At 54.8% G+C, this 54,518-nt stretch carries 62 protein-coding genes; 39 read left to right on the top strand and 23 right to left on the bottom strand.

Annotation, left to right across the window (positions count from 1 at the left end; genetic code table 11):
- Positions 1–566 (top strand): fimbrial protein (locus GIV35_RS04340; protein ID WP_236491369.1); only part of this gene is annotated, 566 nt, incomplete at its 5' end.
- Between the two features lie 120 nt (positions 567–686).
- Here GIV35_RS04340 and GIV35_RS04345 read toward each other — a convergent pair.
- Positions 687–890, bottom strand: a complete 204-nt coding sequence (locus GIV35_RS04345; protein ID WP_194289507.1) for a carbon storage regulator — start codon at positions 888–890, stop codon at positions 687–689.
- 288 nt (positions 891–1,178) lie between these two features.
- Here GIV35_RS04345 and GIV35_RS04350 point away from each other — a divergent pair, with 288 nt between their 5' ends.
- From GIV35_RS04350 to GIV35_RS04395, 11 genes are all read left to right on the top strand, one after another.
- Positions 1,179–1,811, top strand: coding sequence for a response regulator transcription factor (locus tag GIV35_RS04350; RefSeq protein ID WP_223023550.1), 633 nt, complete (start codon positions 1,179–1,181; stop codon positions 1,809–1,811).
- A gap of 144 nt (positions 1,812–1,955) precedes the next feature.
- Positions 1,956–2,483, top strand: a complete 528-nt coding sequence (locus tag GIV35_RS27440) for a fimbrial protein (RefSeq protein WP_419789689.1) — start codon at positions 1,956–1,958, stop codon at positions 2,481–2,483.
- Between the two features lie 229 nt (positions 2,484–2,712).
- Positions 2,713–3,273 (top strand): fimbrial protein, encoded by a 561-nt coding sequence (locus GIV35_RS04355; protein WP_236265219.1) that lies wholly within the window; start codon positions 2,713–2,715, stop codon positions 3,271–3,273.
- A gap of 80 nt (positions 3,274–3,353) precedes the next feature.
- Positions 3,354–4,097, top strand: coding sequence for a fimbrial biogenesis chaperone (locus tag GIV35_RS04360; RefSeq protein WP_223023552.1), 744 nt, complete (start codon positions 3,354–3,356; stop codon positions 4,095–4,097).
- Between the two features lie 44 nt (positions 4,098–4,141).
- A complete protein-coding gene (locus tag GIV35_RS04365; protein ID WP_236265218.1) occupies positions 4,142–6,667 on the top strand; it encodes a fimbria/pilus outer membrane usher protein in 2,526 nt (841 codons plus the stop codon).
- A gap of 26 nt (positions 6,668–6,693) precedes the next feature.
- Complete coding sequence (locus GIV35_RS04370; RefSeq protein ID WP_236265217.1) at positions 6,694–7,776, top strand: fimbrial protein; 1,083 nt, start codon at positions 6,694–6,696, stop codon at positions 7,774–7,776.
- Between the two features lie 127 nt (positions 7,777–7,903).
- A complete protein-coding gene (locus tag GIV35_RS04375) occupies positions 7,904–8,770 on the top strand; it encodes a winged helix-turn-helix domain-containing protein (protein ID WP_223023554.1) in 867 nt (288 codons plus the stop codon).
- Positions 8,767–9,240, top strand: a complete 474-nt coding sequence (locus GIV35_RS04380; RefSeq protein ID WP_153474853.1) for a hypothetical protein — start codon at positions 8,767–8,769, stop codon at positions 9,238–9,240. The genes GIV35_RS04375 and GIV35_RS04380 overlap by 4 nt, the downstream gene beginning before the upstream one ends.
- A gap of 367 nt (positions 9,241–9,607) precedes the next feature.
- Positions 9,608–10,804, top strand: a complete 1,197-nt coding sequence (locus tag GIV35_RS27330; protein WP_236265215.1) for an EAL domain-containing protein — start codon at positions 9,608–9,610, stop codon at positions 10,802–10,804.
- Positions 10,805–10,844: 40 nt separating this feature from the next.
- Positions 10,845–11,699, top strand: a complete 855-nt coding sequence (locus tag GIV35_RS04390) for a winged helix-turn-helix domain-containing protein (protein ID WP_236304279.1) — start codon at positions 10,845–10,847, stop codon at positions 11,697–11,699.
- On the top strand, positions 11,696–12,178 hold the full coding sequence (locus GIV35_RS04395) for a hypothetical protein (RefSeq protein ID WP_236265910.1): 483 nt from the start codon (positions 11,696–11,698) through the stop codon (positions 12,176–12,178). The genes GIV35_RS04390 and GIV35_RS04395 overlap by 4 nt, the downstream gene beginning before the upstream one ends.
- An 18-nt stretch (positions 12,179–12,196) precedes the next feature.
- Here GIV35_RS04395 and blaPFM read toward each other — a convergent pair whose 3' ends face one another.
- Positions 12,197–12,958 (bottom strand): PFM family subclass B2 metallo-beta-lactamase, encoded by a 762-nt coding sequence (blaPFM, locus tag GIV35_RS04400; RefSeq protein WP_223023558.1) that lies wholly within the window; start codon positions 12,956–12,958, stop codon positions 12,197–12,199.
- A 352-nt stretch (positions 12,959–13,310) separates the two neighbouring features.
- Here blaPFM and GIV35_RS04405 point away from each other — a divergent pair, with 352 nt between their 5' ends.
- The 20 genes from GIV35_RS04405 (at position 13,311) to GIV35_RS04500 (ending at position 36,677) form a co-directional block, all read left to right on the top strand.
- Positions 13,311–13,940, top strand: a complete 630-nt coding sequence (locus GIV35_RS04405; RefSeq protein ID WP_047710944.1) for a response regulator transcription factor — start codon at positions 13,311–13,313, stop codon at positions 13,938–13,940.
- A gap of 358 nt (positions 13,941–14,298) precedes the next feature.
- Positions 14,299–15,291, top strand: a complete 993-nt coding sequence (locus GIV35_RS04410; RefSeq protein ID WP_236491371.1) for a KamA family radical SAM protein — start codon at positions 14,299–14,301, stop codon at positions 15,289–15,291.
- Between the two features lie 27 nt (positions 15,292–15,318).
- On the top strand, positions 15,319–16,689 hold the full coding sequence (locus tag GIV35_RS04415) for an ATP-grasp domain-containing protein (RefSeq protein ID WP_236265651.1): 1,371 nt from the start codon (positions 15,319–15,321) through the stop codon (positions 16,687–16,689).
- Positions 16,690–16,693: 4 nt separating this feature from the next.
- Entirely contained in the window at positions 16,694–17,410 is a 717-nt protein-coding gene (locus GIV35_RS04420) for a 2OG-Fe dioxygenase family protein (RefSeq protein WP_236265653.1), read from the top strand.
- Positions 17,407–18,612, top strand: coding sequence for an MFS transporter (locus GIV35_RS04425; RefSeq protein ID WP_236265655.1), 1,206 nt, complete (start codon positions 17,407–17,409; stop codon positions 18,610–18,612). The genes GIV35_RS04420 and GIV35_RS04425 overlap by 4 nt, the downstream gene beginning before the upstream one ends.
- A 263-nt stretch (positions 18,613–18,875) precedes the next feature.
- Entirely contained in the window at positions 18,876–19,490 is a 615-nt protein-coding gene (locus tag GIV35_RS04430; RefSeq protein ID WP_236265658.1) for a hypothetical protein, read from the top strand.
- Between the two features lie 97 nt (positions 19,491–19,587).
- Positions 19,588–20,598, top strand: coding sequence for a type VI secretion system protein TssA (tssA, locus tag GIV35_RS04435; protein WP_236265660.1), 1,011 nt, complete (start codon positions 19,588–19,590; stop codon positions 20,596–20,598).
- 25 nt (positions 20,599–20,623) lie between these two features.
- Entirely contained in the window at positions 20,624–21,145 is a 522-nt protein-coding gene (gene tssB / locus GIV35_RS04440) for a type VI secretion system contractile sheath small subunit (RefSeq protein ID WP_202691774.1), read from the top strand.
- Positions 21,146–21,181: 36 nt separating this feature from the next.
- Positions 21,182–22,660, top strand: a complete 1,479-nt coding sequence (tssC, locus tag GIV35_RS04445; protein ID WP_202691773.1) for a type VI secretion system contractile sheath large subunit — start codon at positions 21,182–21,184, stop codon at positions 22,658–22,660.
- 65 nt (positions 22,661–22,725) lie between these two features.
- Positions 22,726–23,199 (top strand): Hcp family type VI secretion system effector, encoded by a 474-nt coding sequence (locus GIV35_RS04450; protein WP_047710936.1) that lies wholly within the window; start codon positions 22,726–22,728, stop codon positions 23,197–23,199.
- A 52-nt stretch (positions 23,200–23,251) separates the two neighbouring features.
- On the top strand, positions 23,252–23,725 hold the full coding sequence (locus GIV35_RS04455) for a GPW/gp25 family protein (protein ID WP_082642599.1): 474 nt from the start codon (positions 23,252–23,254) through the stop codon (positions 23,723–23,725).
- Entirely contained in the window at positions 23,718–25,595 is a 1,878-nt protein-coding gene (gene tssF / locus GIV35_RS04460; RefSeq protein WP_223023565.1) for a type VI secretion system baseplate subunit TssF, read from the top strand. The genes GIV35_RS04455 and tssF overlap by 8 nt, the downstream gene beginning before the upstream one ends.
- Positions 25,559–26,566 carry a type VI secretion system baseplate subunit TssG gene (gene tssG, locus GIV35_RS04465; RefSeq protein ID WP_236485887.1) on the top strand — a complete coding sequence of 336 codons (1,008 nt, stop codon included), beginning with the start codon at positions 25,559–25,561 and terminating at the stop codon, positions 26,564–26,566. Before tssF ends, tssG begins: the two co-directional genes overlap by 37 nt.
- A gap of 21 nt (positions 26,567–26,587) precedes the next feature.
- On the top strand, positions 26,588–26,977 hold the full coding sequence (locus tag GIV35_RS04470) for a DUF4280 domain-containing protein (RefSeq protein ID WP_236264645.1): 390 nt from the start codon (positions 26,588–26,590) through the stop codon (positions 26,975–26,977).
- A gap of 16 nt (positions 26,978–26,993) precedes the next feature.
- Positions 26,994–28,949, top strand: coding sequence for a type VI secretion system Vgr family protein (locus tag GIV35_RS04475; RefSeq protein ID WP_202691770.1), 1,956 nt, complete (start codon positions 26,994–26,996; stop codon positions 28,947–28,949).
- On the top strand, positions 28,936–29,451 hold the full coding sequence (gene tssJ, locus GIV35_RS04480; protein WP_202691769.1) for a type VI secretion system lipoprotein TssJ: 516 nt from the start codon (positions 28,936–28,938) through the stop codon (positions 29,449–29,451). The genes GIV35_RS04475 and tssJ overlap by 14 nt, the downstream gene beginning before the upstream one ends.
- Positions 29,444–30,784 carry a type VI secretion system baseplate subunit TssK gene (tssK, locus tag GIV35_RS04485; RefSeq protein WP_223023567.1) on the top strand — a complete coding sequence of 447 codons (1,341 nt, stop codon included), beginning with the start codon at positions 29,444–29,446 and terminating at the stop codon, positions 30,782–30,784. Before tssJ ends, tssK begins: the two co-directional genes overlap by 8 nt.
- Complete coding sequence (gene icmH / locus GIV35_RS04490) at positions 30,781–32,004, top strand: type IVB secretion system protein IcmH/DotU (protein WP_236264646.1); 1,224 nt, start codon at positions 30,781–30,783, stop codon at positions 32,002–32,004. The genes tssK and icmH overlap by 4 nt, the downstream gene beginning before the upstream one ends.
- A gap of 45 nt (positions 32,005–32,049) precedes the next feature.
- Positions 32,050–35,259, top strand: a complete 3,210-nt coding sequence (gene tssM / locus GIV35_RS04495) for a type VI secretion system membrane subunit TssM (RefSeq protein ID WP_236264647.1) — start codon at positions 32,050–32,052, stop codon at positions 35,257–35,259.
- A gap of 134 nt (positions 35,260–35,393) precedes the next feature.
- Positions 35,394–36,677 (top strand): OmpP1/FadL family transporter, encoded by a 1,284-nt coding sequence (locus tag GIV35_RS04500; protein WP_236264648.1) that lies wholly within the window; start codon positions 35,394–35,396, stop codon positions 36,675–36,677.
- A 235-nt stretch (positions 36,678–36,912) separates the two neighbouring features.
- Here GIV35_RS04500 and GIV35_RS04505 read toward each other — a convergent pair whose 3' ends face one another.
- Positions 36,913–38,220 carry an ATP-grasp domain-containing protein gene (locus GIV35_RS04505; RefSeq protein ID WP_236264649.1) on the bottom strand — a complete coding sequence of 436 codons (1,308 nt, stop codon included), beginning with the start codon at positions 38,218–38,220 and terminating at the stop codon, positions 36,913–36,915.
- A gap of 15 nt (positions 38,221–38,235) precedes the next feature.
- Positions 38,236–39,177, bottom strand: a complete 942-nt coding sequence (locus GIV35_RS04510; RefSeq protein WP_236264650.1) for a radical SAM protein — start codon at positions 39,175–39,177, stop codon at positions 38,236–38,238.
- Positions 39,178–39,624: 447 nt separating this feature from the next.
- On the opposite strand from GIV35_RS04510, the gene GIV35_RS04515 reads away from it, so the two are divergent.
- Both GIV35_RS04515 and GIV35_RS04520 read left to right on the top strand, forming a co-directional pair.
- Positions 39,625–40,005: a DUF4354 family protein gene (locus GIV35_RS04515; RefSeq protein ID WP_202691762.1), complete on the top strand. Its 381-nt coding sequence runs from the start codon at positions 39,625–39,627 to the stop codon at positions 40,003–40,005.
- Positions 40,006–40,137: 132 nt separating this feature from the next.
- On the top strand, positions 40,138–40,473 hold the full coding sequence (locus tag GIV35_RS04520; RefSeq protein WP_080751086.1) for a hypothetical protein: 336 nt from the start codon (positions 40,138–40,140) through the stop codon (positions 40,471–40,473).
- A 396-nt stretch (positions 40,474–40,869) separates the two neighbouring features.
- Here GIV35_RS04520 and GIV35_RS04525 read toward each other — a convergent pair whose 3' ends face one another.
- From GIV35_RS04525 to GIV35_RS04535, 3 genes are read right to left on the bottom strand one after another with little or no spacing between them, the layout of a single operon-like run.
- Positions 40,870–41,904 (bottom strand): tyrosine-type recombinase/integrase, encoded by a 1,035-nt coding sequence (locus tag GIV35_RS04525; protein WP_169918282.1) that lies wholly within the window; start codon positions 41,902–41,904, stop codon positions 40,870–40,872.
- Entirely contained in the window at positions 41,905–42,117 is a 213-nt protein-coding gene (locus GIV35_RS04530) for a DUF4224 domain-containing protein (RefSeq protein WP_054898133.1), read from the bottom strand.
- A gap of 2 nt (positions 42,118–42,119) precedes the next feature.
- Positions 42,120–42,338, bottom strand: a complete 219-nt coding sequence (locus tag GIV35_RS04535; RefSeq protein WP_169918283.1) for a hypothetical protein — start codon at positions 42,336–42,338, stop codon at positions 42,120–42,122.
- Positions 42,339–42,514: 176 nt separating this feature from the next.
- Here GIV35_RS04535 and GIV35_RS04540 point away from each other — a divergent pair, with 176 nt between their 5' ends.
- Positions 42,515–42,706, top strand: coding sequence for a hypothetical protein (locus tag GIV35_RS04540; RefSeq protein ID WP_233093651.1), 192 nt, complete (start codon positions 42,515–42,517; stop codon positions 42,704–42,706).
- A 35-nt stretch (positions 42,707–42,741) separates the two neighbouring features.
- Here the strand turns inward: GIV35_RS04540 and GIV35_RS04545 are convergent, their stop codons facing one another.
- The 5 genes from GIV35_RS04545 to GIV35_RS04565 all read right to left on the bottom strand — a co-directional run bounded on the left by GIV35_RS04545 (position 42,742) and on the right by GIV35_RS04565 (position 47,832).
- On the bottom strand, positions 42,742–43,467 hold the full coding sequence (locus GIV35_RS04545; RefSeq protein WP_169918284.1) for a hypothetical protein: 726 nt from the start codon (positions 43,465–43,467) through the stop codon (positions 42,742–42,744).
- Entirely contained in the window at positions 43,464–43,709 is a 246-nt protein-coding gene (locus GIV35_RS04550; protein ID WP_169918285.1) for a hypothetical protein, read from the bottom strand. The genes GIV35_RS04545 and GIV35_RS04550 overlap by 4 nt, the downstream gene beginning before the upstream one ends.
- A gap of 49 nt (positions 43,710–43,758) precedes the next feature.
- A complete protein-coding gene (locus GIV35_RS04555; protein ID WP_169918286.1) occupies positions 43,759–43,992 on the bottom strand; it encodes a hypothetical protein in 234 nt (77 codons plus the stop codon).
- A gap of 217 nt (positions 43,993–44,209) precedes the next feature.
- Positions 44,210–44,875: a hypothetical protein gene (locus GIV35_RS04560; RefSeq protein WP_236264651.1), complete on the bottom strand. Its 666-nt coding sequence runs from the start codon at positions 44,873–44,875 to the stop codon at positions 44,210–44,212.
- Positions 44,876–45,747: 872 nt separating this feature from the next.
- A complete protein-coding gene (locus GIV35_RS04565) occupies positions 45,748–47,832 on the bottom strand; it encodes a DNA cytosine methyltransferase (RefSeq protein ID WP_236485886.1) in 2,085 nt (694 codons plus the stop codon).
- Between the two features lie 47 nt (positions 47,833–47,879).
- Here GIV35_RS04565 and GIV35_RS04570 point away from each other — a divergent pair, with 47 nt between their 5' ends.
- Positions 47,880–48,437 carry a hypothetical protein gene (locus GIV35_RS04570; protein ID WP_169918289.1) on the top strand — a complete coding sequence of 186 codons (558 nt, stop codon included), beginning with the start codon at positions 47,880–47,882 and terminating at the stop codon, positions 48,435–48,437.
- Positions 48,438–48,540: 103 nt separating this feature from the next.
- On the top strand, positions 48,541–48,771 hold the full coding sequence (locus tag GIV35_RS04575; RefSeq protein WP_169918290.1) for a hypothetical protein: 231 nt from the start codon (positions 48,541–48,543) through the stop codon (positions 48,769–48,771).
- A gap of 10 nt (positions 48,772–48,781) precedes the next feature.
- Here the strand turns inward: GIV35_RS04575 and GIV35_RS04580 are convergent, their stop codons facing one another.
- A complete protein-coding gene (locus GIV35_RS04580) occupies positions 48,782–49,417 on the bottom strand; it encodes a hypothetical protein (protein ID WP_236264653.1) in 636 nt (211 codons plus the stop codon).
- A 101-nt stretch (positions 49,418–49,518) separates the two neighbouring features.
- On the opposite strand from GIV35_RS04580, the gene GIV35_RS04585 reads away from it, so the two are divergent.
- A complete protein-coding gene (locus GIV35_RS04585; protein WP_169918292.1) occupies positions 49,519–50,028 on the top strand; it encodes a hypothetical protein in 510 nt (169 codons plus the stop codon).
- A gap of 124 nt (positions 50,029–50,152) precedes the next feature.
- On the opposite strand, the gene GIV35_RS04590 is transcribed toward GIV35_RS04585, so the two are convergent.
- From GIV35_RS04590 to GIV35_RS04610, 5 genes are all read right to left on the bottom strand, one after another.
- Positions 50,153–50,476: a hypothetical protein gene (locus GIV35_RS04590; protein WP_169918293.1), complete on the bottom strand. Its 324-nt coding sequence runs from the start codon at positions 50,474–50,476 to the stop codon at positions 50,153–50,155.
- Positions 50,477–50,546: 70 nt separating this feature from the next.
- Positions 50,547–51,017 carry a hypothetical protein gene (locus GIV35_RS04595; RefSeq protein ID WP_236264654.1) on the bottom strand — a complete coding sequence of 157 codons (471 nt, stop codon included), beginning with the start codon at positions 51,015–51,017 and terminating at the stop codon, positions 50,547–50,549.
- Positions 51,014–51,256 carry a hypothetical protein gene (locus GIV35_RS04600; protein WP_120249020.1) on the bottom strand — a complete coding sequence of 81 codons (243 nt, stop codon included), beginning with the start codon at positions 51,254–51,256 and terminating at the stop codon, positions 51,014–51,016. The genes GIV35_RS04595 and GIV35_RS04600 overlap by 4 nt, the downstream gene beginning before the upstream one ends.
- 7 nt (positions 51,257–51,263) lie before the next feature.
- Entirely contained in the window at positions 51,264–51,827 is a 564-nt protein-coding gene (locus tag GIV35_RS04605; RefSeq protein ID WP_120249021.1) for a siphovirus Gp157 family protein, read from the bottom strand.
- Positions 51,824–52,549: a hypothetical protein gene (locus GIV35_RS04610; RefSeq protein WP_198730133.1), complete on the bottom strand. Its 726-nt coding sequence runs from the start codon at positions 52,547–52,549 to the stop codon at positions 51,824–51,826. The genes GIV35_RS04605 and GIV35_RS04610 overlap by 4 nt, the downstream gene beginning before the upstream one ends.
- A gap of 123 nt (positions 52,550–52,672) precedes the next feature.
- Here GIV35_RS04610 and ykgO point away from each other — a divergent pair, with 123 nt between their 5' ends.
- Entirely contained in the window at positions 52,673–52,828 is a 156-nt protein-coding gene (gene ykgO / locus GIV35_RS04615; protein WP_019816741.1) for a type B 50S ribosomal protein L36, read from the top strand.
- Here ykgO and GIV35_RS04620 read toward each other — a convergent pair whose 3' ends face one another.
- The 5 genes from GIV35_RS04620 to GIV35_RS04640 form a co-directional block, all read right to left on the bottom strand.
- Positions 52,829–53,032 (bottom strand): hypothetical protein, encoded by a 204-nt coding sequence (locus tag GIV35_RS04620; protein ID WP_197880597.1) that lies wholly within the window; start codon positions 53,030–53,032, stop codon positions 52,829–52,831.
- The gene (locus tag GIV35_RS04625; RefSeq protein WP_236264655.1) at positions 53,029–53,220 is read right to left on the bottom strand and encodes a hypothetical protein; all 192 of its coding nucleotides are present in this window, start codon (positions 53,218–53,220) and stop codon (positions 53,029–53,031) included. Before GIV35_RS04625 ends, GIV35_RS04620 begins: the two co-directional genes overlap by 4 nt.
- Positions 53,217–53,639 (bottom strand): hypothetical protein, encoded by a 423-nt coding sequence (locus GIV35_RS04630; RefSeq protein WP_236264656.1) that lies wholly within the window; start codon positions 53,637–53,639, stop codon positions 53,217–53,219. Before GIV35_RS04630 ends, GIV35_RS04625 begins: the two co-directional genes overlap by 4 nt.
- A gap of 145 nt (positions 53,640–53,784) precedes the next feature.
- Complete coding sequence (locus GIV35_RS04635; RefSeq protein WP_198834556.1) at positions 53,785–54,000, bottom strand: hypothetical protein; 216 nt, start codon at positions 53,998–54,000, stop codon at positions 53,785–53,787.
- 72 nt (positions 54,001–54,072) lie between these two features.
- Complete coding sequence (locus GIV35_RS04640) at positions 54,073–54,312, bottom strand: hypothetical protein (RefSeq protein ID WP_069868619.1); 240 nt, start codon at positions 54,310–54,312, stop codon at positions 54,073–54,075.
- Between the last annotated feature and the right edge of the window lie 206 nt (positions 54,313–54,518).

Raw genomic sequence — 54,518 nt, forward strand, 5'->3', positions numbered from 1 at the left:
CATATAGTCTGGGCGGAAGTGCTGTCGGGTACGGTAGTTTTGGTGTTTTTCTCAGTCCGGCTAGCGATTACGCTAGTGTGGGTTTAAATACGTTCGAACTGACGTATCAACAGAGCGGTTGTACGGCCAGTCTTTCGCCAGCTGTCATTAATATGGGAGTCGTTTCTCCTCTACGGTTCAACGGGTTCGGCACTACAGTTGCTTCAAACACGCCGGTAACCGTCAGCCTTGAATGCACTACTCCTGACATCGGGGTTTTGGTAACCATGACGGACCAAAATAATCCGAGTAACTCTACAGATACACTTCAGTTGACATCCGGAACCACTGCCACTGCCTCCGGAGTAGGCGTTCAGTTTCTCAGGGACGGTGTTGTACCAGTGATTTATGGACCTGCCTCGAGCTTTGTCGAGTTAGGCTCCAACGCCCAATGGCGGGTCAAGGATAAATCCATGCGGAGCAAAACTGCCGCGTTTGTGCTGACACCGCAGTATATTCAGACTGCCAATACCATTACCCCTGGCGAAGCCAATGCAGTAGCCAGCATTACCTTTGCCTATGATTGATTCTAGGTTTGGTCTTGGTACGCTCCAGTCGAACGACAATAGATAGTGACCGGTGCAGCGGATTGCAGATCCTACCCTGGTCGATTAACGACCAGGATAGGGTGCAAGGCTAAGAAACGGCTATTCGGAGGTTACACCCTTTAACTTATCGTTTTGCCGCTGGCGTTTTTCCGGCGCCAGGACCAGCTCTGCGCGATAAATAGGGATATCTCTCGGCGCTTCAAACCCTAATTGGACCTGTTTACCTTGGATCGTCAGTATCCGGATCTTGATGTCACTACCCAGGCAACCGGCGTCACCGACCTTGAGTGTAATAATTTTCACGTGTGATTCCTCCATGACATTTTTCCGTTCGAACATGATCTACCTGGCTATCGTTCAACTTAAGTCAAAAACCGTGAAAAACCTGGCATGCGTTCGGTTGATCATCGCGCACACTGACGTGATTGGATTTGAAGTGAGGCTCAAGGTGAATGAGCCAAAAGAAGCATGTTTCAGGTTAATCGGAGAGTGTGTTGAATTAGGCTGACCGTCTTGTCGAGCGCTTGCCTGGTCACAGGGCAGCCCACTTATAGCGTTCTCGAAAAGTATGGGTTAGAGGCGGAAAGAGTGATGGAAACAATATCAGCCGTTGTGCTGTCGGGCCGTTGGTGTATGGGCGGCGAAATGGCCGATATTTTAGAGGCGGAATCTGTCAACGTATTAATCAACACCGAGTGCGCGGCACAGGTTGTTGAGGCTGCGCGAACACGGCTTGCGAATACTGCAATCCTGGAGCTTGCCACCTTCAATATTGAGGGCCTTGAATTGATCAGACAGCTGCGTGCCGGCAACCGCGAACTGAAAATTATTGTGCTGACACAGCAAGACCCCAAACATTTTTCTGCGCGTTACAGCCGTGCGGGGGCCACAGTGTTGTTACGTGTCTCAAGGGATGTGCGGGGGCTGGCATTTATTCTTCGGGCCATACGCTCGGGCTACGTTTATTTCGACTTTATTAATGCACCCATCAAAACGCGAGAGCGGTCGTTTGCCAATGAAACTGACTTGATTGCTACGTTGACGGATCGCGAGCTAATGGTGTTTCAAGGGTTGGCAAGGGGGTTGAATAATAGGCAAATTGCCGAGCACATGAATGTTGGCAGGCGTCATATCAGTGTGCATAAAACCAATATCTTTGAAAAAATGTTATTGCAGTCGATATCGCAGCTGCAAGCGTTAGCGGCTCGCAATAAACTGGGGTGATCTCGTGTGACTAATCGTGAATCACTCTTCTTCATTGGCGGTGTACTGCCTGAGGGCTAAGGTTGTGTCTAACGGCCTGCTAAACGACGCGTTAAATACAGCCAGGGAGGTAGAGTGATGATATATAAATCCGGTGTAAGGGTTATGGCACTAATAGCGACGTTGATTTCGCTGGCCCAGCCAGTAGTAGCCGCACCGGTTGCGGGTGAAGGTACACTTAACTTTGGCGGTAGGTTGGTGGCGCAAACCTGTACGATCGCTGTCAATAACTCAACATCTGTTGCGCCTTTGGTTCAATTGCCCAGAGTGAGCCGTAAAGGAATGTCGGTGGAGGGGGAAACCAAGGGAGGCACAAGGTTCACGTTTAAGTTCTCGGGGTGCTCGTCCAGTTTGGTGACTAAGGCCCGTGTGTACTTCCAGAGTGGATCGAACGTAAGCGAGAACGGTACGCTGGAAAACAAACTGACTTCCCACGCAGCTACCGGGGTCGCACTCCAGTTATACGACGCGTCGATGAACCCCATCAGGGTAGGAGACCCCTCTCAACTAAATCAGGCCGCCATGCCCTTGGCTGACTTGCTGGAGTATTTCGTTCGGTATATCGCTGATAGTGATGCGATAGGTTCTGGTCCATTTCAAACCAGTGTGACGTATTCAATCAGTTACGAGTAAGTGGGGTGTGATCTGATGAGTGTCGCATGCTGATCAAGGTAGAAATCATGCACCTTTGCGCTGCGGGAGGGGCGAGTCCGAAAGCTTGTGAAAAACATGTTTTATGGCTTTTGAGTTGTTTGATGTTGTTGCATGTGTTTGGCTGATTGTGTTGCGCAATAGGAAGTGCGTATGGCTCGCTTTTGTTGCGCCACACCCGACTTAAAGTTTAACCAGGGAAGTTATTAAAATGAAACGTCAAGTAATCGCTGTCTCGTTATTGATGATCGTCTCGTCTATCCAGGTTGCGAATGCAGCCTCTGACGGCACTATTAATTTTATCGGGGGTATCAGTTCTACCACTTGCACCATCGCAGTGAATGGTGAAACTGCGGGTACAACGACTGTTACATTGCCGACGATAAGTGCGACTGGAATGAATACTGTAGGGGCTACCAGAGGCGCCACGGCACTGAATTTTGCGCTCACGAATTGCTCGTCTGCAGTGGTAACAACAGCAACAGCAGCGAGCGCCGCAATCGCTTTCCAAGGGGGGGCGGGCATCGCGGGCGGTAATGTGCTTAATACACACATACCTGCAGCTACTGCTGCGAGGGGCGTAGTGCTGCAAATTAAAAACTCCAATAACGAGGCAGTGGTTATTGGTAACGCTCCCACGTCCTCTGACTATAGTCCTCTTGTGGGCGGCGGTATGACGAAGTCATATACCGTTCAATATCTAACGACCAGTATACCGGTAGAGGCGGGTAGTTTTGCGGGCGCTGTCACGTACTCTATCAGCTACCTATAAGCTGTAACCGCTCGAACTCCCAGTGCTGCCATTGTGATTTATACAGCACTGGGAACTTGATCAGCCAAGCAAGGGATTCTATGGCTTACCTCATATCGATACGCTTCGCAATGGCCGCGGTGTTGATGTCAATGGTGTGTTCTCAGGTGAGTGCCAGCGTGGTCATTACCGGCACACGCTTGATCTACCCGGCACAAGAAGCAGAAATCACCGTGACCCTGGACAATAACGGAGCGCTCCCGGTACTGGTGCAGACTTGGGTCGACAGCGGAGACCCTAACTCTAGCCCCACCCATTCAACGGCGCCTTTTTTGTTAACCCCCCCCGTCTTTCGCATGGACCCAAACCAAGGCCAAAGTGTACGGTTAATGTTTACCGGTGCCAGCCTGCCCGAAGATAAAGAGTCGGTTTATTATTTCAACCTGCTCGAAGTGCCCACCGCGCCCGCGGCGACTGACAGGCCGGTTAATTTGTTACAGATGGCTTTTCGCTCGCGAATCAAGATTTTCTATCGTCCTGAAACGTTGAGCGGCAACGCATCCGACGCTATTGATCAGGTTCAATGGCGCATCGTCCACCAGGCCGGTGGTCTGGCACTGGAAGGGCATAACCCCACGGCGTTTTATGTAACCGTAGCCAAAGTGGGTGTGGTGGATGGCAAACAGCGGTTTATGGCCGGCAGTGAAATGCTCGCGCCGGGGTCCAGGCACTCCTTTGCTTTGCCCACGCTAAAAAACCTGCCGGGGCCTCAGGCTCAAGTGGAACTCAGCGCTATCAATGACTATGGCGCGGATGTGTTGATCAAGCGGCCGCTAACGCCTTAGTCGCGGTAGTGGCGATCGCTGCGCACAGTGCATACGAGTAATCCATGAACACTTTTTTTGACTCCTGGGCTGAAGTGGCTCGGTACTTCTGTGCCTCGCGTTTATCCAAACCTGTTGTTGGTTGGCTGTTGGCTCTGGGCATGTCGTGTGGGCAAAAGATTTTCGCAGAGGAGGTGCTTTTTAACCGTGCTTTTCTGCCTGAAGGCTCAGAGAGCCTGGACCTGGCGCCTTTTCAGAAGGGTAATGCGGTGTTGCCGGGGCAATACAGGGCGGACGTATTTGTTAATGAGCAGCCCATTGGGCGCAAAAATATCCTTTTCTCCCCATCGGAGGAGGGCGTCCAGCCCTGCTTCACCCCGCAATTGCTGGATGAATTGGGAGTCAGTCCGAAATCCTACCTGACGCCTTTAGGAGACCTGTCCTGTTTGGTGTTACCTGAAACAGTGAGGGGCGCCAGTGCAACGTTCAACCTGCAAGACCTTATGTTGCGCGTGAGTGTCCCCCAAGTCGCATTGCGCCGTGATGCCCAAGGGTATGTCAGCCCTGAGTTATGGAACCGCGGCACCACCGCAGCAATTTTCGGCTACTCCGCTAACACAACCCGCAATCTCAAAGGGAATGGCCAAGATTCAGCCTACTTGAGCTTTGACGCCGGAATAAACCTGAGCCATTGGCGTGCTCGCCATAATGGTTCAGTGAGTTGGCAACCGACAGATGGGGCCGCTTACCAGGCGCTGAACACCTACCTGCAACGTGATCTGGCGGGTCTTAAAAGCCAACTCACGCTTGGGGAGACCCATACCACGGGCGAGTTATTTGACGGTTTGCTCTACCGAGGCGTGCAACTGGCCTCGGATGATCGGATGCTGCCGCAATCGCTACGCGGCTATGCGCCGGTGATTCGTGGTATCGCACGCACCAGCGCGCGCGTGATCATCCGTCAGGAGGGCAACATTTTGCGCGAAACGCTTATCGCGCCTGGAGCGTTTGTGATCGACGACCTCTACTCCAGTGGCTATGGCGGCGACCTGAGCGTGACCGTTATCGAGGCCGATGGAAGCCAGCAACGCTTCACCGTACCCTACGCTTCGGTCAGTCAACTGTTACGCCCCGGCGTATCGCGATATAACTTGACGGCGGGGCAGTTACGCAATCAGTACCTTGGCGATCCGCCCAACTTTACCCAGGCCACCTTCCAGCATGGCTTGAGCAATATGTTCACTGGAGAAGGCGGCCTGCAGGCGAGCGACAAATACACCGCGTTGTTGACCGGCGTGGCCATGAATACCCAGTTGGGCGCACTGGCGCTTGACCTGACGCAGTCCAAGACCCGCTTCCTCAGTGGCACAGAACACGGCAATACCCTGCGCTTGTTGTACAGCAAGAGTGTGCTGGAGACCGGCAGTTACTTCACGGCAGCATCCTATTGGTATTCGGCCACTGGCGCTCACAATCTCAACGATGCGTCGCAGCGCTTACAGTTTGAGAAGAACGTGCTCTCGTCCATGGACCTGGCTTCGCGGATGAGCCGCCGTGTGACACTTAGCGCCAATCAGCAGATCGGAGAGTGGGGGCAGCTAGGGGTCAGCGCGTCATCCCAGTGGTACAGGAACACGGCGGGAAGTGACTTGCAGTATCAACTCAGCTACAGCACCCGACTGGGGCGTGTGGGGTTGAGTCTTAATGCCAACCGCAGCCGCCAGGCGCTCGGGGCAATGGACACCACCTACCTGCTCACCGCTAACCTGCCATTGGCGTTTGGCTCAACGCGTAATTACGCTCAACTGTCGGCGCGCTTGGCACGCGATGCCCAAGGGCAACTCAGCGAAGATCTATACCTCAGCGGTAGCGCCGGCGAGGGCAATCAATACAGTTACGGCGTTGGGCTCCAGCGTGATGGGGCAAGTGGCACGTCGGGCACTTCGTGGAACGGCCAGTACCAAGGCGCCAAAACCTCCCTCGGCGGCTCGCTGAGTCAGGGCGATGACTATGCCACCCTGGGTGTCAGTGTAGGCGGCAGTCTGGTTGGGCATCCCAAGGGGCTTACGCTGAGTCCTTTTCGCAGCGACACCATTGCGTTAATCAGTGCCAAGGGCGCCCAAGGGGCAGAAGTAGTGGGCTTTCCGGGCATCAAGCTGGATGGTCAGGGCAATGCCGTGGTGCCTTACCTGCGCCCTTATGAACTGAACGAGGTGGGCATCGACCCCCGCGGCGCATCCTCGAGTGTGGATCTGAACGAATCAAGCCGCAAAGTGGTGCCCACCGCCGGGGCTGTTTTAGCGGTGGATTTTGCAACCAATTCGGGACGCGCGCTGTTGCTCACAGTGCATTTAGCTGACGGCAGCCCCGTACCTTTTGGTGCCACCGTGAGCCTTGCCGCCGGTCCGTCGTTAGGTTTGGTCGGGCAGGGGGGGCAGCTTTACGCGCGGGTACCAGAAGGGGTGGACCAAGTAAGGGTCAGTTGGGGGCGAGAGGCCACTCAGCAGTGCCTGTTGCTGCTGCCGGCGCCCGACGTTGGCGGGTCTGGCTTGCAAAGTCGAAACAGCCTATGCACAGCGGTTCAACCCTAATCCGGTTTGGCCTGAGGAGATGAAATATGGTTGGCAACGTCGGGGCTCAATCGCTTTTGGTGTGGAGCCTCTTATGGATAGCCGGTAACGCGCTGGCGGACTGCGAACGCGTCGAGGCGGGCGGGGCAATTGATTCGACAATGCCGCTGCGCATCAGCCAGATTACCGTCGGCCGCGATATCCCCGTCGGCACCGAGGTTTACCGTCAAGTCTTCACCCCAGGTGGTGTCGCATCTATCCGATGCACACCCGGAACCCGGGATATTAGCCTCAAGCGCAACCTGGAGATGGTCTCTGGGCCTATCCCCGGTTATCAATCCGGTGCGAACGGCAATACCTATCCCACCAACCTTGCAGGCATCGGAGTGCGTTTTTTGGACGCCGATAACCGCGCCTTTCCATTCACTGCAAAATCACCTGACTGTCAAGGGCCGCAAGCCTGCGTGTTTCGTGAGCCGAACCTGGACAAATTTGTCCTTTCGTTTGTCAAGGTAAGCGCCCATGTCGAAGCGGGGCCTATCTCAAGTGCGTCTTTGCCAATTGTAAGCATTAGCTACGACATTCGAGGGCGGGAGTTGCCGGTGCGCAAGGTGCGACTGTCGGGCCAGCTGAGGGTGGTGGCGCAAACCTGCCAGGCGCCGAGCATTCAGGTCAATCTGGGCCAACACGCTGTAGGCACTCTCGAGAAAACCGGCTACACGCCCTGGCAGGACTTTTCTATCGTGCTCAATCAGTGCCCAGGGTTTTACGGGTACTACTCCGCCGGGGCCAACCTACTTGAGCCAGGTGTAATATTCAAAACCAATAAAATTGCATTCCGTATCGACCCCACCCAGCGGGCGGTATCCACTGAAGAGGGAGTCTTGAACCTCACAGCGCAGGGCCCAGGGGGTGTGAGGGCGGCGCAAGGTATCGGCGTACAGCTTGCACTGGAAAATGCCCAGCCGATCAGGCTTTCGACGTTGCTTGACAGTGGCATTCCACTCCAGCCCAAAGAGGGCGCCAGCTATTTCATTGCGCTCAAGGCGCGTTACCTCAGGCTGCCGGACTCAGCGATTCACAGTGGTCCGGCGAATGCGACGGCGATTTTTACAATCAACTATCAATAAACGAAACAGCACTTAGAGGCCCGTTTAAACCTGTCTATACTCCCGCTGATACGTCGACTATCGAATGCTCCTGGGCAAGCGTAGTTCATGGACGTGATTGAAAGACAGACGCGGGGTATTGACAGTAATGCAACCCATTGAAAGTGCCGATGGCAGTGGTCTTCCGTCGGTGGTGCCCACAAAGGTCATACTCAGGCTTCATGAGGTTTCGCGGTATGCAGAGTTTTCCTCCAGCCAACACCTGTTGAGGGTCAGTGAGGGGGGCGTTATCACTGGACACGAGTTGAGTTACAGCTCAAGCCGACTGCTTGAACTGCTGATCAGCCGCGCCGACCTGATCGTCGGGCGCGAGGAAATGTTTGCCTACGGTTGGCCGGGCAGGGTGGTGGGGCAGAACAGCCTGAACCAGGCGATTTCCAATATTCGTGACCTGCTGGGCGATGATGTGCAGCGAACGATCATCCAGACGGTCCCCCGGCGTGGGTATCGATTTAACTCGGCATACCTGAGCGAGAACCGTGAAGAGTTTAACGTCAGTGATGACACTGCCCCAGCGCCTCTGGTAGCAGCAGATGCTGCTGAGGGTATCACTCAGCCGCAAGCGTTTTTTGCATTGGGCCGTCTAACACGCTCTACCAATCTGCTACTCGCAGTGCTGACGATTGCACTGGCAGCAACGTTAGTCTGGCGTATCGACTGGGCGCTTTGGTTGCAGCACGGCTTGTTCAGTGCAAGTGAAACATTGGGCGAGTTAGACGTTCAGTATGTCTCGGAAAGCCCAGAAGAGCTGACGCAGTTGCAGGCCGATACCAAACCTTTGCGTGATCGCCTGAGGGGGGTTGTCAAACAGCCGGAAACCATCATTTTCAATAAAATGCATGGGTTTTATGAGATTGTCTGTATTGATCAGGGGCGATCGGTGCAGTTTGTGACAGTGCATAAAACCAAATTGTCCCAGTTGACAGATGAACAACTGAACAGGTGCGTCAATTGAAACCATTAAATATTCGATGGATGATCACTTGGTCTGGGTTAGTCGTGATATTAGTGATTTTGCATATTGTTTATTCGGCTCAGTCGAGTAGACAGATATTGCAGGGCACGTTTTTTGCCTCGGGAGTGCTGATCATGAGCAGTGGCGATGTGTATGACAGCAGCCAGCGCTTACAGTCCCATGGCTATAAACTGCACGACTTCGAAGCTATTAATAAAAATAGCCAGGATTTCTCTCTGACCCAAGTGAGTAGTCTATTCGGTAATGCTCGGTTTGTGACGAATCAAGAGCGGGATGGCGAATGGATTAAAGATAAGATCAGCATAGATCGGGATATTGCCTTTAATTACGCTTACTATTCGAACGAATTTTCCAGATTGAGCCTGTATAAAATAAAGGCGCGTATAGGCAGTCAGTGTTTTTATGTGAAAGAGTTGGAGACGGTACGTTGCTTTGGTGCCGAACGCTAACCTTTTTAGATTGAAACGTACTTTCCGGGTGCTAATCGATAGCTGTCGGAACCTGTTTGAGTTATGTCCTCATTGTTCGATGTTGCTGAGAACCTAGGCATGACAGTGGTGGGATGGGCGGCCTTGGCTCGCCGCCGCGGCCTCTACGCTGCGTCTATAGTAAGCTTGATAGGTGAATAACTATGAATTCACCACTCATCACCCCGCCTCTACGCCAATCTGGCTTATCCTTAGCGTCCAAATTGGGCAGTCAATAAATCATTATCGTAGCCATGAAGCGACCGGGTCACTTCATTCGCCTGCTTGTGAGCGTTATTCAGATTTAGCCCCGCAGTTCTAGAAACGACTTTACCTAACAGGTTAATACGTGAAAGCAATCAAGCGCGTTCTTAAGCGTGGGCGTTCTGTTGAGCGCTCATGGGCAAACTCTATGTCTTCAATGTGGCCTCAGGCAGTAGTCGCGCAAGTCGTGCTTTGGTTGATCGTCGCGTTACTGATGGTCTGGGCGTCGCTATACTCGGTGGAACATTTGGCGCAAATCTATGTTTTTGAGCGCCTGAGCAGTATTGTCGATTTGAGTAATGGTAACTTCTCTGGTTTTGAGCCCGGCATGTTGAGTGAGTTGAAAACCTTGGGTAACTATGAGGCCACAGGTGAGGAGTGGCCTTCGCTATTGGCTAAAATCTATGCCTTTATAGAGTATTGTGTTTTATTGTTCGTGTCGGTCGCTGGGGCATGTACCATTATTGGGCTTTATAAGGTTTTCACCTCGGTCTATACGTATTATTTTTCGATGCAAGCAAGGTTTTGCAGAGGCTTGGTTAACGGTGAGTTGAGCGTGCACTATCAGCCGATAGCGAATATGAACACTGGCCTGTGGGTCGGCGCTGAGGCATTACTACGCTGGACCCATAAAGGACAGGTGATAAGTCCTGCGGTATTTATACCGTTGATCGAACGTTCCGGCATCATGCCGTTGACAACCCGTTGGATTTGTCAGCGCGTTATTGAAGATTACTCGTGCCTGCTGTGGGCATGTGATGAGTTTTATATAAATATAAACTTGTCCTCTCAAGATGTATCCGACCCCACGTTTCCCGCGTTTATTCAACAATTATTGAGTCAATATCGCATCCCCGCGTCACGCATTGTATTTGAGGTCACTGAAGGTGTCGTACTTGATAAACGCGAAGCCATCCTGCACTTGAATCAATTGCGCGACCAGGGCCATAAGATCGCCCTGGATGACTTCGGTACGGGCTATTCCAATTTGTCTTATCTGGATTTCCTGCCTCTGGATATTCTTAAGATTGACCGTTGCTTTGCGAGCAAAAAAGATCAAGGACGCGCCAATACGATTTTGGTCCATTTGCTGAATATGGCCAGGCACCTGAAACTCAACGTTATCGTCGAAGGGGTCGAAACACCCGAGCAAGTGGAGCGCCTGCTTGCCTTAGGGGCAGTCACCGCCCAAGGTTGGTTTTATTCAAAGGACTTGACTGCAGAAGACTTGGTGCATGGGTATTTCTCGTTAGTTCATCCGGATATGAACCGAGTGATCTAAAGACATAGGTACTCACCGTTATCATTGCAGGGAAATGAGCATGCAGTCATCGATTGACCCGACGTCGAGCGATAAGGGTATTCAAGCGGAAGCTAAAAAAGTATTAATCCAGTGTGCTTCTGAAGGGCGGCAAGTTATATTTTGGCCCTTGCACAATACGTTGGTTATTCATGAACATAATAACCAGCGCAAAGTTGAGCTGGGGTACAGTTCCAGTCGCATCCTGGAAATTCTGATTGACCGGGCAGACACCATTGTCAGTCGCGATGAAATCTTTGCCTTTGGCTGGCCTGACCGTATCGTTGGGCAGAACAGCCTGAACCAGGCTATTTCAACGATTCGGGAGCTGCTGGCCGATGATGAGCATCGTGAGATCATCCAGACCATTCCGCGAAGGGGTTACCAGTTCAACTCCGAGTTCTTGGTTGCGCCCGGGCAAGTTAGCGACATGAGCGCTCCGGTTCCTTTAACATTAGGCGTCGCACCAAGCCCGCAAGTGCCGCAGGTTAGGCTCTCATGGCTGAGAAGCCGGCTAAGCACTGAGAATATTTTGATGGGCGCGACGCTGATATTGGCGATGAGTTTTCTTTGGCGGATTGACTGGAACCTTTGGCTGCAGCCGGACTTTGTCAAAGAAACAGACACGCAAGGTTTGCTGACCGTGTGGTACACCGGTGCAACTACGCCGGAAGTCGAGAGGCTAAAAGTCAGCATGGCACCGGTGCTACGGCGCATGGAGAGTTTGGTGGAAGTGCCCGGCACGGTGATTTTAAATACGATGCACAGCTTTTACGAAATCCTTTGCATCAGTGGCAGTACGGTGGAATTTGTTTCAGTGCATAATTCGAAGTTAGCCCTCTTGACCGACGAACAGCTAGACAGGTGCCTGAAGTGAGCAAGCGCAGTGTTGGACTGCTGGTGGGCATCGTGGTACTCGTGGCCTTGCATTTGATGTATTCATCAGCATCGCGTAAAGACGTACTTAAAGGCGCTTGTTTCACCACCGGCTCGATGATCATGAGCAGTGGCGAAGTCTTAAATGTGCTGATCAGGCTTCAATCGCACGGAAATCAAATTCATGATTTTGAGAAAATTAACTATGATAGCCAGAAGTTTTCATTTGAGCTGGTTAATAACTTCTTCGGTAGTGCACGATTTATGACTAACCCAACAGGCGGTAATGAGCTGCTTAGAAGCATGTCAGTGCGGGATCGAGATGTCGCTTTTAATTACGCTTATTTATCCAGTTATGCGTCACAATTGACCTTTTATAAGTTAGACCTGAACCCGGACACGCCGTGTTTCTATATCAAAGAGCTGGAGCGTGTATTGTGTCTGGGGAGTGAGCGCAGTCGCGATATTTCATCACGCTGAGCTCACCCGCACTGGCTGTTACTGCTCGCCGTGTTCGAGCAGGTTCAGATAATGGTCAATCAACTCAACGCTCTGTATCGGTGAGTTATGTCCTGCGATGATCGCTTCAACGGGCAACTCACCGCTGCTGATAAGCCCTTGCAATTTCTTCAGGGTTTTCGGGTACTCGCTGCGATTGGCGAACGTCATGTTACCCAGCTTTTCCTTGAGGATGCAGTTTCCATACAAGACACGTTCTTCTGGAAAATACACAAAAATCCCATCTTCGGTGTGAGACGCGCCTAAATAGAGCGCTCGAACATGACCGTTTTGCAAGGCGAAGTCGCCCGGATAAACCTGGTCCGGCAGGCTTTGTTCAAGGACCGGATAGTGTTCCATCCCTTGCCGGGTAAAGTCGACAATACTGCGCCACTGGCTTTTTTCCAGGTCATAGGTCATCTGTGTGGAGACAATACTGGCGCCGAGTTTCTTCCAGTAGGCGTTACCTCCCGCACGGTCGGTGTGGTAGTTGGTGTTGATCACCTCCTTGATGGGCAGGGGGCTGATTTTCCTGATTTCCTGCTCCAGCTTTTCAGCGGTGGCGGGAGTCCAGGTTGCGCCGATAACCGTGATGTGTTGCTCGCCAATGTAGACCATTGAGTTCTCCTGCACATACTCCTTGTCTTCAACGATGTAGAGCGGGCCTTTGAAGTGACTAAGGGTCAAGTCACTCTGGTTAGCGAAGACCTGGGAGGTGATGCAGGCCAAGCTGATAGCCGACAGGATATTAATAAGCTTCATAAGTTTCTCAGGGAAAGAGTTATACAACACAGGAGCATGCCTCACATGTTCTGATCAGCAGTGAGGGCGCGCCTAGGCTCAGGCAAATTCCACCCCTTGCAAAGTGAATAACCGTGAATTAACAATTAATGCGGGGCCGGCACGTGGCTGGCTCGACTGCGAATTCCGGGCGTCAGTGCAGGCGTGCTATTAATCTGAGCTGCTTGAGGGTTCTGGCTGCACAAGGGGGGGGTGATAAGTTGTTAATTTCTTTGGTTGATTAGTATTTTAGTTAAGTAACAGCCGCCGCGTGTGTAGGGTTGTCGGATGAAAAGTTTCCTATAGTTTATCTGACTGAAACGCTGGGGTACTGATGTTCAAAGTCATTGTTATTGATGGGCAACCGCTTGTGCGAGCGGCTATTAAATCCATTCTAAGTCAGGATGACTTCGCCTGGGTAGCAGAGGCTAGTAATGGTACCGATGGCCTTGCCTTGGTACGTGAGCATAAACCTGATTTAGTGATTTTGGATATCCAGCTCTCCGGAATCGCGGGGTTGGAGGTGATGCAGAAGATTTACAGCTTCGATAAGAGTATTGAAATCCTGGTGCTGACATCCTGTGCGGCGCGCCATTATTACAATCGTTGCCGTGCGGCGCGCGCGTCGGCGTTTTTGTCGAAAACGTGCACGGTTGAAGAGTTGCAAAGGACCGTCAACCTGTTAATGAAAGGCGGGGCTTATGTGCCTCATGGCATTGATCGACTGCCTGCGGTCAGTGACAGTTTCGCCAATGAGGCGCTACTTATCAATACGCTTTCCAACCGCGAGTTAATGACATTTGAGCTGCTTGTGCGGGGGATGAGTAATAAGGAGATAGCCAACCATTTGCAGCTAAGTAACAAGACAATCAGCACCTACAAGGCGCGGCTACTGGAAAAGCTCAATGTCTTTTCTCTGGTTCATTTGTTCGAAGTTGCCAAGCGTAATGGCTTCGCGGACTAGGTTGCTTTACGAAATGTCGCCAGTGATATCAATTCCGTCCTGTTTTTACACAACTGATGATTAGTGACAGCCTGAGCGTTAATTTAGCGTTGATCTTGCGCAGGCGCGAGTTGAACTCAAGAGTAATACAGGTTCGACGTAACCGTCCATCCTACCTTTCCCTGCACACGCGCCACTTATAGAGGCTTCAGAGAAAATGTCGATTTTGGATCAGATATCCCATCGTTCGATTCAGTGGACTGATTGGCGTTGGCAGCAGAAAAGTGCCGTGCGCGATGAGCCCTCGCTTCGCAAGGCTTGCGGCGGTTGGAGGGGAGAGGGGACCGCCCCTATTTAACGCAATTTGTCAGAACGCAAGATGCAAATTACGCCGTACTATATTGATTTGATTATGCGTTCGCTCGATAGCGGTCAGGTGACGGACCATCCGCTGTGGCGACAGGTTGTGCCTTACTGGAATGAAAACGTGCCGGGTGACTATGACGGCACGTCGGAGAACTGGGAGTTGCATCATGAGATGAAAACCCCCATCTGCCAGCACAAGTACGATAACCGCGTTATCTTGCGGATGACCAACACCTGCAACGCGTACTGTCAGTTCTGCTTCGAAGCCCTGCGTACCTTGCAGGTCGATACTGAAAAGGCCAATGCCAACACCAACTCGTTCCTGGACTCGGTGGAGTACGTACGCAACAACCCGGCCATTGAAGAGGTCATCCTCAGCGGTGGTGACCCGCTGATGCTGGCTGACCGCCGATTGGAAGAGAACCTGGCAGCGTTACGCTCGATCAGTGACGACCTGTTGATCCGAATTCATTCACGTGCCCTGAGCTTCAACCCCTTTCGCGTCACCGATGCGTTGATCGCGATGCTGGAGAAGTACAAGGTTAATGCCTTCGGCGTGCATGTGTGTCATCCGCTGGAGCTCAGCGACGATTTTGCCGCGGCGGTTAAACGTATCCAGAGTGTGGTGCCGATCGTCTTCTCCAATATGCCATTGTTGCGGGGTGTCAATGATGATGAAGCCACGTTGCATAAGCTGTTCATCGATCTTTATCGCTTGGGTGTAAAACCGTATTACCTGTACCACTTCATGCCGTTTTCCCCGGGCGCATCCGAGTATAAGGCCTCTATCAGCCACGCCATCGCCATCATGGGACGTCTCAAACGACGGGTCTCCAACATCGCAATGCCCGAATATGTGCTGCCGCACGCACAAGGCAAGTTCACCGTCCCGCTGCTGGATTTTGAGAAACCTGAAGATCTGCCGCACTTCGAAATCCGCGACGGGCAGCGCTATTACTGCTTTCGTAACTGGGAAAATCAATGGTGCAGTTGGCATGACGCCTGAACGGACTTACGGATTGAGGCAGTACCCATGATGAACCAAGACGCTATTCTTTTTATTGATATCGATGACAGTGCTTCTACTCGTTACCGCTACCGTGAACCACACTTTGCCGTCGCCCGTGAGCAAGGGCTGAAATGTTTGACGGCCGGATTATTGGGACGTCGTCATTTGCAACGGCTGTGTGATGACAGTGATCAAGTGTTCTTGCTGGAAACGCTCAGTGAAACGGCCATTATTGAGTTAATCGGTGAACTGGATGGGCGATACAACGTGCGCGCGATCTTCTGCCAGGCAGGTCACCCGTCTGCTCAAGGTGAGGTGGGTTGCATAGTCGCGCGCGTCTGCAAGCAGCTCGGTCTGGTGTACAGCCGCCCGGAAGCGATAGCAGTGTGCAATAACAAGTTCCTGATGCGCGGCGTGTTGAAACAGCATGGGCTGCGTTCGGTGCCGTCCGCGCTGTGCAACGACGAACAGGAACTCCAGCAAGGTGCTGCGCACGTGGGCTATCCACTGATCGCCAAACCTCCCTTTGGCGGTGCCTCGGCGTTTATCAAGAAGTGTTCCAACTGGGCGGAGCTACGCAGCCACTATGCGCATTTTGTAAGTGATCATGGCGCCGCGGCTTATGCGGACTTCTACGGCTGCGCGCACGCCTTGCCGTCTGAGGATGGGCTTGGGCGTGACTATGTGCCAGGGCGTAGCATCTTGCTGGAAGGCTATATTCCCGGCATCGAAGGCAGTGTGGAATGTGTGATTGCGGGCGAACGGGTCTACCCGCTGCTGATCAATGAAAAATTACTGCTGACCGAGCGCAGCGGCACGGTCCTCGAGAACCTGCTGATTTCTCCGCCGACGTCGTTCAACCAGGCTCAGTGCGCACAGATCCGTCAGTATGCCGTTGACTGCTTGAACGCTACAGGGTTGACCAACGCCGTGGTGCATTTCGAGTTCCGGATGACTGAGGCGGGGCCTGTGGCCATTGAGATCAACCCGCGCCTGGGCGGCCTCTATGTCAACGCGGCATTCCGTGACATTGCGGCAATCAACCCTTACCACGTGTATCTCTCGCTACTGCTGGGCGAGCAGGGGATAGATGTGCAGCTGGGTGCCGCAGTGCAAAAGGTCGCCGACGCCCCGCAACGTTACGCGATGTTGGCGATCTATCCGGATCACAGTGGTCACTTTAAAGGTATTGAAGGTACGGGCTATCTGGCTGAAAACGAGCAGGTACTCGAATATGCCCAGCAAGAGGCCGGCGTTTGTATCGATGCAGATATCGAGGAACACTACTTGCTCAAATGCTGGGCCAAGGTTGACGATGCCGCAGACGCCCATGCCTTGCATGATGCGATAAAACAACACTTACGTGTAATCATCGATATGCCGGACGCAGGATAGCGCTATGGACATCTCACAGATTTCAGCGCACCTGCGCGAGCATCAGTACTGCCATCGCCGAGACTTTCGCGAGTTGATCGATGCTCAGCCCGGCGACGAGCAAAGCTTTCGCGCGTACTGGAACAATCTGGTGCGCGACGAGGCGTTCAGGGCGTACACCCATCGCGAGCGGCGCATTTTGCGCTATCGCTTGTCGCCGTCCCGCCAGTTACAGATCGACAGGGATGCCGCGTTCAAATCGACGGTCACCTATGCCGTTAATTACCGCCAGGGCGTGAACCACCTAAGCTATTGCGAGGAGGGCTTTATCGAGCATCCACTCATGCGGAAGTTGTTGGCCACCGACCTTGCGGTGATTGCACCGCATCTTGGCGATCAGCCCTGCACGATTGATATTCATCAGTTCCGGGTACGGGCGGATGGGCAGTCGAGCAGCCCGACGACCTCAGGGATTCATCAGGACGGTTTGGATTGGGTGTTCATGCACTTTATAGGCGAGCGCAATACAGTGCCGGTGGTATCGCAGGTGTTTGCTGACGAGACGGAGCAACGCTGCATGCTCGACGTGGCAATGGAGCAGTTTCTCGAAACCATCGTGATCAATGATCGTGCTTACTACCACCGCGCCGGTGACGTGAGAGCGCTGGTAGACACCGGGCCCGCCTGGCGCGATGTACTGCTGGTCAGTCTACGTAGGGTCGAAGAGGCGCAGCCGACATGAGCGATGATCGACAGTTGTACCTATCGATCCGCAACGCACGCCTGATCATCTTTGCCCGCGGTGTTTCGGATTTCGGTGCATTCCTCAACCTGGTAGCGCTCTCCACGTATGTGTACTGGCTTAGTCAAAGCGTAGTGTTTGTCAGCATTTTCCTGGCGTGCCGGGTCACCGGCGGAATTGTCGCCAGCCTGTTTGGCATCCCGTTTTTTCGCCGCTTCGCCGGCCGTGGCACCTTGGCTGGGCTGGACTTGGCGAGGGCGTTGTTACTGATGCCGTTGTTGGTGCTGATACCGGCCCATCAACTTAACCTGTTGCCTTTTATCGCCTTTGGTATCGGACTGTGCAATTCGCTGTTCGCCATCGGCCTCAATAGCCAATTGCCCACCTGGGTCGCGCCAGAGCAACGGGTGAATACCAATGCATGGATCACCTCGGCGGCGGCCACCGGTGCGGTTTTCGGCAGTTTGCTCTCCGGCTTGCTGATCGCCACGGGAGGATTTGAAGCGGTGTTTGCCGCCAACATCGCTACCTATGTGATCGCCGCTTGCCTGGTTTTGCCTTTGCGCGCGCTGTACCGCTCGACCGTTGCCGCCCATCGCGGGCTCGCCGCCGAATGGCAGGAGTTGACCAAGGGGCTGCGTGGCGCGCCGGTGCTGGCCGCCATGTTGCTGATCAGCATGCTCGACACCCTCGGCAGCGCGGCGCATAACGTCGGCTGGCCGGTACTGTCCCAGCTGATTTCGCCTGACACCGCGAAAACGGTCATGGGCTATCTGCTGGCGGTCTGGGCTTGTGGCAAGTTCGTTGGGGCACGACTGGCCAGCGTCGTATTGAGAGGCCGTAGCACCCACGGCATGGAACGTTTGTTCATGCTCGGCGTGGCGCTGATGTCCAGCGGTTTTGTCATTACCTTTCAGCAAACCGAGCTATGGCTGGCACTGCTGCTGGTAGTGTGGGCTGGGTTGGGGGATGGGTTATCCGAGGTGGCGCTGATCTCTCGTGCGCAAAGCGAGCCTGATAGTCTGCGTTTGCCGTTATTCAGCTTATTGACGCTGATTCAGATGGCGGGCTTCGGCGTGGGGATGCTGGTGGCTGGGCCGTTCTATTTGGCCTGGACGCCGGCCCAGGTGATAATTTTATTCCATGGCTTGCCTTTAACTGCGCTGGTCATTATGGCGCTATGGATGAGAAGGCGAGCTTAGTTGCGTGAGCCGGCTCGGTGCGTGTGTTAGATGCTACCGACAGGCTAGGCAATAACGCTAACTACTTGATTTGCAAAGACACGGCAGGCTGAATTGAGCACAATCACAGCTATTCACTTGCCGTTGTGTCGGCTGTTTATGATGATTGGATAAGGAAACGTAAACGTTATTGCTTTCTTTGCGCAGCTGACTATTAAGACCTGTAGCCATACGGACGGTGGCTACTCAGGTGAGCGGCAAGCAGGCAGCTGTACAGGGTCTGGATGATGGAATCTAAACGGTTAAAGGAGCTGATCACGGGAGATCCTGAAATCGCCAAGTGCATGCTGAATCCTCAAGATGAATGTTTCGACTGCGCGGTTAACGTGGCGCGTATATTACGCGCGAACAATGTACGACACCGCATAGTAGGCATGTTGATCTGGGAAACTTTATCCCGAGCGACCGATACGCACTTTGTCGTGGCTGTCTATGATCTGGATGATTCACGTAAGCGCGATAATCCGGATGAGCCATTCATTGTCGATCCTACCTCCGCGCAGTTTTTGGAGTGCGGCCCTCTGTTTGAGTACTTTCATGACTGGCGGTGTCAGTTGATAGAAGGCACGGCGCTGGGGCAAAAGTTGATCAAGCTGAAAGAATACGACAACCCTTGTCAGGCCCAGCGCGATTTAAGGTTTTTTTACGATTTTCCGAGTGAGTTTGATGGCGGCTGTTTGACCACTCCCATTTGGTATATTGAATATCGCAATGACACAACGCTAGGGGAGTCTCTTGATGACTCGAGTGGCGCGAAGGCCGTGGTCTCGAATGTTTCACTGCTTGGTATGTCTGGCATTATTCGCATACTATTTACGCGTCGAAAGACTATGGGATAACCCCATTCAATATTGGCACAAATTGATATTGTACTGAACGCTGCGTCAAGCAACTTTACGCCTTGTAATAAGTAAACACTGAGATCGCTCTGCGCTTATGAATTATGTAGATGAATATATTAGCGTGCTCAGTAATCGCTCCTGTGGCCGCGACCTTGAGTATACGGCCGAATTCATCGTGCTGGAGCAAGCTTCACGTACAGCCGAAACTGTTGAATACGGCGAGCATGTGTATGTCACCCAGGCTATAGATTGGCCGCACGTTGAGGCCCTATGTCGAGGTTTGTATGAGCAGACACTGGACCTGCGGGTGATGGTCATTCTGGCACGTGCGTTGCTTGACCGCTGTGGCTTGAATGGTTATCTGGGCGGTTTGCGCCTGGTAGCCTGGTTGGTGCGGCACCGCTGGGAAAGCGTGCACCCGCAATTAGTCGCCGAGGATCAGTTCGATCCATTGATTCGGATTAATACCCTGGCAGAGCTGGTGGTACCGTCCACCGTGATTGGCGTGCTCAAGCGTCAGGTATTGGCACGCACCGAGGAAGGCCAAACGCTATGCCTTGGGGACCTGGACACTATTGGCAGCACTGAGGGCGCGCAGCATAGCGAGCAGTTGGCACTGTTGACCCAGTTGATAGAACCCAACTGCTCGACTGAATTAATGCGCAGTCTTGGGCTGATAAATGCTTTGCGCACTGTGCTTGATGAAATGACGGCGGATCTGGACGAAAAAACCGCTGTGCAGGGGATTTCACCTTTTCTTGGCTTAAGCAAATCGTTGCAAAAGTGGGGGCGGGTGGTCGAAGACCGTTTACGTTTAGTCGTGACGAAACGGCCATCGGTACAACCCTCAGAACGTGCATCTTCGGTCTCAAGGGCCCAAAACCACGAACGCACTGGCTCCACTTGTGACTCTCGGGAGGACGTGGTTCGCGCCTTGGATGCGATCTGCTCGTACTACCAACGGCATGAACCTTCAAGCCCGGTTCCCTTTTTGATCGCCAGGGTTCGCCGAATTACCACCATGAGTTTCATCGATATTATCGAGGAACTGGCACCTAACTCTGTTACCGACTTGCGCCGCTTGGGCGGCCGCGTCGCGGATTAATTAAACTTTTACCAGGTCGAGTCGTATGTCGAGTAATAACAGCGGTCAAAAATTCATTGGCCGGAACCGTGCGCCACGCGTGCAAATTGAGTATGAAGTTGAACTGTACGGTGCAGAAAAAACCGTCGCCATTCCGTTTGTTAACGGTGTGTTTGCTGATTTGTCAGGGGCGAACCGCAGTCTGTTGCCAATTTTCTCTGAACGTAAGTTTCTGGATATTGATATTGATAACTTTGATGACCGCATGGGTGCGATCAACCCTCAAGTAAAAATGACGGTGCCTAATAAACTCAGCGGTGACGGCCACCTGGCGATTTCCCTGAGCATGAGCACGATGGAAGATTTTTCCCCGGGTGCGGTCGCACGCAATGTCGAGCCGTTGCGCGAGTTACTTGAAGCGCGCAATCAACTGGCAAACTTGTTGACGTACATGGATGGTAAAAGCGGTGCTGAACAATTGATGGCTCAATTGCTGGAAGACCCGGTGTTAATGGCCTCGTTACTGGCACAGAGCAATCCGCCTACCGATGCGGCAGTGGATGTTTGACGCGTGTTTCCCATTCTTATTTAACAGGTGTAATCCATGTCTGGTGTTGTTCAGCAGTCCATTCCAGTCGTCGTTTCCAACAGTGAGTTTAATGATCTGTTGCAACGCGAATTCAAACCTCGCAGTGAGCAGGCCCGGGGCCTGATTCAGTCGGCCGTGCACACGCTGGCCAAGCATGCATTGCGCAATACTCAGCTGATTGCCGATGACACGTTAAGTACCATTTCAGCGTTAATCGCCGAGATTGATCAAAAACTCGCCGAGCAAGTCAATGTTGTGTTGCATCACCCCAATTTTCAAGCCGTTGAATCGGCCTGGCGGGGCCTGGAATATCTGGTCAGCAACACGGAAACCGACGAGCAATTGAAAATCAGGTTTTTCAATGCATCAAAGGCTGAAGTCGCTCATGAGTTGAAAAAATTCAAAGGCGCAGCGTGGGACCAAAGCCCGCTGTTCAAGAAAATTTATGAGCATGAATACGGGCAGTTTGGTGGTGAACCGTTTGGTGTGTTGATTGCCGATTACTATTTTGATCACAGCCCGCCGGATATGGCGTTGCTCGCCTCAATGGCCAAGATTGCAGCGGCGGCCCACGCACCGTTGATCAGTGCGGCCATGCCAAGCGTGCTGATGATGGATTCCTGGCGTGAACTGGCCAACCCACGTGATCTGACGAAGATCTTTCAAACCGCTGATTATGCGGCGTGGCGCAACCTGCGCACTAGTGAAGACTCGCGCTATGTGGGGCTGACAATGCCGAGATTTCTTGGGCGAATTCCGTACGGCGCTAAAACGGCCCCGGTGGACGAATTCGCTTTCGAGGAAGTGACCGATGGGCAGGCCGACAATTATCTGTGGACCAACGCGGCTTACGCCATGGGCGTCAGTATTAACCGATCGTTCAAAGAATACGGCTGGTGCTCACGTATTCGCGGGATTGAATCGGGCGGCGCGATCAGTGATTTGCCCCTGCACACCTACCCAACTGAAGACGGCGGCGTGGACATGACGTGCCCCACGGAAATCGCGATCAGCGACCGACGTGAGTTGGAGTTGGCAAAGAACGGTTTTATGCCGTTGGTGCATTGCAAAAATTCGACGCTGGCGGCCTTTATCGGTGCGCAGTCGCTGCACCAGCCCCAGGAATACAGTGATCCCGACGCGACAGCCAACGCCAAGCTGTCTGCGCGCCTGCCTTACTTGTTTGCCACGTGCCGTTTCGCGCATTACCTCAAGTGCATCGTGCGCGACAAGATCGGTTCGTTCAAATCACGCGCCGAAATGGAGACCTGGCTTAACAACTGGATTATCCGTTACGTCGAGCGCAACCCAAGTACCGCGACGGATGCCGATAAGGCACGCAAACCATTGGCCAGTGCCGAGGTTGTGGTCGAGGACATTGTGGAGAATCCAGGGTTTTACCAAGCCAAGTTTTATTTGCGCCCGCATTACCAATTGGAAGGCCTGACCGTCTCGCTGCGCCTGGTTTCTCAACTGCCCTCCGTCAAGAACTGAGGCCGACGAGTTTCGCGCTCAAGCTGTTATTCAACGCACTATTTTCCTGAACCAGAAGGCTCATCATGATTGCTCTCAAGTTTGAAACCGAGATTAAAGGCACCTGCACCGAAGCGAACCATAAGGGCGAGATCGTTATTGACTCGTACTCTTTTGGTTCTTCCCGTTACGTAGCGATTAATGACGGCGAGCGTCAAACCGGCGTTTCGAATATTTCGGAAATGAGCCTGACGAAGTCCACTGATATTTCTTCCCCCGATCTGTTTCTGCAATCGACCAATGGCAAGTCCTTGGGCGTCGCCACGCTGACGGTGCTGCAGACCGGCGGCAGTACGGAAGATACGCAGCCGTATTTGATTATTACCTTGAGTGATGCGCTGCTCACCAGCTATGTCATTGAAGGTTCCAAGAGTCGCCCGACCGAGCGTCTTCACTTGAGCTTCACCAAAATCAAATTCAAGTACGTTGAGTTCAACGGCAATACCAAGAATGGCGATGTTGAAAAAACCTACGATTTGTTGGCCAAAAAAGCCGGTTGATAGGTTTCTTCGGTTGTTTGATAACCGCCCAATAGTCTGTTGAGGTTTCTGTATGTCTATTGCCACAGCATCACTGCTGGATCGTTTGACCAGCTCTACCGGTGCCTATGGCAATGACCTGACGGCGCCTCCAGACGGTGTAGGGCGGTTATGTCATGAGTTGGCACAGTTGTTCAATTCAACAGGGTTGGGCTGCTTTTATGAACTGAGCGGGCAGCCGCGGGTTGCCCGCTCGGTACTCAATTGTGGCCTCGGTAATTTTGCGGGTGTGCTGTTGTCGAGCGTTGACCTCAAAGCACTGGAACTTCGTATTCGTACCTTGATTCGAGATTTTGAACCCCGGGTGCTCAGCCATACTTTGCAGGTACAACTGTTGCCTGGTTCTGGTAGCTCTAGCTATTTCAAGTTTTTGTTACAAGGCGAAACCCGCCACCGCGCCTCGCAGTGGTCGTTTCGGTTGCAGGCTTCGTGGAATACCGAGAGCGGTGAAGTGAGCGTCCAGCCATATGGCAAGCATCATGGATGATCGCCTATTACGTTTGTATGAGCGCGAGCTGAGTTTTTTGCGCGAGGCGGGCAGTGAGTTCGCCAGGGATTACCCGAAGGTGGCCAGCGCTTTGGGGTTGGGCCCTGACGAGGTCACCGACCCGTCGGTGGAGCGCTTGCTCGAAGGCTTGAGTTTTCTCACCGCCCGCGTGCAACTGCAAATGGAGGCGGAATTTCCAACGTTCACACAGAACCTGTTGGCGTTGATTCAACCACAGTTTTTGCTGCCGGTGCCCTCAATGGCGGTGGTCCAGTTTGCTCCGGACCTGCAAGAGGGCAGCTTGGTGTCGGGCTATACCCTCCCCAGCGATACGGCCCTGCGGTCAAGCCTGGATCGCGAGGGGCAAGTGCCTCGTTGCGAGTTCAGAACCCTTGCGCCGGTCACGTTGTGGCCGATTCGTCTGGAATCTGTGGGCTACCTTCCCAGCTCCCGATTGCTTAAAGGTTTGCCGTCGGCGTTGGCCGATCAAGCCGTGTCTGCGTTGCGCTTGAATGTACGCACGACCTCGGGCCTACGCTTCGAGCAATTGGCACTTGAGGCGCTGACATTGTTTCTGCCTGGCAGCGATTCATTGCCGATGGTTTTACAGGAGGCGTTGCTGGCACATGCGTGTGGCGTACTCGTGCGACCGGCCGAAAGTGATGCACCATGGGAACATTTGATCGAACCGCACCAGATAACGCAAACCTATCGGGAGCCAGGCGAGGAGGGGCGGCAAGTACCCTTATCGTTGAGCAATTCAGCGTTTGCCCAGCTGAGACAGTTTTTGGCGTTCGCGCCTGCCCAAAGATTCGTGACTTTAGGCGGATTAGGGCCGGCGGTGCGCGCATGTCGCACTGATCAGCTGGAGTTGGTAATTCTATTTCGGCCACTCACGTTACCGCTCCCCGCACGTTTGGATGTCAGCAGTTTTGCGCTGTTCTGTGCGCCGGCGATCAACCTGTTTGCCAAGTATACCGATCACGTTGCGTACGACCCGCACCGCCAAGAGTTGCCGGTGGTTGTCGACAAGTCCAATCGTCTGGCCCACGAGGTGCTGGACGTTCTCTCGGTGCATGGTTATTGCGCTGGGTCCAGGGAACGGCTGGTGTTTTTGCCTCTCTATGCGCCTCAGGCACTGGCTGGCAGCGGTGTGCAACCGGCGGGTTTCTATCAGTTGCATCGCGGTCTGAGCCGCAGGCCCGACAGGGCGATGAGCCGTGAGTCCAACTATCAAGGCAGCGAGGTCAGCCTATCGTTGGTTATCGCTTCGCTTCCCGAAGGCGAGAGTGACCTTCAGCAACTGGCGCTGAAAGTACGGTGCTCCAATCGTGATTTACCGTTGAGGATGCCACTGGGGCAGGGCAACACGGATTTTGCACTCGATGTCAGTGCGCCAGTCTTGTCCGTGCGCTGTGTCGCCGGCCCCTCCAAGCCGGTACCCGCGCCGCTTCAGGGGGAGCGGCAATGGCAAGCGATACGCCATCTTTCGCGCAACTTTTTGCCGTTGGCCGAAGAGGATGGCAAGGCGGGCGCGCGGGCGCTGTGCGATCTGCTGTCCTTATACATCGCCGACGATAGCGTGAGCAGCAGGCTGTTACAGGCTATCCATTCGTTGCGTGCACAGGTGACCACACGACGGCTTCCGGGGCCCGGCCCGGTGACGTTTGGCCGAGGGTTAAAACTCATATTGACGCTGGACGACGGCGCTTGTGAGAGCACAGGAACCTACGCGTTCGGCTCGATACTGGAGGCGTTCTTCGCACATTACTCCGCACTTAACTCGTTCACCGAGACCGAGTTGCACAGTGTGACACGCGGTCATATCAAGACATGGCGGGCGAGGGCGACTCAATGCATGACCTTGTGACTCGCCGACCCTCTTTAGGTCAATGGCCATGGCGCTATGAATTTTTCAGTGCCATGCGCTGTATTGAGTCTGCCTACCCGCAGATGCCACGCTGGGGGACCGCTGACCATCTGCGCGACGACCCTGTGCGTCTGGCGCAGCAAGTGTCCCTGGCGTTTCAGCCGGCGATGATTGCCGGTTGGCGCTTGCGTGAAGGGCAAGCGGCCTGCCTGATGGTCAATTTCTTCGGTTTGACCGGCGTTAATGGGCCGATGCCATTACATTTCAGTGAAAGGCTATTGTCGTTGCAGGTCAATCATAACGACCCTGGCGCCGCGCATTTTCTCGATGTCTTTCATCATCGCTTGTTGAGTTTGCTCTACCGCAGTTGGGCCATGGCTCGCCCGGTGGTGTCGGCTGATCGGCCAGCACACGATCGCTTTCGCGACTACGTATCGGCTTTCTCACCCGCACGAATGAGCGCATTACCCGAGGCTGGAACTTATTACGTCAACCAGATGGTCGACCAGCGACGCAGTGCTCGCGGTTTACTTGCGATGGTCAGGGACTTTTTGCAGGTGCCGGTCAGTGTGCAAACTTTGGTTGGGCGGCGTGCAGCCTTAGAGCCTGAGCAATGCCTCAGGCTCGGACGTCAGCGGGAGTCCAGCCAACTGGGCGTGGCAACGCTAGTGGGCAAGCATGCCTGGAATGTCCAACACAGTTTTACGCTGCAACTGGGGCCACTGTCGTGGTGCGATTACCAGAGGCTTTTACCCGGCGCAGCGTTCCTCTTGCCGCTCTATCAGTTGGTCGAGCGTTATGTCGGCCGCACTTTTCAATGGGACCTTCAATTACAGCTCGATCCTGCACAGGTCGTGCAGTTGCGCCTGGGAAGCCAGTTGCCGCTGGGCCAGGCAACCTGGTTGGCGGCTGTCGGCGAGCCGCGCACGCATCGGCATTGGCGTTTCACAGCGGCACGTTTTTTTCAGTGATTGATTCAGGAGCAAAGGCATATGCCGGCACAGGTGGTCATGGGGGCTTCGTTACGTTGTTCCTTCGGCAATACGCAAGCCAAGTTGATTGTACTGCCCATCAATCGAGTGTTTGCCGAGGGGCAATTGGCGGCGTCCATCATGGATCATCTGCCGATGGTCAACATCTGCTCGTTTGGAATGTGCAGCTCCCTGGCCAACCCACAGGTCGCGGCGGCGACATCGGCAGCGATGGGGGCATTGACGCCGATGCCGTGTTTGCCGGTAACGGTCACGCCATGGATTCCCGACGTTACAAAGACCTTGATTGGCAAACTCCGTGCTTTGGGCAGTACCGCAACCTGCTCCTGCACCTGGGCAGGCCTGATTCAGGTTGCGGATCCAGGCACCCGGAAAACACTGATCTCATGATTAAGCGAGTCGCATGATGAGCAGTTTCAAGGCTAGTCAGATCAAGGCGCCTTCAGCGGCCGGCACGTTATCGCTGATTCATTTTGAAGCGAGCGAGGGGCTGAGCATGCTCGCGCAGTACACCCTTGAGGTACAGGGCAGCAAAACCGAGTTGGACGCCAATCGGTTGCTCGGCCAGACACTGGGTGTCGGCTTGAGTGCTTCCGATGGCGGTGTGCGCTGGGTACACGGGCATATCAGCGCGGTAGCCCAAGATGATCGATTTGGTCAGCAGGGGCGCTACACGCTGACGTTGCGCCCGTGGCTGTGGTTGTTGACGCTGGCGAGCCACAATCGTTTTTTTGAGGAAAAAACGGTAGTCGAGGTGCTGACGGCGGTGCTGGACGAGTACCCGGGTACGGTGGATTGGCAAGTGACGGGGCGCTATGACGCCTTGGAATACTGCGTGCAGTACTGCGAAAGCGATTTCGATTTTTTCAGCCGACTGATGGAGCGTGCAGGGCTCTATTATTTTTTCACTTTTAAGGACGGTAGCCACGAGTTGGTTATCGTCGATGCCATGAGCGCCCACAAAACGGCGGCTCACTGCGACAAAATGAGCTACAGACCGCACCAGCCCCACTTCATCGCCAGCGTTTTCAGTTGGGTATCGCGGTCTGAAATGACGACGGGAAAGGTCTCGCTGCATGACTACGATTTCAGCAAGGCCAATAGCCGTGAGGCTAGCGTTCAACGCGGCGAGAGCGCTGTCGCTGCTGGTTATGAGCTGGACGATTATGAGCGGTCGTCGTACCCCGGTTTCTTTGCCGATCAGCGTGCCGGCGATGCATTCGCCAAGGTACAGGCGCAGGCTCTGCTCACCCGCCAATGCGTGGCGCACGCGACCCACTCGACACCCTACCTGACGCCTGGTCACCGCTTCGAACTCACCGATCATCCGCAGTCGGCTCATAACGCCAAATACCTGGTGGTGCGATCAACCCTGACAGGCAGTTGCCCGGAGTCGACGGGCGGGCTTGGCGAGCTTCGTTTTGAAGGCTCGGTTGAGGTGATCAAAACCAGCCAGATATTCCGTGCGCCCATTTGCACGCCAACGCCGGTCATTAGCGGGCCGCAGACCGCCTTTGTGGTGGGTAAATCCGGCGAGCCACAGTGGGTGGATAAGCATGGCCGGGTCAAGGTGCAATTTCATTGGGACAGCAGCGGCAAGGAAAACGAAAACTGTTCCTGCTGGGTACGTGTCGCCCAGCCGATGGCTGGCAAACGCTGGGGCGCAATGTTCTTGCCGCGCGTAGGGCAGGAGGTGGTGGTGCAGTTTCTGGACGGCAGCCCGGACCGACCTCTGGTGGTCGGCGGCGTTTATAACGCTGGAACCCGGCCACCTTGGGATTTACCCGACCAGGCTTCACGCTCTGGCTTCAAATCGCAATCGCTTGGCGACCAGCAGATGTACAACGAGCTACGTTTTGAAGACAAGAAGGACGCAGAACAACTGCTGATTTATGCGGGGCGCAACCAGGATGTCACGGTGGGCAATGACGCGTTCGTCAGTGTGGGCAACGATTGGCATATCAGCACGGGAGCCAACCAGTTCGTCAAGGTTGCCAAGGACCTGCACGAGTCGGTGGAAGGCAGTCGCAATGTCAAGGTAAGCAAGGACTGCTCGTTGAGTATTGACGGGGACAGCCACTCACAAGTTGAGGGCAAACAGTATTTGACCGCAGGCAGTGTGGACCTCAAAGGTCAGCAAACGATCACCCTTGAAGCCGGCAGTGAGTTGGTGCTCAAGGTCGGTTCAAGCTCCTTGGTACTCAGCGCTTCGGGCGTGGCGATCAATGGCGTCCAAGTCACGATTGACGGCTCTGCAAAGGTCGATATCAACGGCGGTGGCGGTGGTGCTGCTACCGGTGCTGATGCAGCTCAGCCCGTCGCTGCAACACTGCCGGAGGAAGCCGACAATGGTCAGGCTTGAGTCGTTGGCACGGTGGTGGCTGGCGAGCGGATTGCTGGCGTGCATGACCGGTTGCAGCTTCTTGGCCGAGCCCGTACCTGAGCCCGTCGCGGACCCTCACCTGACCCTTGCCTTGCAGACGTCTCTGGACGCCAATCGCAACCTTTACGGCAGGCCATCGCCGGTGCGGGTGCAGGTGTTTCAACTGCGGCATCGTCAAGCCTTCGAGCAAGCCAGCCTGGCTCAATTGAGTTCGGCGGCCGAGCAGGTTTTACGCGCTGACTGGCTGGGGCAGGAGGTGGTTGTGCTGCGCCCCGGCGAACGTTATCGCTACCACTTCATCCCCGAATCACGCATGCGCTACATCGGCATCATTGCCGAGTACCGCGATATTGATCAGGCGCGCTGGCGAGCCATCACCTTGCTGGATCAACGCAAGACCCCAGAGCTATCCGTCCAGATCGGACGGCATGCCATCGAGTTCATGGCCCCCTCAATGATAGAGCTACAAACGAATGATTAACCAACCTAAAGTCGTGTGGTCCGAAGGCATGTTCCTTCAGCCTCAACACTTCCAACAACACGAACGCTACATTCAAGCCCAACTGGTTCAAGCACTGCGTGCACTGCAAGTCGATGCCTGGGGGTTTACCGCGCTTAAAATTGACAAGGGGCAGTTGGCGCTGGGGTCCATAGTATTGACCGAGTGCGCAGGCGTGCTGCCGGATGGCAGTTTTTTTGTGCTTGGCGACGATGAACTGGCATTGTTGCGCTACACAGTGGTGGAAGGGGAGCGGGACCAGCCGGTGGTATTAGCGCTGGCGCTGCAACGCGGTCACGGTGTGGACACGGAAACGGCGCCTTCTGCCGACAGCCTCGCGCGCTATCGGGTGGTTGAGGCGTGCGTCCCTGATAGCAACGTACAGGGCAGTGAGGTGGCGACGTTGCAGTTGGGTCAACTGAACATGAAGTTGGCGCGTGAGCAGGATGTGGTGGTCTCCCATGTGTTTTTACCTGTCGCCAGGGTGCTTGAGCGTTCACCCGGGGGACAAGTGTTATTGGATGAGGAGTTTATTGCGCCGGTTATGGCCTGGCGGCGTTCGCCAAAGCTTGCGGAGTTTGTCGATGACATCATCGGGCGTGTTCGCCAGCGCGCCTTTACGCTGGCGGCGAACCTTGGCGTGCAGGGGCTGGGCGGGGTTTCCGAAGTACAGGACTTTTTGATGCTGCAAACGCTCAATCGCGCTCAACCCTTGCTGGTACAACTGGCCAGTCGCGAGGGATTGCACCCCGAGCAGCTCTATCGTTCGCTGGTAACGTTGGCCGGTGATCTGGCCATTTTTGTTGAAGAGAATAAGCGGCCCAAGCAATACCCAATCTACCGCCACGATCAATTGGCCGACTGCTTTACACCAGTGATTCAGGACCTTCGTCATGCCCTGAGTGCTGAAGCCGGCTCCGATGTGGTTCCGCTGGCGTTGAGTGACAGAGAGTTGGGGGTACGCTTTGCGTCGGTGCCCGACTCGCAGCTGTATCGATCGGCGCGTTTCGTGCTGGCTGTACGCGCGCAACTGCCTGACGATGAGCTGCGTAAACGTTTCCCGCACAACCTGAAAATTGGCCCGATCGAGTGTATGCGTGACCTGGTTGACCTGCAGTTACCCGGTCTGAAGGTGCATGTATTGCCTGCCGCGCCACGTGAGCTGCCGTATTACGCAGGCTTCAGTTATTTCGAACTGGAAAGTGAACATCCCTTGTGGGCTGGCTTGAGCAGCAGCGCCGGGTTTGGTTTGCATCTTGCCGGGGATTTTCCAGGGTTGCAGTTGGCTTTCTGGGCCATTAAGGCTGGCCAATGAGTACCGCTAAGCCAGGTTACTGGCGCCGCTGGGTGTCACGACGCAAACGGCCACTCGATGATGGCTATGATGAGCCGGCACGTACCGTTTCGGTTTCGGCAAATGAAGTGCTGGTGCAGTTGGCAGGCGATCTGCTCTACGAAGTCGTGCCGTTGCGTGGCTTGAATCATGCTCCGGATATCGATGAGCTACGCGCCCGGCTGATTACCCAAGTGCGTAGTTTTCAGCGCAATGCGCTGGAAGCGGGGATCGATCAGCATACCCAGGAGCACGCCAAGTATGCGCTCTGTACGTTGCTCGACGAGGTGATTGCCAACTGTGGCTGGGGGCAGGGCGCGTGGTCCAAGCAAAGCCTGTTGATGATCTTTCACAACGAGACAGCCGGTGGGGAAGGCTTCTTCGTTCACCTTGATGCGGCTGAACTCAGACCTGCGGAGAATCTGGCGCTGCTGGAATTGATGTACTTGTGTTTGGCACTCGGACTGGAAGGGCGCTATCGCATTCAGAGCGAGGGGCGTGCGGCCTTGGCGTTGCGCAGGCGTCAGCTTTACGAAACCATTCGGTTGCAGCGGGGCCATCATCCAAAGGTGCGTTTGAATGAGCACTTGCTCACCTTGAACCACGACTATTTCAGTCGGCGCGAACGCCTGTTCTGGTGGAGCTTTTGTTTTTGCTTGCTGGTGCTGGCGGGGGCCGGAGCACTTTACTTCGAGAAGCGCTCCTATCAACAACTGCAAGCTCTGCAAGCGCTGCGCCCGGCACAGTCGACCACGGTTGCACAAACACTGGCCGAAAAATTGGCCACCGACATCGAGGCCAATCGCCTGACGCTTATTGATGATGGGCGGAGCGTGCGCATTGTGCTCAGTTCCACTGGTTTGTTTGCCAGCGGTGGCAGCGAGATTGCCGAACAGACGCGTTCGCTGCTGTTGCGAATTGCACAGGCATTGGGCGAGTGGCAGGGCCGGATTCAGGTTATTGGCCACAGTGACGACACCCCCGTGGCTGGACGACTGGGGTCCAATGAAGCGCTGTCGCTCGCACGCGCCCAGTCAATCCTGAAGGTGTTGGTGGGCGACAAGCGTGACCCTCTGCGCTTCAAGGCCGAAGGTCGAGGTGCTGCCGAGCCACTGTTCCCAAACGACAGTGTGGAGCACCGTGCACGTAACCGGCGCGTCGAGATCTTGATCTATGCCCCAGAGCCTGTGGCGACCCCCTGATGGGCTAATGAAATTTCCCCCTCCTATGTGTGGATGATTGGCGTCATGCTTTTGCGATTCTTTAAAACTTTGTCACGGGCGGCCGTGATGGTCGCGATGTTGTACTGGGTGACGGTGCTGGTGCGTGACTATGGCCCTCGCTTGTCGATAGATGGCAGCATGCTGTTCACTGAGACATGGCAGCAATGGGGGGTATTGTTACCGTTATACGTTGGCGGGCTGATCTGGTTTTGCTGGAGATGGAGCGTTGATGCGCAGCGCGCCAAACACCGCGCTCTGGAGGTTCAAGTCGACTTGGAGAAACGGATAGCTCCCTGTGAGCGTGAGTTGCAATTGCGTGAGCAGCTTACACAGTGGCGCTTGGAGACACAGGTTGAGGGTGTCAGGCCAGCATTTTTGCTCTTCGATTTGCATACCACCTCGAACGTTGACCTGCGTATTGAGCGCGTAGGGCGTTACAGCGTGCTGACGGTGAGTGGCCGCTTGCTGTCCGAGGCTGAGTCGCGACGCTGGCAATGTTTGTTGGATGAACTCAAAGGCGCTAAACGTGACCGATGCGCTTTGGTGGGCGGCCTGTTGTTATTGAGTGCTCAGAAGCTGCTGGGAGCCGATGACGGCCAGGAGTTGCAAGCGTTGAGCCTGCGCGAGCGTCTGGAGGAGCTGGCGCGCGCGATCGGTAAGGGCTTGCCGATCCAGGCTATTGTGAGCCACTGCTCCAGCCTGCCGGGCTATGTGCCCTCGATTATGGGCTTGCAGGGCGAGGAGCGTGATTTGGCGATTGGCTTTCCTTTGGGGACTAACCAATCCAACCTCTTGCGATTGGCCGAACGCATGGGTAATCGACTTGAGTCCCTTGATGACAGCCTGCTTGATCGATTGCAGAGGGAGCCGCTGACCTTGCTGCGGACTCAGCTTTATGGGTTTTCACCGTTGTGGCGACTGTTCAGTGGGCACGTACAGGTTTTTTTGCAGGCGGTCTTTCATGATCAGGCGCGTTTGCAGTCGCTGCGCTTCACGGCGGGAGATTTGGCTGAAGACGTTCAAGGGGCTACGAGTTCGACGCTGTTACTGCGGACCTTGCACCAGTGTGAGCGTCATGGCGCCTGGCGTATGTTTCTCAAGCATTCTGCAGGTTGGGTGCGCTCGCATGCTCGGGTGTGTTTGATATTGATCGTGGCGGGTGTGTGTGCGTTTCTGGCCCATCATTATCATCATCAGGCGCGCATGCTCGATAAGCTGGCCGAGCAGCGGGAAGCGCTATTTAACCTTCGCCAGGGTGGACTTGAGCGGCTCACTCTCCTGACCGATATGGTTGATGTTTCGCAGGATAAGGGTTGGCTGCCCAGCCTGCAGCTTAACCAGCAACAGCGCCTGGTGACACTGATTCAAACGTTATACGAGCAAGCGTTGAGCGAGGTCGTTGCACAACCATTGGCCAACGCGTTGGAAGAGCGGATCAACAGTCCTAAGGCCCACGCTTACGACAATCTGCGCCTGTATTTGATGCTGGGCGGGCAAGGTCGTTTGGATACCGACTTTGTTGCACGCGAACTCAAGGTATTGTCGGATCAGCGGCTCCCTCAACCGCAACGTGAATGGCTGAGCGCGCATTTACAGCGGGTAGTACAGTCGATACCTGCTGCTGAATTGTTCAGTGTCAACGACGCCCTCGTGGAACAGGCGAGAGAGCACATCTCGCGTGAACCGGTGGCGCAGCGTGTTTACCGCCAGCTATCGACCGTGTTGCGAAACCTGCCCCACAAGGAGTTGAGCGTTGCCAGCGAAATCGGGACAGGAGGCTTGATGTTATTTGCCTCACGCTCTGGCCGCTCTATGACGCAGGGGGTGCCTTGGCTCTTTACCCTGGAAGGTTATACGCACTTGAACCAACGATTGGAGCGTTTCATTGCCGAGGCTTTGCGTGATGAAAGCTGGGTTATGGGGGCGGCTCGTCAGCAAGCTCTGCACCACGTGCGGGCCGAAATATTGGGTCTTTATCAACGTGACTATGTGAGGCATTGGGAGTACTTCGTCTCTGACTTAAAAGTTGCGGGCCTCAATGAGCCTGAACAATTGCCGGGGCGTCTGGAGCGTTTGTCACAGCAGGAAGGTGCATTGAGTCGATTGTTACAGTTAATCGACCGTGAAACCCGTTTAAGCCTCAATGCTGAGAACGACGGCATATTCAAGCGTCTTCGCGAGCGCACTGTTGCACTGAAGACACATTTGGGCGTCGAGGACAACGCCAAGGACATTCTCAATGACGCATCGGAGCAAAGTGCTGTAACGCAACACTTCGCTTCGTTTCATCGGCTGACCGAGTCTGTCGAGGGGCGGCCCAGCCTTCTGGATCAACTGCGCGAAGCGCTGGCTTACGCGGGGGTTTATCTGTCGGCCCGAGAAGCTTCAACAGCCTCGGGTTTATCACCACCCGACGTCAATGCGCTTGAGCGCTTGGACTCACTGACGAGCACTTTGCCGCTGCTGATAAGGCCGCTACTCAGCGACATCGTCAAAGTCGGTAAAGGTTGGGTACGTGCACACCAGTCCGTGACGCTCACAAAAAAATGGGCACAAGACCTTGGGCCTTACTGCGAGCGTGTGGTCCAGCAACGCTACCCTTTTGATCGCAATGCAAGCACCGATGTGCCACTGGAGGCTTTTAACCAGCTGTTTGCCGCTGAGGGGTTACTGCAAACATTTGGGCGCTTTTATCCTGGTCGTCACAAAGACGAAAGCACCTTACTTCGTCCCGACAACAGAGCGGTTGAGGGTGATGAGATCGACCCTTTGGTTCTGCTGCAATTTGACCGCGCAGAACATATCGGCAAGGTTTTTTTTCCTGCAGGCGCCGCGCAGGCGCACATTGATTTCGAAATTAGCCCGGTGACCATGGACGAAGAGATCGCCTCCTTCAGCCTGATCGTGGATGACCGGCAGTTGAGTTACTCTCACGGCCCTATTTTGCCGAGCCTGTTTACCTGGCCCTCTCAAGTGCTGGGTACGCGACTTAACGCGGTGGTGACGCTGTTGGATGGGCGTACCATACGACAGTCGCAGGAAGGCACGTGGGCGTGGTTTCGGCTTATCGACCAAGGGCTACTGAGCGCCGGCCCTACTGCCGATACGCAGTGGCTGACGCTTTCATTTGATGGCTATAACGTCATATTGCAGATACGCAGTGTGGGGCTTGAGCAACCCTTCGGTGACGCCAATGTGCGAGCGTTTCGCTGCCCTTATTCGCTGAGTACGTAACTGAGTGTTGCCGGGGCAAAGTTGGCATCGGTGGAACTAACCTGTGCAGATTTATTTCCTACAAGTTGCCCTACAACACTGACATTTGAATATTGTTACTTTCCTCTGTGGTGATCACCACGGAGCTCTAACTAATGAAGAAAGTAATGTTGAAAAAAACACTGGGCCTGGCTATTACCCTGGCCTCTTCACAAGCGTTTGCGGCTGGCTTTGCATTGAATGAACAAAGTATCAGTGGGATGGGAACAGGTTTCGCCGGACGGTCTTCATCGGCAGAAGATGCCAGTACTGTCTATGGCAACCCCGCCGGTATGGTTCGCCTGGACGGCCAGCAAATAACCGGTGGTCTCGCCGTTATCGACGCAACGAGCAACATCAGCCAGGCCAGCGGCAGTTCGAGTGGCAGTAACAAGGGCAACATGGTGCCGCTTACCGGCGTGCCTTTTGCTTTCTACACCCAAAAACTGAACGAGCAATGGGCTGTCGGCTTTGGTCTCTACGCCCCATTTGGCATGGTTGCCGATTATGAAAAAGGCTTCCAGGGCAAAGCGTTCGGCAGCAAGAGCGAGGTGAAAGTCATCACGCTCCAGCCAACCGTCAGCTATGCCTTCAACGATAGGCTGTCTGTCGGTTTTGGCCCGACCATCAACCGGGTTTCCGGTACTTTGGAGTCGGATATCAACCTTCCGAACCCAAGTCTCGCGTCCAACAATATCAAAATCAAGGGTGACGACACCGCCTTGGGTTTTAACGCTGGCGTGTTGCTTCAAGCAACAGACAGCACGCGGTTAGGCCTGACTTACCATTCGCAGGTCAAGTACAAGCTGGAGGGGCAAACTCAAGTCACTAAAGGTGCCAACGTTCCTGACGCAGTATTGAGCAGTGGCCGCTACGACGCATCTCTCAAAATTGATACGCCAGAGTCCTGGGATTTCTCTGTGACGCAAGAGGTGAATGCTGATTGGAAGCTCTATGCCGGGGCAACCTGGACACGCTGGAGTCGTCTCAAAGACATTACGGTCAAGAACGAGGGCGTTACTTACAGCAATGGTGTGTATGCTCAGGCTTTACTCAGTACCATTAAAGAGGAGCAAAACTGGCACGATACCTGGGCCTATGCCGTGGGAACCTCCTACCGACTGAACAAACAGTGGGTGCTGCGTACCGGTTTGACGGTTGACCAGTCGCCGACCAACAACACGGATCGCTCGCCACGTATTCCTACCGGGGATCGGACCATCTTCAGTCTCGGTGCTGGCTACGATGTTGCGCCGAACATGACCGTTGATGTGGCTTATGCCTATCTCAAGGAAGCGTCGGTCAAGGTTGACCGCACCAACGCGCTTGACCAGTACTACAAGGCCAAGTACGAAAACAGCGCCAATGGTTTCGGCTTGGGTGTCACTTACCGTTTCTGATTCGCTATCATCTTAAGCCCTGCTTTCTCACAAGAGAGCGGGGCGTTTTCGTTAATGGGAATGGGCGGTGCTGAAGCCCTTGGCTTCAACGTGTCAAGCCCGCTGTGCATTTGGCACTGGCGCAGAAACTGATTGCCAGAGAACGGGCGCGTAACAAGTGACGCTGGAAATCTCACGGAGAAATAGCCCGGCGATTGCCGGGCTGGTTTGCGTTCACGTTTTTAATGTCGTACCACTATTCGATATCGATCTTGATCAGTTCTCTGACTTTCCGGTCCAGCGCCTTGATAGCCGCTGGTGTATCTGCTTGTAACCACGCATCCACTGCAAACACCTCCTCAAAGTCGCCGCCGATGGACGTGCCGGGTGCTATATGGATATTCACACTCAGCACACCGGGCAGTTGGCGTGCCGCTTCGACGCCGTGGATCCCTCTTAAAATCCCACTTACTCGTGGGTAAACCGCAGACATCCCATGGTACCCGGACGCCATGGGGGGCTCGGGGAAACAAAACGGTTTGCCCAGCAGCTGTTGAACGTATACAGCTGCAAAGTCAACACCACGCAAAGCCAGCAGGCTTTCCCGCACACGCATTCCACCAACGCGTGGATTAACTTCGATAATGCTGGCACGGCCTTTGGAGTCGTATCGTAGTTCAACGTGACAGAAGCTATTCCTCAAACCCAGCGTGTTCAGTACCACGCGCGTGTAGATCAATATTTGTTGCTGTTCGTTGAGCGTAAGGCGAACGGGGGGGCTGACCAAAAGGTTTTCATAGGATGAGTATGAGCTCTGCTCTACGTCTAACTTATCGTGCATCACCAACGGCAGGATTTGGTGCCCGGTGCATAAACACTCGACACTGATTTCATAACCATCAATCGCCTCTTCGGCAAGCATCTCGCGCATGGGTTCGAAATGTTCGTCGCCAATGTCGTGGGCGCAAAAATATTCAGTGTAATAACCATGGCGAGCATGCTCCTGATAATGGCGGAATACGCGGCGCATGTCGGCAATATTCTCACAACGTGAAATAAAGCTTGAGCCCAAACCCACCACGGGTTTCAGTATCAGTGGGAAGCCCACATGCTCGGCGGCGACTACAAGGCTGGCATCGCCGATAACGCGTGCGTAACGTGCGGTATAGACATTGCGTTCACGCAGGCGCTGGCGCATGGCGAACTTGTTGTTGGCGAGGTACAACGCATCGACAGGAGGATGGGGCAAACCGCGCCGTGCGCAAAGTTCTGCGACCTGGGCCCCCAATAATCCTTCGGGTGTGAAGAAGCCGATACAGGTGCCGATGCCGACCACGGTTGCGTGTCGCTCCAGACGGCACACCATTATTTCCAGGCCGTCGCTGCTCCAGTCCGAGATGGGGATGGCGCGAAATGGCAAGGCATCTATGTCATCAGGAGTCAGGGCATCAGGTACGATGGCAATCATAGTCAACCCGGCCTGAGTGGCCGCGACGGCAATGGCACGTAAGTTTGGCAGGCGGATGGTCAAGTTTTCTATAACGATAATAGTGAGGGGTTTCATAGGGCGCTTAGTGGGTCAATAGACGAGAAGGGCGTCGTTGCCATCCGGGTAGTGCGAGACGATGTAGCCTTGATCATCAATCTCGTGCAGTGGCGGCAGGCTTGAGTTACCGGAAAGTGTTTTGTAGCGCTCCGCTGGATAGGGTGAGCGGGCGCGAATAAAACGCTGTCCTCCAATATTTTCGTAGCGCAGGACTTGACCTGGTGTGATGTAGTGCGTGCCCACGGCGGTGACGTACCCATAAGGCAATGCATAGGTACCTGAAAACGCCATCAATTGGGTAATTAGGGTATGGCCTTTTTTCACGGTGGTGCGCAGCGGTGCGCCACCTGGAGCGTCTGCGCAGTGCATTAAGTGATAAGGCGTGATTCCAACCGCGAGGAAATGATCGATAAGATTCTTAAGGCTGTGGAAATCGTCGTTGACCCCTTTGAGCAGTACTGCGTGGCCACGTGCGTTGATGCCCCGACGGCTGAAGCCATTGAGTGCCCTGATGACGTCTGGTTGCAGCTCGCTGGCATGGTTGATTGCAACGTCCAGAGACACGCTTGTGGAGCGCAGAGGATAGGCATAATCGACGTAGTTATAGCTGGCAATGCGTTCGATAAAGGCTTCATTAATGCACTCTGGTTGAAGCAGGGCGTGCCGGGTTGCGATACGAATGTTATTGAGATGGGGGATGCTCGCCAGGTTTTCCAGCAACGCGAACAGCTGTTTTGGTTTTACCAGCGGGTCGCCGCCAACGATTAAGGCTTGGGTGATGCGTGCATCGTTGCGTATGTACTCTATGGCGTTGATGAGGTTTTCTTCACTCATCGATTGGGGCTCGCAGCGCGCAGTGCTGGCTTTCTTGATGCAGTAGCGGCAGGGACAACCGAAATAAGGTGTCAGCTCAACCCGGTCTTCATCAACGCGCGATAAGCCGCAAGTGCAGTTTTTTTGCTGGTGATGGCGCATGCTTGTCGCTTCCATGTCGAGGACGGTGAGGGGGGACAGACGCTGATGTTGTTATCAGAGAACCATTAAAGTGCCATCCGACCGAATGGTTCTGATACCGCTATTCAGCGCAATTCAGAGTTATTCATAGTGAGTCCACCATGGCGCGCTTCGCTAATAACTTTATAGCGCTTACAAGGCCGCCTTCATTTGGCTGAAGGCGGTTGCTACGCCATCGCAGGATGGTTTCAAAATTATTCAGTGTGATTAAGTAGTGTGATGCGAATTTTTCCTTCTTGCCTTCGAAAGGTGCCGCTATCGAAATGGCTCGGCTGATTTATCAGTCGGACATCCTTTTAAGGAACGGCAGCTTAGCGATCTGAAAAGTACGTGGATTGCGTGTAATTCACGCATGGCTTTGAGCTCAATTGTTTAGGATTGAGGTTTAACACAGTCAGCGGACTTACTATGAAAATTTCAAGTGTCATTGCCTCAATCACTCTGAGCTGCATTACTCTCAGCGCACATGCAAAAGGTCTGGATCACGTAATAGTGGTCTCGACACAAAAAACTTCCGGGACTATGTCTGTGGGCGAGAAAAGTGCCTATACACAGAGTTTTGAAATTTTCTTGGGGAATCTCAAGGGACGCGGACTTGATTTGGCTGGCTACTGTTTGAAAGCTTACGGAGCTGAAGGCAAAGAATACAAATTGGATACTGTGGATGAGGTGCTTACCGTCGGAAAATTAAAAGTAGGCGCCCCGGTCCAAGGTATGGCAGTGTTTTCATCGGTCGACCCCAGCGTATATCAGCCGCTGATGATCAAACTCTCGGAAAACTGCAAATAAGCCATATCTGGGATATCAGCCCGCGGAATATCGCTCTGCGCTTTCTCGGTGCTCTGAGTAAACTGTGTCATTGACTGCACCTCTCATTTACAGCCCAAGGCTATTATTTTTGAATGTTTGCTGAGTAATGCAATGAAGAATGAGATAACTGAAAAAGAGATGCGCTGGGCATTGTTTGGTGTGTCTGAGTCCGTTGTATCGGCGGGGAATAAACATAGAACCCATCCTGCGCCGCAAGTTTCGACGATACCGAGCGTGAAATCAGAAAAACAAATAACCTCAAAGGCATTCACCTCTAAGCTTCGGGTGAAACTCAGAGTGGGTAATGAGTTTGAAGGGAAAATGTACGAAATAGTGCATGACGCTGATACGCTCAGTTCCCTCGTTGCTGAGCAAGAGGCTGCCAAGGCAGCGAGGAAAAAATATCGCTTTGTCGAGGTCATTTCGGTTAGACCATGTAGCGGATAACAGCTGTGTCTCGACGGTTGTTATTGCGCACGTCGCATGAATGAGTCATTTGCGACCTGCAGTGCAGGCGAGGGTTCCAAAGGCTGCTAGTTCGCCCGGCAACGAGTCAATGCTGAAGCTCGCCTCGCATACCGACGAAACATCATAAACGAAAAAACCCGCCAAACGGCGGGTTTTAAAGGGTTTCACAGACTTTACTGGCTGTCAGTGGAACGAGAGATGGTGCCCGAACCCGGAATCGAACCGGGACGCCCTTACGAGCGGGGGATTTTAAGTCCACAGACAATTACATGTAAAACAGTAGGTTAGCGATATTTACGGTCCGCAATTATTCTTATACGACTCGCTTGCAGCCCTTTGTTTTCAAGGGCTTATATTTTATTGCGGAACGGCTTTTTACTTTGTGGGGAGCACCTTTAGGCCTTTGCGGCGCCGGATATACTGCTCTGTCATGCCGACAGTTGTGTGCCCCAGTTGATCTCTCGCATCGCGAATACTTCCAGTCGATTCCTCCTTGTCTGTTGCCGCCTTTGCGCGAAGGTCGCGCATCTGAAAAGCAGACTTTTCAATCCCGGCCTTCATCCTGGCCGCGTCAAATCTCCCTCTAAGCATGCTCGTTGTCATCGCCTGGCCGTTGTCCATTACGACGAGCCTGGTTGAGCGAATCTTGTGCCCCTTTTTCCTTTCCAAAATGCGTTCAATAACCACCTTCAGCTCTCCTACAACCTCAATGCGGCGTTTTGCACTCGTCTTCCCCTGCTTGATCAGCAACTGGTTATCTAGCAGGTCACGCTCGTCCATCTTCAGCGTGTCGCCTATGCGCTGAGCCGTGAGATAGAAAAGGTCTAATGCGTCCTTGAGTGGCTGGTCAGCGTGCAGGTACACCGCCGCAAACATTTCGTCTTCGACGTAGGTGTCCCGGCCTGTTTCCTTGTTTCCTTTGATGCCGGCGCACGGGTTGGCCAGCGACGTATAGCCGCTTTGACGGGCGAAGTTCCAGATGGCGCTGAGCAGGGCTTTTTCTCGGTTGGCACGCACCTTCGCTGTCTTCGACCGATAACGCAGGTACTGAACGACGTGCTTCGGCTCGATCGCCTCAAGAGGGCCGGGTGGGTCATTGAAGAAGATCAGAAGTTGCTTCAGTTCCCTAGTGTTGTCCTTTTGTGTGGTCGAAGACTTCGTGGGCACAACCTCTTCCATATATTTGGCAGCGACGTACTCAAAAGTCAGTACGGCTTCTACAAGCGCACTCGCCGCACGGCTCTTTTCCAGTCGGGCGTATTCAACGATTGCGGCTCCGTAGTCGGAACCAAGCGCTATCTCCCTTCTCGGTTTGTCGCCTGCGTCGTAGTAGTAATAAACCCTTCCCCCTGGCCGCAGGCGCTTTCTAAGCCGAGGGATGCTGCCAGGGTTGGTAGGTCGCCTTGCCATTTACTGGATACCCATCCTTGGTTGCCATTCAGCCTTTTCTGGCTTGATATCTTTCGTACTGACCATCAACGATGCGGATATCACACACGGCCATCCGTTGCGCTTGATGGTGTGCCGTATACCGTTACGCGATAGGACTTGGATCTGGCCAGCTTTTGTCCTGGCGCCCGTCAATTCACAAACATCTTCGTGCGACAGAAAATGAATTTCCATAACTACCTCCCGCTGGCGGTGGGCCGCGCTGTCTTGATGACGTGGATTGCCAGGCCGAAGCTGATCAGCAGCCAGGCGCAAGTGCCGGCGAAGGCGTAGAGCAGTGCGTCGGTGGTGCCTATGCCGACAAGGCCGGGCCCGGCCCAGAAGAACCAGCCGAGTGTTCCTGCCAGGTACAGCAAAGCGCCCAGCAGTATCAGGGTTAGTTTCATAGCGAACATGAGGTGTGTCCTAGCCGCGCGAGGCGGCATATAGGGGATTGGAGTGATAGCTTTCTGCCTATCTTTCAAACATGACCGAAGCGGTGTACAAAAGGGTTCAACTTAGTTCGTGATGAGGCATGGACGTGTCACACAACTTCGATGCTCCGATAGCGCACGCTTACCGGGGCCACGTGATGTTTCTCAAGTTCGATTGGCGTCGCCCGAACGACCAGAGCCCTGTTGCTGCAAAGATCATTGAGCCAGCACCCATCAATGGCTTGGGTGAGGTTGCAGCAGAGTTGGAAGGCCCCTGGCCTGACTATCCGGCAGCGCTTGATGAGGCAATGGCGGCAGCTGAACGATGGATCGACAGTCAGTTGCCCTGACTCCGCTCACCGGCAGGCATGTAGGGGGATTGGGGCTACAGCGCCATCTCGGCCTGGGTTTCTCGCTGCCAGATCGGGGAACTGTTGTGCGATTCGATGCGGTCGGCGATGACGTTGGCGCGTTGGCCCGCAGTTGGTGGGGCATACATGCCGAATCGGCTGATACTCCCGCCGTTCACCGCAGCGTTCGTGCTGTCGGCTGATGCGAACGGCAGATGCTGGAATATCGCGGGGTCGAGCATCCTGAGACCATGGAGGCGACACGCTGGTCGGCCTTGGTCGTCGCAGATTGCTTCCATTGCTGAACCCATCCGTTTCCACCAAGCCGCCGTTCCAGGGTGTGCCCATTGCCCTGAACTGCCGATGGCCACTGTCGGCCAGCCGGCAGCGAGGCGCTGCAACCTTTCCAACGATTCGTGCAGGTGCCAGACCGGCACACCGCGTAACTCTCTGGGCCAGGCTTCCAGAAGCGCATCGTTGGCTGCCTCGTCGCCGTCAATTACATCCGGAATGAGTGCCCAGTCGAAGCCCGGGTGCCGGTGCCATTGCTCAACCCAGGCGGTATAGCCATTAACATCCAGCTTGCCGCCTTTCTTCCAAACCGAAAACGCACCGTTGTCGAACACGAACGACTGGCAGACATCCGCCACGATGCCCATGTCGTCCTGACGTGGGAAAGGCACCAGGGCATGCCGGCCGGCAAGGAACCGGGCGCCGTCCTGGCGGGTGCCGCCGACTGGCGTGCCGTGGTATGCAATCATCCGCTGAGCCTCACCGTTTCGATCTCGACGCCCTGGTGCGTGGCGATGATGGTCTGATCGCCGCCCAAGGATTCCGCCAGGCTGTCGGCAATCTGTTCATGCCAGCCTTTGGTGATCAGCGCTGTCGTCGCCTTGATGTGCTCGACGCGAATCATGGCGCTTGAGCGCAACTCCAGTCTGTAGAGGATCGTTTCGCCGTCGGAAGGGCAGACGGCTGCGAAGGTGTGTCGATAGGTATTCATGGCCTGGGCCCCTTGTAGATGAAGACGTAAGCGAACCAGAGGGTGGCGATCATGGCGTCACCTCGACCAGTTTCCACTTGGTATTGTTGCTCTGGCTGTGGTCCGACTCGACCAAGCCTTCGCGCTTCATCAGCTCCAGTTCCCGGCGGATCTGCTTGGTGGTGAACGGCTCAATGTGGAAGCGGAACCACCAGGTGCAGAACCAGTTGTCGCGGGAGCTGCCGTCGCCGCTCATGTACGCAGTGATGCGCTGGCGCAGGCTTGATTCACTTTCCTCAGGCATGACTTCGTCCTTGGCCGTTTTGATGGCCGATTTATGCTTAAATGAGCGGATATGAAATGGATCATTTTTCAGGGAGGAGCGCATATGTTTGCTGTCGGTGTGTCACTGCTTGCGGTGGGCTTGGGGACATCTAACGCTGGCTTTTGGATACCCGGCATCGCGTTGATGGCCGTCGGTCTCTCCCAACGAGCAAAGCGCTGATCTTCCTCAGTTTGCGCTACACACGTTTGCACTCGACCACCCAGACCCACGGGTTGGCGTTCCAGTCACCGCCTACAGATGACCAGAGCAGCTCGAACGATTTGCGCGGATCAGCGCTGTAGGTCTCGATTCCGTCAACGTGCCACCAGTCACCCAGCTCAGCATGATCGGTGTAGAGGCGCACGCCCTCGGCCCTGGCTTGCTCCTCGGTGATGTCCTGCAACCGCTCAACGCGCACGTCGGTAATCTCCAGCAGGATGCGGCATGCGGCGCGCGGCATGTGAATGCTGGGTTTGTACTTCAGGCCGAAGTCTTTCCGTGCCTCGTCGCTGTGTGACCTAGGGCGGCAGTCGGCAGCATAGGCGTAGCGCTGTAGCGGGCCGGCCGGGTCTGGGCGGTGCTCAACGCCGGTACCGTGCAGATCGATGAAAGTCTCGCGCACCCACAGCCGGTCGCCTGGCTTGCCGTAGGGGCAGTCAGCGATGATCTGTGCTTTGGCATTCGGATAAAGCCAGTGGCCGCCTCGCTTATTTTTGAAAGTCAGCATTGGGCCGATCATGTCGACCATGCGTACTTCGGGCTGCGGCTTCACCGCACGGCGCGTGACCGTCTTCCGGCCTTCCAGGATGGCGCGCACCATCGGCGCCGAGAACAGGATCGGCCGTTCCTTTATTTGAGACATGTGTCGTCCTTGCCGCCATAGCGGCTATCAAATTCATAGAGGGGAGAGGTATCGTTGCCTCCTTAGAAATGGAGGTGGGATGTGGTCGTACACGGAATTGAATACCGTTTTTGCCGTGCTTCGAGCGTCGTCATAGGTCATGACGGCTTGGCTTTAGAATGCTGGGAAGGCGAGAGAGCTCAGATGTTCGAGATCTTCCGAAATGACGAAACCCTGCGTTTCGAGGTAACCCTATTTGAGCCAAGTGTTCCCCTAGAATTGCTTGAGTACGCCGTTCAAATTGCACGGGATAGCCTCGGAGATTTCTGCCCATAACCCCGACTCAGGAACACGCAATGAACAAATGCAGCATATGCCAACGGCCCTTAAATACCCGCCCTGAACTCATGGATTGCGGGGGGTGATTGTCTGGAATGCATGGCTGAGTGCGGTGATCCAGACGCCAAGTTGGCTATGAAGAAAATTCTTCAAGATCGTAGTGGCGCAAAAAATATCGGCAGTGATAAATCTGAGCCCCCGATCTAGGCTCTCAACGCTTGTCGTCGCTTCGGTATGCCGCTATAGCGGCTGACTTTGAAGGGGAGGGGTTACAGGTTTTGCGGGTGGAGTACGGATGTACTCCTATCGCGATTTGGCAGTGCTACGAGTCGATATCCGACAAGCGGCAGTTGTTTGATGATTCGTCGTGACGACGGGTGATGTTGCGTGACTTGGATTGGAAAAACACCAAGAGGAGTTTAATCAGTCGTGATAACAAAATCGGTATCGCCTAAATCAACTGGTGATACCAACATGCAAAAACTGAATGAAATCCTTGAGGCTATTTCCTATATCCTCGCCATCATTTTGTCACTGAGGGAGCTGGGGTGGCTTCAAGCTGCTTTTGTTTGGTACTCCGAGATTCTCCATGGGTCGTTGGCTTTGGCCAGTGCGGCCATCGGCGGTGGGCTGACGCTGTTGCCGCACATGTGAACTTGCTGGGTCTTCGTGAACGGCTTGCCGTCGGCGCCGTGGCTGATGATGTAGTCGGCCGGGAAGCCCTGGGCCTTGTACAGCTCGGCCGGCTTCAGCATCCGCAGGCAGATGTCGACGATCACGTAGGGCGTGCCCTTGACCATCACGGTAACCATGGCCAGGCGGTCCTTGGTGGTGATGGTCGGCACGGGTGAGTCGCAAGCGCTGATGTTTTCGGTGCCGTAGTAGCTGATGAGGAACGCGGCAACCCTCAGGGCCCCGGCTTCGTGTTCCGGTGACAGGGTGAGCGACACCAGGGAACTCTTGCCGCCGCCACCAGCGGTGATGGTCGGTGCCGGATCGTCCAGGCCCTGGCCAACACTCCCGCCGAATGCCCGCTCCATAAATGCGCTGGCCAACCCGTGGTGCTGGCCGCCGGCGCTGATGGTGTGCAGCGGGTCGTTCAGGTCCCGCGCATCGCAGTTGCCGCGCAAGTGCACCAGGTTCGCCACCGCCAGTTGCTGCTGGCTGCCGGTGTTGGTCACCGTGGTCATGGGTTCGTGCATGCCCTTGGCGTGTGTGGTGTTGAATCCGCCATTGGCCTGAATCATCACCGCGGCGCTGACGGACTGGCCGCCGCCGCTGGCAGTGATGGTGCCCACCGGGCCACAGATGTCATTGATCCCGTGGGAGCGGCGCTTGTTTGCGCCAGAGCCCTCGCCGTGCCCGGCCTGGACGATGCAGGCGGAAGCCAGAGCTCGGTGGTTCTGGGTCACAAGCGTGCCCACCGGCTGGTCCATGCCCACTGGTTTACCTGAGTACTCCGGGCCACCGGCCCCAACCATCAACGGGCTGATCAGCGTCAGCTCGCCGCGGTTTGCGCAGGTCACTGTTGGCAGCGGATCGAGTGGGTCGTTAATTCGGTCGCTGCCCTGGTGCGTTGCCGGTGCGATGATAGGGCTGACCACCGAGAAGGCGCCGCCCTTTGGGTAGGAGGTGATCGTGCGTAGCGGCTCGCCGGTGGCCTGCACCGATTCGCCCGACCAGTTCGCGATCGGGACAATGAACGGCGCAGGGTTGACGATGACGAACTTCTTCATGCCCTTGCGGATACGGCTCAGGGTGGCCTCGGCCAGGTCTTTCTTGCGCCCGAAGATGCTCTTGCCCAGGTCGGAGAAATCGATACAGTCGGCGGCGGTCTTCCACTTTTGCTGACCCTTGGCCGGGTTCTTGGCGTGGGTCGCCTCCGGCCACACAATCGGCTGGCCGTCGCACCGAGCGATCATGAACAGACGTTCCCGGCTAGTCGGCGCGCCGAAGTCGCAGGCCTTGATGACTTTCCACTCAACGACATAGCCCATGCCTTCCAGCAGGGCCACGAATCTGCGCCAAGTGCGTCCGCGCTGCTTCGGGTCAGGCACCAAGAACTGGTTGGAAACCGGAACCTGCTCGCCTGGCGCAGCTACACGGCTGGTGGTTGCTCCTTTCTTTGTTGGGTGCGGAATCTGGTCCAGGGTCACCACGCGGCCGGTAGCCTTGTCGCGTTTGGCGATCAGTCGGCCCCACTGCAGGATTTGCTTCACATTCTCCAGGCTGATCACCCGAGGCCGCTTCATGCCTGCCCACTTGAGGCCGATCCACGAAAGGTTGCGGATCTCACGCTTGCGCGGTTGGCCGCCGGCGGCCTGGCTGTGGTGCGTGCAGTCCGGTGACATGTGGAACCAGCCGACTGCCTTGCCGCCGCATTCGGTGTCCGGGTCACCCTCGAACACGTCGGTGGTGAAGTGCTTGGCGCCTGGGTGATTCACGGTGTGCATGCTGATCGCTTGCGGGCTGTGGTTCTTCGCCACGTTCACCGCACGGCCCAGGCCAATCTCCAGGCCGGTACCGGCGCCACCACCGCCACAGAAGAAGTCGACAACGATCTCATCGTCCTGTGGGTTGAAGCCGAGTCCGTATTGGGTTTTGAAATCGAAGGGGTGTTTCTTCTGTTGTGCGGACATAGGGGATCCTCGCCGGTATAGTTCCGGGATCTACAGGGGAGTGGGTCATGGAATCTTTGACGGTATGGGAAGCTTTTTTGAAGTGGGTGGAAGTACACCCAGGACTGGCATCATGGGTGCAAGCCTTTGGGTCGATAGTTGCAATTGCCGTTGCAATTCGACTTTCAGGAAGCGAGAGGCGTTATAAATCTGTACTGGATAAAAGAGCCCGCGTTGATGCTATAGAGCGCTCGATTCAGGCAAGTCAATTTGCGTTGAATATAACCACAAACACGCTTGAGTTTTTTACGTGCAACTCAATTGCGCGAAGCATGATCCCTCGATTTATTCGAGTCATCGATCAGGCATCGAACTATGTCGATGAGTCCCGCGCGAGCCAATCAGTGGACAGTCAAATTTCAGCAGCGATGATGGAAGTGAAGAACGCCCTGGTCGACATTAGAAGCCTCACATCTGCTTGGGCAGATAATGAAGAAGATGACTATTCCCACGAGCTTGAGTTTTTCAACGCAAACATCAGAAGAATTACGAACGCAATTATCAATCTTTTGGAGATGAAGGCTGACGCTCTGAGAAGACTTAAGTGGTGGTGGCCTTCTGACTAGAGAGTTTAGGCGAGTAAATCGTGCGACTGCTCGCCGGCTGGCGTAATTCGTTGATATGGGGTATTACGGGTGACCGGCATGGAGCCGGATCAGGGAGACAGATATGAGCCAGAAGACCCGTATCAAATTCACCATTGGTGAGCTAGATCCAGCGCAGCCCAATTTACAAATGTGGTTTCAAGACTCAGTCGACGGTCTGCCCGATAACCCTCCGGTTTTTGAGTTGCCGCCTGGGACGAGCATGGAGCAGGCTGAGGAAATCGCTAAATTTCTGAACAAGACACTTATCTCTTTCAGATTATTTTCTGGTGAGTCATTCGCTCAAAGCCGATAGCATTGGTTGCTCAGGCGGCTGGTTGTTCGGCGATGAAGTAGTCCCAGGCTGCTTTATCGCCTTGGGCTACGTACCACTTCAGTTCCTCGCCCTCTTCTTTATCAGTGACCGAACCGCCGTACTGGGCGCCGGGGAAGGTGAACAGCCCTTTTTTGCCGCACCATGGATAACCACCGGTGAACTCGGTGAAGGTAACGCCGGGGCGCTCTGCTACTACCCGAACCTTGAATTCTTCGAATCTTGCATTGCGTGCCGCGACCTCGGCTTCGTGCCCTGACTTGCAGTCCGCAGAGCAGTAGACCACGCGACCGTCGAACACCAGGTTCAGTGAAATATCGGTTTCGGTCTCGTAATCCCAATAGCTGGCATCACTGTCGCACCTGGCGCTGCAATGGTTACAGCCGAACCACCACCCAGCGTCAATGTAAGCCTCCGCCGGGATAAAGCGCTGGCCCGCATACTGGTCAGCCCAATGCGCGCGCCGGCAGGACACCGCACCGAAGTCTGTGCCAATCTCATCCGCACCCTGGCGCCGCACTGCGGCGTTCGAGGTGGCGAACTGGATGTTGGATTCTTCGGGGTCGTTGGTCTCTACGGAGTAGGCCAGCACCTTACGCGATGCCGGAACGACTTTTGGCTTGGTCATGGATTATCTCCAGTCAGGCGCCGCCCTCCGGTGGCCGGTGGTGGCAATTTGGTTGGGGTTGGGGTATTAAGTGCGAAATCGCTCAAGGAGATGAGAGGCATATGTACCAGATGCAGTATTGGGTGGAGCTACAGGCGATTAGGACCTATGCGTACTACCTAGAGCTTTACTCGTTGCGATCGGAAAATTATGAGCGCGTCTTAAGCATGTTCTTGGCAGTCACCTCATCCGCGAGTATTGGGGGATGGGCCATCTGGGGGCAGTATGCTTTTTTTTGGGGCCTCATCATCATGGTTAGTCAGGTTGTATCTGTGCTCTATAAGTTCCTGCCTTTCAAGGCCAGAATAAAGCCGCTAGGGGCGGCGGGCGTTGAACTTTCCGCCTTGGCCGATGAGGCGGAGCGAGGGTGGTTCGAGGTTTCTCAGGGTGAGCTTACGGAGCGTGAAATCCACGAAAAGCGATGCGAGCTACGAAATAAGAAGACTGCGATTATGACTGCTGCTTTTACTGGCGTATCACTGCCAGAAAGTAAGAGCTTGTTGTCTACCGCATCGAACAAAACCGCACAATATTTTAAAAGTCACTATCCGGAGATAGAAAATGCCTGCTAAAGATGAACAGAATGGCAAGCGCGTAACTGTGCCTACATACAGCCCTGAGAGCCATCACCTCCCTCCGATTGAAAACGTTCTTCCGATGCCGAAGGTGAAGCCTCCTAAGCAAGAGAAGAAATAGTTAGATTGGGCTCACTATTTCATCCCCCGGATCGCGCGCGATCTCCCGACGCGATTCCCGGTCGAACATCCGCGCCACGTTTTCGCTAATCACGATTTCGTGGCGCGCTTTCAAAGCCTCCCGCGCACCATCTGGCCCAAGCGAATGTACATAGCGTAGACAGCCTTCAATCACCGAAGCTTGTTCGGTGTCCTCGTTCCAGGCCATGAGCTCTTCCAGCTTCTGCCGCGTGCCGAGCCTGCAGCGGTGCCGCAACTCCTTCTCGTCGAACTCGCTTCGCTTCTGCGCAGCCTTGGCCGATCGTTCCTGTACTGTCTTGGCCATGGCCTACCTCTTCTATTCCGCTGGCGGGCAGTGCGAGCCAGGTTTGACGTTTGCGTTGCGGGGGGGCGGGCTATGCGGCGCATGAATCGACCTTCACCTGATGCCACGCGCCGAACGTTTCGAAGATCCACGCGGCGTGTGGCTCGTCGAGCGATATCGCTTCAGGTATGGCGATCCAGCCCGAGGCCACCATCTGGCTTTGGTTTGCCTCGTCGCGCAGCTTCTTGTAGCAATGCTCGATCACGTCTTCCAGGTGGTCGGAGAGGTAGACGCCATCGGGCGCCACCTCCACCGACTTACTGTAGCGGTCGCCGCGGGCGTCGATGCAAAGCGTGCTCAGGTAGATCGTCCAGCGGTGGGGGATACCACAAACGGCCTGGCCGATTTTTCCGGGCGCGATGTTCTTCAGCGACTTGTAATTGATCATGCCCTGGTGGCCGCTGGGGTCGATGTTGACCACCGCGACATGGTTGGAGGCCAGTAGCGAGCGGCACGACCTGGCGATGCGTGCCTGCAGGTTATGCGGTTTGCGCTTGCTCATAAGCCCTCCGCAAGTTTGCGCAGTGCCTTACGTTCTGTCGCTGTGATAGGCGGCTTGCGGCGCTTGAGGATGGTTTCGGGATCGATCTTGGTGGAGCGGGGCGGTGGCAGCGGTTTGCGTGGCGGGCTTGGCAACTGCGCGACTGTCCCGCCAGCGGCCAAGAACTCCGCCGTGCGTTCCGATATCGAGTAAGCGTCCTGGCGGTGCTGCTCGACCAGGCTGAGGTGGTTGCTGATCATGTCGGCCTCACTTGATGCGGATTGAGCTGTCGCCGCGCTCGAGGTGAGCCCATTTCGGCTCTTCGAGAAGTTCGTGTTCGACGTCCTCGCCGGTGGCCATGCGCTTGCGCACTTCAGCATTGTGGTCGCGGATTGCTTTGAGCTTGGTGGCGATAGCGCGCTTGTCAGGTGAGAACACGGTTTTGGTATCGATGAAGTCGTCCGGGATGTCATCTTCTTTATCGACAATGACCTTTTCGGGCGCCAGAGCCAGAGTGATCGTGAACAAGGGCCGTCTGATCGTCTTGATGTCGGCGGCCTCCATGTTGTTGCGCAGGTATTCATCGAGCTTGCCAACGGTATTCTTTCGGATGCGCTTGAGCTCATTCAGCCGGTCGACCTCTTTGTCTATTGCATCGATATCGCCCTGGATATTCCGACTCAGCATTACGACACTTTCTGCCTTATCGTTGAACTCGCCCTGTATCTCGTCCATGGCATGCTGCAAGGCCTCTTTCAGGCCTTCATCATCCGTGTCGGCCATGGACTGGAGCTCGGCGAGCTTGCCGGTCAATGTGTATAACTGGGTCATGCTGCGTTCTCCTTCTCGGCATCAGTGATTCGTTTCCATTCCAGCGAGATACGCTCGGCGCCCTTGGTGTCCTTGCGCAGAGTGAGTTTGCGTACCGCAACGTCATGGATCTTTTTCAGCTCTTGGGGGGACTGGGCTCCGGCCATCGTGTCGATAACCGATTTGATGTAGTCCAGGCGCTCCTGCTGCTGGCGAGCCTTCTCGGCCTCCTTGTCTTCGGCGTGTTCAATCAGCTCTTCATCCTTCAGTTGATTGACGTACTCCGCGTCGTCAAACATTCCCAGGAACACGTCGGCGCTGAAGCCGAGCATCGATAGCGATTTCTTGATGGCATCGGTCAGCGACTTCTTCGGCGCCTCGCCATCGGTTGTCGTACCGAACTTCGATTTGTAGAGGTAGCGAGTGCATCCGTACTGCTCAATCTCGCCGCGTTTTCCGTCCAGCTCGAACCAGAAGCGAATTTTGATGGTGTGGTTGAGTTCACGACCCAGCACCAGGCGTTTGTCGCCTTCGCCGCTGGCCATTTCTGAGCCTTCGTCGAAGCGCTCCTCCATGACCGTCCAACCAAACCCAATTCCGACCGGGCCGAACACTTCGGTGGCCTTCATGATCATCGCCGTACCGTTCAGGCTGGTGATCTTCTGACCGCCAACCTCGGCAGCTTTGGTGTAGCGGGTATCGGTCGTGCTGACCTTTTCCCAGATCTGCATGTTCGTCGACATGGGGATTCCTTGCCGCGATGCTCGCAGCGATAAAAGGGGAAGGGGAAATAAGAGTTGATAAACGTTCTTATTCGTATTTAAGATACGTAATAACATTTCAACTCAACGCAAGGAGCCTCACCTATGAAAGTGCTGTCCTCACTCAAAGAAGCTAAAAACCGTCACCGTGACTGCCAGATCGTTATGCGCCGGGGCCGGATCTACGTGATCTGCAAATCCAATCCAAAATTCAAAGCGCGGCAGGGCAGTGCGAAAAACAAGAACAAGGGCAAAGGCTGATCAGCAGTGTTGTTGATCTTGCTGCTGAACACGGTATCGCAGGACCTGGAGCACTCGACCGCCATAGCCAGGTTCTGCGTATTGCTCAACCGGTGCGCCGAAGAAGCCGCGCCGTTCGGCAAGGCTGTAGGCCTCTCGAAGGTTATGAGCGCTGATATCTTCGAGCTGCTCGTCGATGAGTGATTTAACCGGTGCGGTACTCATTGAATCTCCTTACGCCGCCGGCTGACATCCAGTAGACGGGCGCTATACCAGTGGAATTCTTCTGCGTTGATGGCGCCCGAAGTAAAGTGTCGGACGATCAGACCCTCGGCTAGGATCTCGTCGAGCGCTGGCTTGTCCGGTTCCTCAAGCGTGAAAAGCGCTTTATCGATCTCAACATAGGGGCTCACAGTTCGTTGTCCTCGGCCTGGGCTATAAGAGCGTCATCAGCCAAAGGTTGAAGGAGGCGTTCGGCAATCTCGCCGAGCTTCCCAAGTTGGTGGTCACTCCGGCCAAGCAGCTCCAGTGCTTCCGATTTCACCCTCGAACCCGCCATCCCTGCGATCAGTAAGTAGCCCAGGGCTGGAGTGTCGACGCCGCAGTCAGCAAGTAGGTTGTTGGCGTACTCATCGACAGCCAGTGCAAACTGGTAGGCCGTAACGCCTTGCTGCGGGTGCAGGTGGCGCTTGAACACCACGCTGCCACCTCTGGCCAGCTCTTCGGCTGCGTTGTACAGCCATTCGTTGCGAGCCAATTGCTGAGAGGTTTCGCTCACCGGAGGCGGCAGTTGTTCGTCGTGCTCAAACTGAGCCTTGCGTAGTGCTGACATGGTCGCCTCCAGAGTGGCAGGTTTATCACCTGTATTCGTCAACACTCATGCCTCCCGCTGGTTGCCGATGGGCGCGGGGGAGGAGTGCTGACGGGTAGAGGCGAGGTGTTTAAAGCCCCAGTTAAGGGGCTTGAGGTGGGCGAGGTCAGACTTTGTAATGTCCGATGAACTCGGCGTGATCCGGCAATGAGGAAGAGTGGCCCCAGTCATCCGGGTTCTTTGGACCGAAGTCGCGGCAGTTCAGGCCGTGTCCCGAGGAGACCAGGACCTTTCCGCAAGGCAAGACAGCGTAGTGATTTTCGGTAGTTCTGTTCTCGTCGTTGGTGTAGGTGAGGAAACCTTTTGCCAGATCCTGTTTCATTTCGTCTTACTCCGGTGTTCGGTTGTTTTCCAAATGCCCACCGCTCTGGATGGGCATCAGTGAAAAGGTCCGTCACGCCAAAACGTTGTTGTCGTACTGCCGGGCGCCTATGTCGCAATGGCTATGGCCTTGGGCAATGGCGTCGTAGTGGTAGAACAGCGAACCAGTAGCGCGGCACTCTCCGCTTTCTTCATCAGCGATCACTACCGCTGTGATCCGAGTGTTGCGTGCGCTGCTGGTGAAGTGAGCGCTGTATTCACCCAGACGGGCGATGGTCTTTCCGTTTTCTTGAGTGCTGGTGAAGTTGAACATTGCATTTCCCTCCAGGGCTCGGTTGTCATCCCAAGCAGCCCTCGCAAGAAGGCTGCTCAGTGATGCTTTCCGCCGTGACCCGCATAACACCTGGCGTCGGTCACCGGCTTGAATCAAATGTCACTCCAGCCGCGGGCCTTTCGGCTTGTTCTCCCGCTGGATAACTGTTCTTGGCGCTTTACGCTGCACGCCCGGGTCAGTTGCCA

This window comes from Pseudomonas sp. PA-1-6B (assembly GCF_021609545.1).
GTDB lineage: Bacteria > Pseudomonadota > Gammaproteobacteria > Pseudomonadales > Pseudomonadaceae > Aquipseudomonas > Aquipseudomonas fluorescens_BV.

What these genes read in the sequence shown, in the direction of transcription:
- GIV35_RS04430 (WP_236265658.1), top strand. Translation starts at nt 18,876, where the DNA reads ATGATGGAATCTAAACGGTTAAAGGAGCTGATCACGGGAGATCCTGAA.
- GIV35_RS04555 (WP_169918286.1), bottom strand. Translation starts at nt 43,992, where the DNA reads ATGCCTGAGGAAAGTGAATCAAGCCTGCGCCAGCGCATCACTGCGTAC.
- GIV35_RS04605 (WP_120249021.1), bottom strand. Translation starts at nt 51,827, where the DNA reads ATGACCCAGTTATACACATTGACCGGCAAGCTCGCCGAGCTCCAGTCC.
- GIV35_RS04550 (WP_169918285.1), bottom strand. Translation starts at nt 43,709, where the DNA reads ATGAATACCTATCGACACACCTTCGCAGCCGTCTGCCCTTCCGACGGC.
- GIV35_RS04370 (WP_236265217.1), top strand. Translation starts at nt 6,694, where the DNA reads ATGGTTGGCAACGTCGGGGCTCAATCGCTTTTGGTGTGGAGCCTCTTA.
- GIV35_RS04405 (WP_047710944.1), top strand. Translation starts at nt 13,311, where the DNA reads ATGTTCAAAGTCATTGTTATTGATGGGCAACCGCTTGTGCGAGCGGCT.
- GIV35_RS04425 (WP_236265655.1), top strand. Translation starts at nt 17,407, where the DNA reads ATGAGCGATGATCGACAGTTGTACCTATCGATCCGCAACGCACGCCTG.
- GIV35_RS04575 (WP_169918290.1), top strand. Translation starts at nt 48,541, where the DNA reads ATGAGCCAGAAGACCCGTATCAAATTCACCATTGGTGAGCTAGATCCA.
- GIV35_RS04475 (WP_202691770.1), top strand. Translation starts at nt 26,994, where the DNA reads ATGAGCAGTTTCAAGGCTAGTCAGATCAAGGCGCCTTCAGCGGCCGGC.
- GIV35_RS04635 (WP_198834556.1), bottom strand. Translation starts at nt 54,000, where the DNA reads ATGAAACAGGATCTGGCAAAAGGTTTCCTCACCTACACCAACGACGAG.
- GIV35_RS04640 (WP_069868619.1), bottom strand. Translation starts at nt 54,312, where the DNA reads ATGTTCAACTTCACCAGCACTCAAGAAAACGGAAAGACCATCGCCCGT.
- GIV35_RS04510 (WP_236264650.1), bottom strand. Translation starts at nt 39,177, where the DNA reads ATGCGCCATCACCAGCAAAAAAACTGCACTTGCGGCTTATCGCGCGTT.
- GIV35_RS04530 (WP_054898133.1), bottom strand. Translation starts at nt 42,117, where the DNA reads ATGGAAATTCATTTTCTGTCGCACGAAGATGTTTGTGAATTGACGGGC.
- GIV35_RS04580 (WP_236264653.1), bottom strand. Translation starts at nt 49,417, where the DNA reads ATGACCAAGCCAAAAGTCGTTCCGGCATCGCGTAAGGTGCTGGCCTAC.
- GIV35_RS04630 (WP_236264656.1), bottom strand. Translation starts at nt 53,639, where the DNA reads ATGTCAGCACTACGCAAGGCTCAGTTTGAGCACGACGAACAACTGCCG.
- GIV35_RS04560 (WP_236264651.1), bottom strand. Translation starts at nt 44,875, where the DNA reads ATGTCTCAAATAAAGGAACGGCCGATCCTGTTCTCGGCGCCGATGGTG.
- tssG (WP_236485887.1), top strand. Translation starts at nt 25,559, where the DNA reads ATGGCGGGCGAGGGCGACTCAATGCATGACCTTGTGACTCGCCGACCC.
- tssA (WP_236265660.1), top strand. Translation starts at nt 19,588, where the DNA reads ATGAATTATGTAGATGAATATATTAGCGTGCTCAGTAATCGCTCCTGT.
- blaPFM (WP_223023558.1), bottom strand. Translation starts at nt 12,958, where the DNA reads ATGAAGCTTATTAATATCCTGTCGGCTATCAGCTTGGCCTGCATCACC.
- GIV35_RS04620 (WP_197880597.1), bottom strand. Translation starts at nt 53,032, where the DNA reads ATGAGTACCGCACCGGTTAAATCACTCATCGACGAGCAGCTCGAAGAT.
- GIV35_RS04565 (WP_236485886.1), bottom strand. Translation starts at nt 47,832, where the DNA reads ATGTCCGCACAACAGAAGAAACACCCCTTCGATTTCAAAACCCAATAC.
- GIV35_RS04360 (WP_223023552.1), top strand. Translation starts at nt 3,354, where the DNA reads ATGGCTTACCTCATATCGATACGCTTCGCAATGGCCGCGGTGTTGATG.
- GIV35_RS04450 (WP_047710936.1), top strand. Translation starts at nt 22,726, where the DNA reads ATGATTGCTCTCAAGTTTGAAACCGAGATTAAAGGCACCTGCACCGAA.
- GIV35_RS04595 (WP_236264654.1), bottom strand. Translation starts at nt 51,017, where the DNA reads ATGAGCAAGCGCAAACCGCATAACCTGCAGGCACGCATCGCCAGGTCG.
- GIV35_RS04535 (WP_169918283.1), bottom strand. Translation starts at nt 42,338, where the DNA reads ATGTTCGCTATGAAACTAACCCTGATACTGCTGGGCGCTTTGCTGTAC.
- GIV35_RS04540 (WP_233093651.1), top strand. Translation starts at nt 42,515, where the DNA reads ATGTTTCTCAAGTTCGATTGGCGTCGCCCGAACGACCAGAGCCCTGTT.
- tssK (WP_223023567.1), top strand. Translation starts at nt 29,444, where the DNA reads ATGATTAACCAACCTAAAGTCGTGTGGTCCGAAGGCATGTTCCTTCAG.
- tssB (WP_202691774.1), top strand. Translation starts at nt 20,624, where the DNA reads ATGTCGAGTAATAACAGCGGTCAAAAATTCATTGGCCGGAACCGTGCG.
- GIV35_RS27440 (WP_419789689.1), top strand. Translation starts at nt 1,956, where the DNA reads ATGGCACTAATAGCGACGTTGATTTCGCTGGCCCAGCCAGTAGTAGCC.
- GIV35_RS04410 (WP_236491371.1), top strand. Translation starts at nt 14,299, where the DNA reads ATGCAAATTACGCCGTACTATATTGATTTGATTATGCGTTCGCTCGAT.
- GIV35_RS04470 (WP_236264645.1), top strand. Translation starts at nt 26,588, where the DNA reads ATGCCGGCACAGGTGGTCATGGGGGCTTCGTTACGTTGTTCCTTCGGC.
- GIV35_RS04515 (WP_202691762.1), top strand. Translation starts at nt 39,625, where the DNA reads ATGAAAATTTCAAGTGTCATTGCCTCAATCACTCTGAGCTGCATTACT.
- GIV35_RS04355 (WP_236265219.1), top strand. Translation starts at nt 2,713, where the DNA reads ATGAAACGTCAAGTAATCGCTGTCTCGTTATTGATGATCGTCTCGTCT.
- GIV35_RS04375 (WP_223023554.1), top strand. Translation starts at nt 7,904, where the DNA reads ATGCAACCCATTGAAAGTGCCGATGGCAGTGGTCTTCCGTCGGTGGTG.
- GIV35_RS04525 (WP_169918282.1), bottom strand. Translation starts at nt 41,904, where the DNA reads ATGGCAAGGCGACCTACCAACCCTGGCAGCATCCCTCGGCTTAGAAAG.
- GIV35_RS04585 (WP_169918292.1), top strand. Translation starts at nt 49,519, where the DNA reads ATGTACCAGATGCAGTATTGGGTGGAGCTACAGGCGATTAGGACCTAT.
- GIV35_RS04420 (WP_236265653.1), top strand. Translation starts at nt 16,694, where the DNA reads ATGGACATCTCACAGATTTCAGCGCACCTGCGCGAGCATCAGTACTGC.
- icmH (WP_236264646.1), top strand. Translation starts at nt 30,781, where the DNA reads ATGAGTACCGCTAAGCCAGGTTACTGGCGCCGCTGGGTGTCACGACGC.
- ykgO (WP_019816741.1), top strand. Translation starts at nt 52,673, where the DNA reads ATGAAAGTGCTGTCCTCACTCAAAGAAGCTAAAAACCGTCACCGTGAC.
- GIV35_RS04600 (WP_120249020.1), bottom strand. Translation starts at nt 51,256, where the DNA reads ATGATCAGCAACCACCTCAGCCTGGTCGAGCAGCACCGCCAGGACGCT.
- tssC (WP_202691773.1), top strand. Translation starts at nt 21,182, where the DNA reads ATGTCTGGTGTTGTTCAGCAGTCCATTCCAGTCGTCGTTTCCAACAGT.
- GIV35_RS04350 (WP_223023550.1), top strand. Translation starts at nt 1,179, where the DNA reads ATGGAAACAATATCAGCCGTTGTGCTGTCGGGCCGTTGGTGTATGGGC.
- tssM (WP_236264647.1), top strand. Translation starts at nt 32,050, where the DNA reads ATGCTTTTGCGATTCTTTAAAACTTTGTCACGGGCGGCCGTGATGGTC.
- GIV35_RS04500 (WP_236264648.1), top strand. Translation starts at nt 35,394, where the DNA reads ATGAAGAAAGTAATGTTGAAAAAAACACTGGGCCTGGCTATTACCCTG.
- GIV35_RS04590 (WP_169918293.1), bottom strand. Translation starts at nt 50,476, where the DNA reads ATGGCCAAGACAGTACAGGAACGATCGGCCAAGGCTGCGCAGAAGCGA.
- GIV35_RS04520 (WP_080751086.1), top strand. Translation starts at nt 40,138, where the DNA reads ATGAAGAATGAGATAACTGAAAAAGAGATGCGCTGGGCATTGTTTGGT.
- GIV35_RS04415 (WP_236265651.1), top strand. Translation starts at nt 15,319, where the DNA reads ATGATGAACCAAGACGCTATTCTTTTTATTGATATCGATGACAGTGCT.
- GIV35_RS04505 (WP_236264649.1), bottom strand. Translation starts at nt 38,220, where the DNA reads ATGAAACCCCTCACTATTATCGTTATAGAAAACTTGACCATCCGCCTG.
- GIV35_RS04610 (WP_198730133.1), bottom strand. Translation starts at nt 52,549, where the DNA reads ATGTCGACGAACATGCAGATCTGGGAAAAGGTCAGCACGACCGATACC.
- GIV35_RS04455 (WP_082642599.1), top strand. Translation starts at nt 23,252, where the DNA reads ATGTCTATTGCCACAGCATCACTGCTGGATCGTTTGACCAGCTCTACC.
- GIV35_RS04545 (WP_169918284.1), bottom strand. Translation starts at nt 43,467, where the DNA reads ATGATTGCATACCACGGCACGCCAGTCGGCGGCACCCGCCAGGACGGC.
- GIV35_RS04365 (WP_236265218.1), top strand. Translation starts at nt 4,142, where the DNA reads ATGAACACTTTTTTTGACTCCTGGGCTGAAGTGGCTCGGTACTTCTGT.
- tssJ (WP_202691769.1), top strand. Translation starts at nt 28,936, where the DNA reads ATGGTCAGGCTTGAGTCGTTGGCACGGTGGTGGCTGGCGAGCGGATTG.
- GIV35_RS04570 (WP_169918289.1), top strand. Translation starts at nt 47,880, where the DNA reads ATGGAATCTTTGACGGTATGGGAAGCTTTTTTGAAGTGGGTGGAAGTA.
- tssF (WP_223023565.1), top strand. Translation starts at nt 23,718, where the DNA reads ATGGATGATCGCCTATTACGTTTGTATGAGCGCGAGCTGAGTTTTTTG.
- GIV35_RS04390 (WP_236304279.1), top strand. Translation starts at nt 10,845, where the DNA reads ATGCAGTCATCGATTGACCCGACGTCGAGCGATAAGGGTATTCAAGCG.